This is a genomic window from Planococcus salinarum (assembly GCF_007004625.1).
GTDB lineage: Bacteria > Bacillota > Bacilli > Bacillales_A > Planococcaceae > Planococcus > Planococcus salinarum.
The window spans coordinates 40,017-97,687 of sequence record NZ_ML660049.1; the positions used below are offsets into that span (position 1 = coordinate 40,017).

Sequence of the window (57,671 nt, forward strand, 5' to 3'; positions counted from 1 at the left end):
GCTGAGGATGCTTGTCAGCCAAATCGAACTGAATGCTCCAAGGCTGAGGATGCTTGTCAGCCAAATCGAACTGAATGCTCCAAGGCTGAGGATGCTTGTCAGCCAAATCGAACTGAATGCTCCAAGGCTGAGGATGCTTGTCAGCCAAATCGAACTGAATGCTCCAAGGTTGAGGATGCTTGTCAGCCAAATCGAACTGAATGCTCCAAGGCTGGGGATGCTTGTCAGTAGTTTCAAGATATGGATTCAAACTTAAACTTAGTAATAATAAAGTAGCTAACACACCTGCAAAAGCAAATTTTTTCATGATTCTTCCCACTCCTCATTAATTGTCAGTAAGCTTTTAAAAGCTTCATTAGATTTTTTAAAAGCTATCGAAGCTTTATAGAAATCATTTTCCATAACGTAGGTATTTCCTAATAAACAAAAATAAAAACCTATTTCAAAATGTTTATTTTGAGATTTAAGTACAGGAATTAAACTTTCAATAAATTGTTTTTCAAAATCCTCGGTTCTATTTTCCATGAAGTAATACAGGCACATGAATTCACTATAAACTGCTTTAAAAGAATCATTAGATGGTGTAGATAAACTAAGGTTTTTTTCTTTAATCATGTTATAACCTTTATACAGTAATTGTTTTGCCTCAGACATATTGTTTAATTCAATGTAGCATTTTATCATGAGGCAGTACCCTAACAATATATCCGAAGTGTACTCATAAGGTTTAAATTGCAATGCGTTTTCAAGATGTTTTAACGCTAATTCAAATTCTTGGAATTGGAAAAAGAAATATCCATAATTATATTCAGTATCAAACTTTAATGGTTCATGATCTAATTTACTGCCAATAGTCAAAGCGTGCTTAAAATGTTCTTTTGCTTTCTTAAAGTTACCATTTCTCTTTTCATTAATGGCAATCGTAAGATGACACTCTACTATCCTCTTTGGTACGAATTCTTGTTGATAAATTTTTAAAGCCATTTCAGAATATTTTTTAGCCAAAGTAATATGCCAGCCTTGTGATGCAGCAAGGCCTATAGAATAGTATAGATCTCCTAATTCCGAAGTAGAAATTGTTGAGGGAGCAATCTTATCTGCGAGTAAATAGGTTTTTAACGATTGTTCGAAGTCTCTTAAAATATAATTGTAATTTCCATTATATTTATGAAACAAATAAAATTGTTCTTGATTCATAAACTCCTTATAACCTTCGATTTCTCTGATTTTATCTTCAGCACTATCCAAGTCTCCTGTAATTATGAAATAGCGGATTTGTTGAATGTTATATTCCAATTCCACATCTTCATTAGCATGTAATAGTGGGTGATTATATATATCAGCATACTGTTCCATAATTTTAGCTTTATTCTTAGGATGTAAAAGCGAGTTCTTAAAATTTTTGACCAATACATTACCTACCGGATTTTCTTTTGGTGCAAGAGGAATTTCTAATTTTTTACAAATTGCTTCCAACTCACTTAATGACGGCTCTTTGGTGTCACTTTCAATTTTTTTAAGTTCTCTAACTGAGAGAATATCGGCAGCTAAATCTTCTAAACTCATTCTTTTTTTCAATCGATTGTATTTAATCCGCATTCCTGTTTCCATTGATTCTCTCCTTTCCGTTTGCATGGGCATAACTTTAATCATCCATGTAGGAAAGTTACTTTCAAACTTCTCCGGAACTTTAGAAAAGTGCGAAGTAGTAAGATTGTTTAGTACGATAATTTCCGCCTCCACATCTTAAGTATACTTTAGTATATCTCTTTTTTTACCATCTTATCATCAATTTTCAAAATAAACTGCTTTTTTTATTATGCTTTACGGGAAATATAATAAAAAGGTAAAAAATACCTATTATAATTTAGTGTTCGGGTAAAGTTGGCCACAAATATTTATTCAGTATTTACACAAAAAGTTTAACGGTTCCAGGCTTAGGGGTAAAGTAGCGTAATGACAAATATCTTTTTTGGAGGTTCTTATTATGGAAAAAGAGAAAAATGTGTTAGCTGTGGTGTTTTCCGAGGAAGATCTGATGCACAAGATCGATGATCTGAAAAAACAGGGCTATAGTGAAAGTGACATACATCTTGTGGCGCAGGACAGTGATCGTCTGGATTCGATTGAAAACCGGACTGGAGCGGAAGGTGAAAAGGTTAATTCCTTTAAAGATAAATTCAAAGGCTTCATCAGCGGTGAAGGCAGTGTCCGGGAAGGGATTAAATCCCTCGGCTTGAACGAAGAGGAAACGGAGCGTTATACTGCGGATGTCGCTAAAGGCGGAATCCTGCTTTATACAGAAGAGGAGCGCGCCGGAATATTGGAAGCGTTAGAAGAAGGGGAATTGAATAATGCAGAAGGAACTGACCCCTCTGATGAAAAACGCCATCAATATATCAACTCCGTTGATAATAACTTTGATGAACAGGAAGACAGATTTGCCCATGGCGAATCTTTCCTCAACGATCCTACTTTGATTAAAGATGACAATCACTTTTCATTTACCACACAGGAGAAACCTGAAATCAAAAAGGCGAGAGGCGGTACAAGCGAAGCCGAAAAGCATACAAAGAGTGATAAAAAGTATAAATAAAAATCCCCCTTTCTTATAGAAGAAAGGGGTTTGTCATATCTTCTTAAATGCCGTTTCCGTATTTCGTTTTTCTGGATCAGAGTAGATGGCATTATAGATAGGTTTTATTTTTCAGATAGTTCGGGTAAACAAAAATAAGACGATTTTACAGGAGGCTGAAAAGATAATGGAACCGACAAACAGAGAATTTGAAATTGTATACAGCCAGGAAGAAATGGAACAACGGATAGAGCAACTGAAGATGCACGGTTACAGTGAAAGCGATATTCATGTACTGGCAAGGGACAAGGATGTTTTCAATTCCTATGAAAGCCGCTCGAATGTCGACAAGCAAGAGGCGGAATCATTTTCCACCAAATTCAAATCTTTCTTCAGTGGGGAAGATGCCGTCGATTCCAGGTTGAGAGACCTGGACCTCGATGAGCCAGCAGTGCAAAGATACAGTGAAGATATTAAAAAAGGCGCAATTCTGTTGTATACGGATGGCCAGTCATTCGGAAGGGAAAGAGACAATGCTGCTTCCTTCGGTGACGATACCAGAACCGTTGATATTGACGAAAGCAAACGGAATACCGCATTTACTCCATTCGGACGGGATATTGAGCGGGATGGACAAAAGTTCAATGATGAAAAAATCAGAGACCCGGATGTACGAGCTGATATTGACCGTGACAGAACAGAAACGGCAGAGCCGTCTTCTCGGCCGATTGCACGGGATTCAGAAAGAATCTATACCTCTGAAGTTCGTCGCGAAGATCAGCATGCCGATCCTGGCTATGGCAACAAGACCAGAGACTCTCGTCTTGAAGGCGATACCATTCATCCGACTACGGATCGTAAACACGAAGATGAAGCTTCATTGAAAGAAAAAAGCTTTGATCATGAACCACAACTGGAGACGGAAGCTCAGGAAGAAGACCTGAACCGGGAAGAAGGGATAAACCGGAGACAGGATGAACCTTCCCCTGGTGTGGATCCCAATCTGGGACCGGCTCCATTTGGCAGAGATTCGGAAGAAGAACATCTGATCAGAGGCAATGATGATCATCAGAACCGCGATAGAAACGGGAACGACGATCCGAAACATAAGCTTGACGGAAATGATGATGTGGATAACCGCCAGAATCCAAGAGATGCGAGACCATTCCACGAAGACGTCGAAAAGAAAACATCTACACCACCTACACCAAGACTATTTTAAGCAGCCGCGGTATGTGTCCTGCTGCTTACTTAGCAGGACACAAAAAGGGTTCCGCTCAAGTGAATGAGCGGAACCCTTTTTTTAAAAAATTCCAATTAAAATCCGGCCAAAACGGCCGGATGTAAATTATTTGTCCTTGTTCATCTTGTTCTTGAAATCACCGGCAGCATCCTGGAAGTCACCTTTTGTTTTATCCGTCTTACCTTCCCGCTGCTTTTGTTTATCATCAGTGGCATTGCCTACCTGATCTTTCAGTTCGCCTTTGCCTTTGCTGACTGCACCTTTTACTTTATCTGAAAATCCATCTTTGCTCATATCCTGTTCCTCCTTCTGTTCATTTATCTTTTGTATATCCGAATTTAGAGGAACTAAACGTGCAGAGGGCAGTACTGATATAAAAAAACCTTCAGTGAATCACTGAAAGTTTTTTGGTACAGGCTGATTTTGAATGGCTTCGAGAGTCTCTTCTGCCGCATTCTGAATGCTGGTGCAAAGATCTTCTTCTGCTAATCGTTTTAGGGTGTTGAGCGGTGTAAACGAATTCTTCGCCACACTTTCCCTGACTTCGGCATGTTGGTCCATGGATAGGTCGACAAGTAATCCTGCGCAAGTAATGGTTTTGGCCAATTCGGCTCGTTCTGTATGCTGCATTTTCAAAACAGCTGCTTCATCCCGATCAGACCAGTCCGTTAAACTTGTATAAAATTGCAGATTGCCATTCATGCTGTATTTGCACCCCTGTATTTTTAAAATATTCTAACTATATTTTATTATAACAGGTTCCAACAGAAATACTACTAAAATCAATTTGGGTGTGACGGCGAATTATGAAAATTTTACTGGTGCGGGTGACTTCGTTCTATGCCTGCATACCGCTGACAGTTTCGCTCAGCGGAGGTTTATATTGAAAACGAAGGAAAGGCAAAGATTCCCACGGCCGGATCCGGCGAAATTCACAGTGAGCAGCGTGGAAAATAAAACTAACGGCACGTATAATCCGGCTGGAAATCCGGTTACTATGGAAGAGCTTGTGAAAATTTCAGCTTTCCTAATATGAAGGCTGTTTGGGTTGACGTATCCAACAGCGGAATTAAAGCAGTTCAACTGCATTTTTCGATGCCAAAATTGAAGAATCCGAGGAAGGGTTTCTATTGGAAATAACTGCAAAACCTCGTTTACGGCCAGGCGGTTTTGAAGTCCGGTGAAACAGCAGGATCAATTCTTCAGTGAACATCCTTTTCCGAAAGCAGTGAAGTAAAAACAGGGATAAGGCAGTAAAAAGAAAGGAATAAGGAATGCGGGTGCTTTCAAAAAGCTGTCGTTAAAATGCGGAACTATTTTTGCCCGCTTACGTCTAAATGGAATAAGAAGGAAGATGTGCCACAGGTAAATTTGTGCTATAATAGCATTGGATTTCTATGTGTATACGAATTTTTGAGGAGGAAAGATATGTTATACCTCGTTTTGGTTTTGGCGTTTATTGCTTCAATTCTCCTGACGCCTCTGGTAAAGCGGCTGGCTTTCAGAGTTGGAGCAGTGGACCGGCCAAATTACAGGAAAGTCCACGCGCGAATTATGCCGCGGCTCGGTGGATTAGCCATATTTGGATCGTTTTTGATCGGCTACTTCATTTTAAAGCCGGTAGATCCGATTTCCAATGCAGTTGAACCTGCTTTCATACCGATTACAACAGCCATTATTATCGGTGCATTTATCATAATCATTACGGGTTTGTTCGATGATATGCTTGAAATCACAGCGAAAGCCAAAATGCTGGGGCAGTTATTGGCGGCTACCATTGTTGTAGTTGGCGGCGGACTCGAAATTTCATTCATCAACCTTCCCTTCGGGGGGGAAATCGATTTTGGTTATTTCAGTATCCCACTGACGATTATTTGGATTATCGGGATTACGAATGCCATTAACCTGATTGATGGACTGGATGGTTTAGCGGCGGGTGTTTCTTCCGTGGCTCTGATCACTCTCTCCATTATGGCCTTTATTATGGGCGATGTGTTTGTCATGTCGACAGCGGCTATCCTGGCAGCCAGTTCCATCGGGTTCCTCGTTTATAATTTCCATCCGGCGAAGATATTCATGGGGGATACCGGGGCGCTATTCCTTGGCTTTATGATTTCGGTACTGGCCCTGATGGGATTCAAGAACGTAACGATGGTGGCATTGATCATTCCGATTATCATGCTGGGAGTTCCGATTTCGGATACTTTCTTTGCGATTGTAAGGCGTGTACGTGAAAAGCAGCCGATTTCTGCTGCCGACAAATCGCATTTACACCATTGTCTGTTGAATATCGGATTTTCCCACAGGCAGACAGTTCTGATCATTTATGGCATTGCCGCATTGTTTGGACTGGCAGCATTGCTGTTCTCACAGGCAACTTTGTGGGGGGGGTTACTTCTTCTGGGAGTGATGCTTCTGGCCATCGAATTATTCGTGGAAGTTGTTGGACTGGCAGGGAAAAATTACCGTCCATTGATTAATCTGGTCAAAATGATCGGCAAGTAAAAAGACTGATTACAAATCATCAGATTTGTAACCAGTCTTTTTTATTCGTGAAAATAGTTGAAATAGAAGAAGGCAGGCCTGGGATGGCCTGCCTTCTCTTGCATTCATTCGTTATTATAGGCTGCATTGCCGAACTCGGATGCATCACTGTCAGAGAAAGAGGAAGTGTCGGGCTTCAGCCCTAAATGACTTTGCAGTATATCCTGGACTTCCATCAGGGACTCTTGCTCAAGTTGCCAGTAATAGATTCCTGTCGACATATCATCATAGCCATCAAGTGTGATGGTTTCAACATCCGGTTTGCCGTTTTTGGCGTATTCAAAAAACGACTGCATGTCCTTGAAAGTAAGGTTCGTTTTCATGTTGTCACCGACTGCATCGATGACATCGGCGTACTTGGTAAAAGAACCGGCAGATACAGCTTTGTCCATAATCGCCTGCAAAATCATCTGCTGCCTTTTTCCGCGTTCAATGTCATTATCGTAATGGCGTGTCCGGGCAAGGGCCAAAGCTTCACTGCCGTCAACTTTCTGGATGCCTTCGTCGAGGCTGATGGCACCTGCGTTATCGAACTCATCCTGCTCTTCCAAATCGTAAGGAACATCGACAGTAATGCCGTCAAGTGCATCAATTACATCTATGAACGCTTCAAAATCCATTCTGACGTAATAATCGACAGGAATCTCAAGCAGATTTTCGACAGATTCAATTGTCGAACTTGGTCCGTTATAAGCGTAGGCATGTGTGATTTTGTCTTCTTTTCCTGCATCCGGTATAAATGTGTAGGTGTCGCGCGGGATACTTACCAGCTTAACTGATTTGTCCTCATTGTTGAGGGTGGCGAGAACCAACGCATCCGATCGGATACTGCCGGAATTCTGATCGCGTTTGCTGCTGTCGTCGACTCCGATGAACAGAATCGAAATATCATCATGGAGCGGTTCCACTTTTTCATCGCGCAAATCGGACATTTCACGGTCGCCTGCAGTTTCAAAGGCATTGTTGGCGGCATTCTCAGCTTTTTTGACCAAGTAGATGCCATATGCGGAAATGCACAGCAACAACGATACTGCAAGAGTCAATGCAATTTTGATGGCGGTCCTTTTTTTGGATGATTTTGATTTGCGGTATTTTTTACGGTTCATGGTTATGGCTCCTCTGAGTGGGAATGGGCTAACCGAGTGTCGAATTCAGGTTTTTCCAATCGATTTCTTCTATATGAAAAGTGTAAGATTTTATAAAACACAAGATAGTATTGCAATCTACTTATTATACAGCGTTTTTAGGCTTGAGTAAATATTGGTGCTCAAGTAACGGGGAATTCCAGATATTCCTTTCCCGTGCAAATGGAGGAAGATTGGCCGTTTGTCAGATCTTTAATCCACGCTGTGAAACTTTCTTCTTCAGCAATCGGAACATGCACGTATAGATTGACCCCTTCGGCATAGTCAATGTCTTTCAATGGATAATCGGACTGGCGGACTTCGTTTTCCACTTTGCCGAGCCAGGTGTAATCGATTGAGATTTTCATCAGGGAATGCAGGCGCCTTTCGACGATGCCAGCAGCTGACAGTGCTTCCGATGCCGCTTTTCCGTATGCGCGGATCAGTCCGCCACTCCCTAATTTAACTCCTCCAAAATAGCGGGTTACAACAATCACGGTATCTTTTAAATGCTTCTTTTTCAAAACTTCCAGTATTGGAACGCCTGCAGTTCCGCCAGGTTCCCCATCATCGTTCGCTTTTTGGATGGAATCATGTTCTCCCAGCATATAGGCTGAGCAATTATGGTTTGCCGATCGATGCTGTTCTTTAATGGAATTGATGAAATTGAGCGCCTGCTGCTCCGATTCGGCTCTGGCGGCACAACCGATGAATCTTGATTTTTGTATAAGCAGTTCAGCACTGGCCGAACTGCCCGCAGTCATGTAAGATTCTCGCAATTTAAAACCCCCTGTTGTAAAATAGAATCAGATAATTTGTAATGTATATTTAATATTACCTTACTTATATAGTGATATACTTGTAAAAGCCTATACAGGCATAAAGAAGCAAGAATTGTCACATCAGCAAGGAGATTATCTAAGGCGGTTTTGAAATGTCCCAAAAAAAAGATGGAAAAGAATTGGATTCCATTTATGATGGATTGCTCTCCAAAATGGAGCAGTCCAAAAAAGATATTTTCATGATAAGCGAGCAAAGTCGCCGGGGTTATGAAGAGATGAAGGACGAACTTGAAGAAGTGCGGCTGAACATTTCTGCTGTCATAAAAACCGGTGATTTACTGGAAGAAAAAACGCGGGCCGCAAGAAGGCGCCTGGCAGAAGTTTCGGGTTCATTCAATTCCTACACGGAACAGGAGATTCGCCAATCTTACGAAAACGCCAATAATTTGCAGCTCCAATTGTCGGCCAACAGATCCGAAGAAAAGAAATATCGTCAAAAACGGGATCGGCTGCAACGGCGTCTGCAGGCTTTACTACAGACTATTGAACGGGCTGAGAGGCTTGTCAATCAATTGAATATCTCCATGAATTATCTCTCTTCCGATTTGGACGAGGTTGAAGATGCCATCAAAAAACCACAGCTAAATCACGATTATAGCCTGCGGATCATCGAAGCGCAAGAAGAAGAAAGAAAACGGCTGTCACGCGAAATCCATGATGGACCGGCGCAGATGATGGCGAATGTTCTGCTCAGGTCCGACCTGATCGAACGGACCTACCGTGAAAAAGGTCCTGAACCGGCGTTTCGGGAAATCTCTTCCCTTAAGGAAATGGTCCGCCACGCCTTGACGGAAGTCCGCCGGATCATTTATGACCTCCGGCCCATGGCTCTTGACGATTTGGGGTTGGTGCCTACTCTCAGGAAGTATCTTGAAACCATCGAGGGTTACAATCCTGGTGCCACTCTTGCTTTCGATTGCCACGGCACTGAAAGAAGATTGCCGTCAACTTTTGAAACGTCAATTTTCCGGCTGGTCCAGGAAGCGATTTCCAATGCGCTTCGGCACGGCAAAGCAACAGCCATAGAAGTGAATATGGAATGGCTGAAAGGACACGTGAACATTGCCGTCAGCGATAATGGCACCGGTTTTGATCAAAGCATTGTGAAAAACCAATCATTTGGATTGATCGGGATGAAAGAACGGATCGATTTGATCAATGGAGATTTCATCATAAATTCCAGTCTTGGGGAAGGAACAGTCCTGATGTTTCAAGTCCCCTATGAACTGGGTAAATAAGATACGGTATTTGAGGAGGACAACATAATGACGAAAATTATTATTGTAGACGATCACCAATTATTCCGTGAAGGAGTAAAAAGGATTCTTGACTTCGAAGACACTTTTGAAGTTGTTGCCGAGGGCGGCGACGGAACGGAAGTCATAAAGTTGTATGAAGAAAACAAACCCGATGTCATATTGATGGATATCAATATGCCCCAGAAAAACGGTGTGGAGGCGACGGGAGAGCTGATGGAGAAACATCCGGAAGCGAAAGTCATTATGCTGTCGATTCACGATGATGAATCCTACGTAACCCATGCATTGAAGACTGGTGCACTTGGTTATATGCTGAAAGAGATGGATGCTGAGGCAATTATTCAGGCCATCAAAGTTGTGGCCAAAGGCGGATCTTATCTTCATCCGAAAGTTACCCGCAATCTCGTGATGGAATTCCGCCGTCTGAGTGAACGTGAAAACAAAGGATCGTTTCATCAAACTGAAATCCGGCGTCCATATCACCTGCTTACGAAACGTGAGAGTGAAGTCCTGCAGTTATTGACGGACGGACAAAGCAACCGGGTTATTGGTGAAACTTTGTTCATCTCAGAAAAAACGGTGAAAAACCACGTGTCCAGCATTCTTCAAAAAATGCAGGTGAACGACCGTACACAAGCGGTCGTTACAGCGATTAAAAATGGCTGGGTGGAAGTACGATAATAAAATTTTCAGTGCGCTGGCTATTGCCATCGCACTTCTTTTATTTCACGCATAAAAAAACAATGGGCTGCAGAAGTAAAAAGGCGGCAGCACTTGATTTGCCAAGGATATTGACACAGTTTCTTCATTGAAATATAGAAGTTCCTGTGTCAAAATGAAGCGCAGGAGGAATGCCCGATGAAAAAAATGACACTGGCAGTGGGGTTGATGCTGCTTTTGACAGCATGTTCAGATGAGAATAATGAGGCTGAAAACACAAATTCGGTCGATGACAGCAATCTGGAAAATGAAAACAATACATTAGACCACGGCATGGAAGACAAATCCGCCGGCTTCACGATGACCGATGATGGGCAAGTGATCGAAGCGCAAACTCCGGAAGAAGAAAAAGCGGCGCTTCTGGAAGCATACGGTGAATACATCGCAGCGTTTAATGCTGAAGACATGGAACGTTATATGGCCATCATCGCTGAAGAGCCGGAAGGTTTTGATCGTGACGAAGACAGGCTTGCGCTTGAGGAGGCGTTTGCAGCGTATGACACAGAATACACCACTTCGAACGAGACAATTGTTAAGTTCACACCTGAACGAGCGGAAGTATTCGCTGAAATTTCAGTGAGTGTCTCAGAGGAGGAGTCAGGTGCTGAAACTCAGCAGACCGGCAGACAAGTGGTGATTTTCAAAAAGGAAACTGCCGGATGGAAAGTAAGCGGCCTTCACTTTATAGGCAACCAATAAGTGCCCTTCCCGTTTCCGGCGGGAAGTTGTTTTATGTGTAGTCATTTGTGCATTATTTGATAAAATAGAGAAGGAGGATGGTGTATGGTGAAAACAGCAGTAGTTACCGACAGCACGGCATATCTTGAAGCAGCTGTCCGTGAAAAGCACAATATACATATGATTCCGCTCCAGGTCACTTTCGGATCGGAGTCGTTCGAGGAAGAATGTGAATTGACGTTTCAGGAATTTTACGCCAAGTCCGAAACCCAATTGCCGAAAACCTCACAGCCTCCAATCGGTAAATTCATCGATTTATACGAGCAATTGGCAGAGCATTACGACGAAATTGTGTCCATTCATCTGTCCAGTGGCATCAGTGGAACGTTTTCCGGGTCAGTCCAGGCAGGGCAGATGGCTGAAAACGTGGAAGTCTTTACTTTTGACTCCGAGATATCGTGCGCGATGCAAGGGTTCTATGCGCTGGAAGCGGCAAAAATGGCGAAGCAGGGGGCAGGGGCCAGGGAAATCCTGAGCAGGCTCGATCAGATGAAACATTCGATGCGCGGCTATTTCATGGTCGAAGACCTGAAACACCTCCAGCGCGGAGGAAGGTTGTCGGGGGCCCAGGCAATGGTCGGCGGCATGCTGCAAATAAAGCCATTGCTGCATTTCCGCAATACGATGATTGTTCCTTTCGAAAAAGTGCGCACCCGCAAAAAGGCGTTGAACCGCATGGTGGCTTTGCTGGAGGAAGACGTTCGCTCGGGGGAGCCGATAAAAGCTTCCATCATCCATGCGAACCGCGATGAAGAAGCTGTCCAGTGGAAAAAAGAGCTGGAACTGCGGTTCACTTCAGTACAATTTGATATTTCTTATTTCGGACCGGTAATCGGTATCCATTTGGGAGAAGGCGCAATGGGCCTTGGCTGGGTGAAACAGTAACCTGCCGAGGCTTTTTTTACCCCTGAACCAGTCTGTGCAATACAATATTTTCTGGTATTGATTTTAATTTGCAAAGGAGTTGGAGCATGAAAGAACTGCAGGATTTTTTGCTTGGCAGAATCTGGCTGCGCGAATTTACGCCTTTTCCGAAAGAAATGATTGAGCAAGCGGTCAGGGAAGGATTCGTTGCCGTTCATAAAGGCATCACGGACGGATTGCAATGCGCCCGGTGCCTGGAAAATGGACCGGAAAAAATTGTGGCCTTCAGATGTGCAAGATGCGCTGGCCAATGCCATTACTGCCGCCACTGCATCCGGATGGGCAGAGTCAGTTCGTGCACTGATCTGATCAGCTGGAAAGAACCCCATGTTATTGCCCCTTATTCCCATTCATTCAAATGGAATGGCGAACTCACAAACCTCCAACAACAGGCTTCCGACGAACTTGGGGAAAGCCTGCGACAAAATAGGTCCCATCTGGTATACGCTGTCTGCGGTGCAGGAAAAACTGAATTATTGTTTCCACCGCTTCATCAGGCGCTCTCCCAGGGAAAACGCATTTGCATTGCGGCTCCCCGTACGGATGTGGTGCTGGAATTGTCGCCGCGGCTAAAAGCGGTTTTTCCGGACATTATCATCCATACGCTCTATGGCGGCTCAACTTTTGAAAAAGGTTTTGCTCAACTGGTCATGGCCACCACACATCAACTCTACCGGTTCCAAAAGGCTTTTGATCTGGTAATCGTCGACGAAGCGGATGCTTTTCCGTATTCCTATGATCCGGCACTGGAGCGCGCAGTTTCCAAATCGTTAAAACCGGGCGCCCCGGTTTTCTATGTTTCAGCAACGCCTTCCCAAAAATTATTGGAAAGCGTTCCGAATCAATCAAAAATATTTCGCCGTTTTCATGGTCATCCGCTGCCAGTTCCCATCTATCAACCGCTCTGGAATTACAAAAGAGCGTTCCGCTCCAATAGGATTCCGGCAAAACTGGTCGAATGGATCAAACAGAAATTGGAACAGCAGGAACCCTTCATGCTTTTTTTCCCGACAATCGAAATGATCCGTCAGGCTGAACCTTTATTCAAAGAGATGGACAGCCGTATTGAAGCGGTCCATTCCCAAGATGCCGACCGGAAAGAAAAAGTCATGAAACTGCGGCGAGGAGAAATTCCTGGCATCCTCACGTCAACAATACTGGAGAGGGGCGTCACCATCGATAATGTGCAGGTCGGCGTAGTCGGGGCGGATGAAGAAGTTTTTGGGGCATCAGCGCTGATTCAAATGGCGGGACGCGCCGGACGGTCAAGTATCTTTCCGGATGGACAAGTCATATTTTTTCATAATGGCGTATCCTGGCAGATGGACAATGCGCGCAAGCTTATAAAATCCTACAACAAGGCGGGGTGCAGGTGAATTGTTATTTATGCGGCAATAAAATGGCGTCAGATCCCTCCTGGAGAGATCTGTTCTTTTTGGATAAACCAGAAACCATCTGCAGACTCTGCAGGGATTCGTTCGAACAGGCCCCTGCCGGCTGTCGGATCTGTGGAGCTTCGGGCCTGGAGTTATGCGGCGAGTGCAGCCATTGGGAAACAACGGAATTCGCTGCAGTGCTCGACTCTGGAAAATGCCTGTATTCCTATAATCCGGCTATGAAAGAATTTTTCCATCAATACAAATTTCTGCAGGATGCGGTTTTGGCTGAGGTGTTTGCAGAAGAACTGGCGAAATCAATCAAGAAAACCAGAGCGGTTGCCGTGCCCATTCCAATGAACCACTTGAAGTTAAAGCGACGGACTTTTGCGCAGGTCGACAGGATGCTGGAATTTGGAGGGGTGGACTACCTGCATCTTCTTATTAAAAACGAAGAAATCCAGGGGGAGAAAACCAGGGAAGAGCGAAGGGAGACGCGCGGCTTATTTGCACTGAACGGCCATCCCTTGCCCAAGAAAATTGTACTGGTTGATGATATGTATACGACCGGAACGACGCTGCGGCTTGCCGCCAAACTGCTGAAGGATGCAGGAGCTGAGGAAATCACTTTTGTAGCGCTGATACGGGCTTAACAAAGAATACTTAGCATTAAAAAGACGGCCAAATGGATGCCCGTCTTTTTTAGTATGATGGTTTTTGGAAAGCGCTTTTCGATGTCCAGACTCCAGCGGGCCAGCTCTTCGGGTCATAAGCCAGCTCAGCTGCGCGGCGGATGCCGCTTCGCTGGTCTGTCTTATGCCTGTCAGAGCTTAACGGGCGCTGTCGCTTTTCGATGTCCAGACTCCAGCGGCCCAGCTCTTCGGGTCATAAGCCAGCCCAGTGTCTAGTCTCCAGTGCCTAGCTCTTCGGGATATAAGTCAAATCAGCTGCGTGGCAAAAAATGCCACTTCGCTGTTCTGTCTAACCCCTTATTGCTCCTGCATCGCTGCGCTGCTTCGTCGCAAGAGATAGGCCCAAACAAGTTTGGGCTATCTCTCGCTGTCGCTTTTCCTAATGCTCATAAATCATTTTTCTTGTCATGCCGCCGTCGATCGTCAGGCATTCCGCTGTAATAAAGGAATTCTGCGGATTGGATAAGAACAGGCATGCGCGGGCAATGTCGGAAGTATCACCGACCCGGCCGCTCCAATGCTGCTGATGGTCAATGTCCCGCAAGTCGGAGGCATCCCCCGTATGGATCCATCCTGGAGCGATGGAATTTACCCGGATGCCCCTTTCGCTCAGGGAAGCGGCAAGTGAATGGGTCAGGGCGTAAATCCCGCCTTTGGATGCCGAATATAATTCTGTATGCGGTTCCGACATAAAAGCACGGGTTGAAGCCATATTGACGATGGAACGGATATCTTCTGACATGAATCTGGCCGCTTCCCGGCTGCAGATAAAGACCGACTTCAGATTCGTATCCAAGACCCGGTTCCAGTCTTCTTCTGTCACTTCCCACAGCGACTGGAATTCCGATATTCCGGCATTATTGATCATCACATGGATAGCGCCGTAATCGGCATGGATTCCTTCCATGACTTCTTTGACCTGCTGAAAATCCCCAACATCGCACTGCCTGTATTCGACGCCTTCAATGGAAACCTGTTCAATATCGAGGCCGATCACTTTTGCTCCTTCTCCGGCAAAATGGCGGGCAATGCTGTTGCCGATCCCCTGCGCCGCACCTGTAACGATGACAAGCTTATTCGTAAACATCGGCTTCACCTCCTTATCGTATAGTTTACCTGGAATTTATCTTGATGAAACTATTTGGGTTTTAAGAAGGAATCCAAAGGGAACATGTAGAAATGTAAGAGTGTAAGAGATTAAGAAGGAGGAGTTAATTATGCTGCAATTTAATATTAAAGGTGACAACATCGAAGTAACTCCAGCAATTCGAGAACACATTGAAAAAAAAGTCGAAAAAATTGAGCGTTACTTCCCTGAAGGGACCAACGCCAACGCAATGGTCAACCTGAAGGCCATCAATAACAGCCAATCCAAAGTTGAAATTACCATACCGATGAAGAATTTGACATTGCGTGCCGAAGAACGGCATGAAGAATTATATGCAGCAGTGGATTTGATCGTAGGAAAACTTGAACGACAAATTCGTAAATATAAAACGAAAGTAAACCGTAAATTCCGTGATCGTGAACCGACGGGCAAAGCTTTTGTTATGTTCGACAACAGCTTGAAAAATGAAGAAGAAGAGACAGAGGAAGATTTCACAATTGTGCGCACGAAGCAATTCGACCTTAAACCGATGGACGAAGAAGAAGCGGTGCTGCAGATGAACATGCTGGGACATAATTTCTTTGTCTTTACAGATGCAGAAACAAATGACACCAACATCGTTTACAAACGCAAAGACGGCACCTATGGTTTGATTGAAACAAGCTCTTCCTGATCCGGAAAACAAAAAATAGATGTAACCTGAAAAGCTGTGCGGAATCTTCATTCTGCACAGCTTTTTCTGCGTCTGCAAAACATTCGGGCAAGGGAGCAGCCGGTGCCTGAAATCTCGGCCATCGGATGCCCGGCAGGTCGGGAAGCTGCTGTTTCGCCTGCTCTTCTTTGTTTGCACGCTCCTCTTTGCAGTGTTAAAATGAGGAATGAGATTTTTCGGAAATCAATGGATGTTCCGGACAATTACTGGGTTTTACAGCTTATAGACATATGACACATAAATAACAGCAATAGTGATCCGGTGGCTTAGCAGAACCGGACTCTGTGCAAGGAGCGGTATAAATGTTAGGAGTATTGAACAAAGTATTCGACCCAAACAAAAGGGATTTAAAAAGACTTGAAAAAATTGCTGATACAGTGGAAGTTCTTGCGTCCGATTATGCAGCACTTTCCGACGACGCATTAAAAGCGAGAACGGAAGAGTTCACCAACCGCCATGCCAAAGGTGAGACGCTTGATGAGTTATTGCCGGAAGCTTTTGCAACTGTGAGAGAAGCTTCAAAACGAGTGCTCGGACTGTATCCGTTCCGGGTTCAGCTCATGGGGGCCGCGGCTTTGCATGAAGGTAATATCGCCGAGATGAAAACAGGTGAAGGTAAAACCCTGACTTCGACAATGGCTATTTATCTGAATGCCATCAGCAAAAAAGGCGCACACGTTGTCACAGTCAATGAATATTTGGCAAGCCGCGATGCGGAAGAAATGGGCAAGCTCTATACGTGGCTTGGCATGACCGTCGGTTTGAACACAAACAACATGACGAAGGAAGAAAAGCACCAGGCTTATATGGCTGATATCACGTACAGCACGAACAATGAATTGGGCTTCGATTATCTGCGCGATAATATGGTGCTGTATAAGGAAGATATGGTACAGCGCCCACTGAATTTCGCGGTTATCGATGAAGTCGACTCCATTTTGATCGATGAAGCGAGAACGCCGTTGATCATTTCCGGCCAGGCCGCCAAATCGGCTCAGCTTTATATGCAGGCAAATGCGTTTACTCGCATGCTGGGCAAGGATACTGATTACACATACGATGAAACGACAAAAGGCGTCGTATTGACAGAAGAAGGCATCGAAAAAGTTGAAAAGGCGTTCAACATCGAAAATTTATTCGATATCAATCATGTGCGCCTGAACCATGCCGTCAACCAATCATTGAAAGCGCATATTACGATGCACAATGACGTCGATTATGTGGTCCAGGACGGCGAAGTGGTCATTGTCGACCAGTTTACCGGCCGTTTGATGAAAGGACGCCGTTATTCTGACGGACTGCACCAGGCGATTGAAGCGAAAGAAGGCCTGGAAGTTCAAAATGAATCAATGACGATGGCCACGATCACCTTCCAGAACTTCTTTCGTATGTATGATAAATTATCAGGCATGACCGGTACAGCCAAAACCGAGGAAGAAGAATTCCGCAATATTTACAATATGAACGTCATTGCAATTCCAACGAATAAACCAATCGTCCGCGATGACCGGGTCGACCTGATTTACGCAACCACTGCCGGGAAGTATCAGGCGGTTGGCGAAGATATCGCAGAACGCCATAAAAACGGCCAGCCGGTGCTGGTGGGAACTGTGGCAATCGAAACCTCAGAAATCATTTCCAGTTACTTGACGAAAAAAGGCATTCGGCACTCGGTATTGAACGCAAAAAATCATGCACATGAAGCGGAAATCATTCTGAACGCCGGCCAGAAAGGCGCAGTTACAATTGCGACGAACATGGCCGGACGCGGTACGGATATCAAACTCGGTGAAGGCGTCGTGGATGCCGGCGGACTTGCTGTACTCGGTACCGAACGCCATGAATCACGCCGCATCGATAATCAGCTCCGTGGCCGTTCAGGCCGTCAGGGAGATCCGGGTGTCACACAGTTCTACCTGTCTCTGGAAGATGATTTAATGCGCCGTTTCGGTTCTGATGCAATGCGCAATATGATGGGCAAACTGGGCATGGACGATTCTCAGCCCTTACAGTCCCGTATGGTGACCCGTTCTGTCGAATCTGCGCAAAAACGTGTGGAGGGCAATAACTTCGATGCACGGAAACGTTTGCTTCAATATGATGATGTCCTTCGCCAACAGCGCGAAATCATCTACAAAGAGCGTATGGAAGTTCTTGAAACTGAGAATATGCGCGGATTGGTTGAAAATATGATTGACAGCGCAGTTAACCGCATGGTTTATTCACATACAACCGATGAAAAGCCGGAAAACTGGCATTTGAAATCATTGGCTGATGTGCTTTCAGCCAATCTCTTGCCTGAAGATGCAGTGACTGAAGCGGATCTGCAGAATAAAACGCAGGAAGAAATAATCGATTTCATCAGAGCGGAAGTCGTGAAGCGCTATGATGAGAAAGAAGTTGAAATGACACCGGATCGCATGCGCGAATTCGAAAAAGTCGTTCTGCTTCGTTCGATTGATACCAAGTGGATCGATCACATCGATGCAATGGATCAGCTGCGCCAGGGTATCCATTTACGTGCCTATGGCCAGAACGATCCATTGCGCGAATACCAGCACGAAGGATTTGCGATGTTTGAAGCAATGGTCGAAGCCATTGAAGACGATGTTTCGAAATATGCAATGAAAGCGGAAATCCGCAATAACCTGCAGCGCGAGGAAGTTGCCAAAGGCCAGGCCGTAAACCCTAAAGAAGGCGGCGAAACGGTTAAGAAGAAAAAAGAGCCGGTCCGCAACGATTCCACTATCGGACGGAATGATCCATGTCCATGCGGCAGTGGAAAAAAATTCAAGAATTGCCACGGTGCAACTGCATAAGAAGCACCCAAATGCCGAAGAGCTTTCAGCTCTTCGGTGTTATTTTGAGGAGGAAACATTAATGATGGAATTAGCAGATATTCGAAACGAGCTCGACAAATCTTCCGCAAAGCTTGCGGACTTCAGGGGGTCTCTTTGACTTAGAAAACAAAGAGGCCAGGATCCAGGAATTGGATGAAATGATGATCGATCCTGATTTCTGGAACAACCAGGAAGAAGCGCAGGAAGTAATTTCAGAATTGAATATCCTGAAAGAAGTTGTCAATACGTATCACGGTTTCGTGGACTCCCAGGAAAATATGGAAATGACACTTGAACTGTTGCGCGAAGAATCGGATGAAGAATTGCATGAAGATCTGAGCGAGGAACTCAAGGAGTATAAAGCGAAACTAGCCGATTACGAGCTTCAGATGCTGTTGAGCGAACCATATGATAAAAACAACGCCATCCTTGAACTGCATCCTGGAGCCGGTGGTACAGAATCTCAGGACTGGTGTCAAATGCTTCTGCGGATGTATACACGTTGGGCTGAGAAGCGCGGATTTAAAGTGGAGACACTCGATTACCTTGCGGGTGAAGAGGCTGGCGTTAAATCAGTCACACTCGGCATTAAAGGCCATAATGCATATGGTTATCTGAAAGCGGAAAAAGGGGTTCACCGCCTTGTCCGTATTTCACCATTCGATTCTTCAGGAAGGCGCCATACTTCGTTTGTTTCCTGCGAAGTCATGCCGGAATTCACTGGAGAGATTGAAATTGATATCCGGACTGAAGATTTGAAGGTCGATACGTACCGGGCAAGCGGCGCCGGCGGCCAGCATATCAATACGACCGATTCAGCTGTCCGGATTACCCACCTTCCGACTGGTTCGGTCGTAACATGCCAGCAGGAACGTTCCCAGATCAAAAACCGCGAAAAAGCGATGCAAATGCTGAAAGCGAAACTTTACGCATTGAAAATCGAGGAGCAGCAAGCGCAGCTTCTTGAAATTCGTGGAGAACAAAAAGAAATCGGCTGGGGAAGCCAGATCCGCTCTTACGTATTCCACCCATATTCAATGGTAAAAGATCACCGCACGAATTATGAAACCGGTAATCTCCAGGCCGTCATGGATGGTGACATCGATGGCTTCATCAATTCCCTGTTGCGTTCGAAAATGCAATAGAGAAAAGCGACGGCACCCGCTTAGCTCTGAAAGGGAAGAGATGGACCAAATGGAATTTGGGACATCTCTTTGCGACGCAGCTGATTTGACTTATATCCCGAAGAGCTAGGCACTGGAGACTAGACACTGAGTTGGCTTATGACCCGAAGAGCTGGGCCGTTGGAGTCTGGACAATAAGTAAGAAATCCCGCAGACCAAGTGTCTGCGGGATTTTCAGGCTGTCGAGAAACTGTCAACTTTTCCAATCATTACGCTTTAGACGGAAGCTTTCCGCGGGGAGCGGCCTGAGCCTCCTCGTCCGCTTCGCTACCTGCGGGGTCTCAGGACTCGCTCTAGTTCCCGCAGGAGTCACCGTCTGACGCTTCATTCTAGTTATATTTAGAATCGGGTTGTCTCCTTTTTAAATAAACTTATAAGGATAATCCTCATATAGAAGGCATTCTGAGATATGGAGCAAAACAGCGAAGACGCCCAGGGGAGCAGGCGGATGCCGACGAAGTGCTGAGATCCACTCGGACGAAGTGCAACGAGTCCGAGTTAGCTCAGCTCGAGCCAAGAGTTGGCCGTAGCCTGCAAGGCCGGCTCTTGGCGACGAAGCTAGCGCAGCGATGCAGGAGCACGGGTTTTGGCAAGCGAAGCTGTTTTGCGCAATATCGATTTTTACATTTCTTTCTCAACAAGCTGGAAATCCCGCAGACCAAGTGTCTGCGGGATTTTTTTGCTTCATCATGATGAAGTTCACAAGACACGGCTGTTTTGGTATACTCTGACAGGGCTTATACATATGATACAAAAAAAGAATCCAGTACAGGAAAGAGGAAATGCACTTTTATGGGTAAGAAAAATCAGCGCAATCGAAAAGAAGCGCATCCGTTTTTAACAGAATTCATGGATTACATATACGTCATCATCGGTTCAATACTGGTGGCAATTTCTTTTAACGTGTTCCTCTTGCCGAATGCAGTGGCGTCGGGCGGTGTCAGCGGAATCAGTACTATCCTGTTCGGGCTTTTCGAATGGAAGCCGGCATTTGTGCAATGGGCGTTTAATATTCCATTGTTCATCGCAGGAGTAATTCTTCTCGGCAAGAACTTTGGTTTGAAATCTGCTGTTGGAACCATTTTCCTTCCTTTGGTAGTTTATCTGACGGAAGATTGGGAAGCGTGGACAATGAATCCGCTGCTGGGCTCATTATTCGGCGGCATTTTGGTCGGCCTTGGTTTGGGAATCGTGTTCCGGGGCAGAGCCTCTACGGGAGGTACGGATCTGGCCGCTCAGATCATTACGAAGTTTACCGGGCTGACTCTTGGGACAAGCATTGCACTGATCGATGGAATGATTGTCATCGCTGCGGCAGTTGTCTTTGATATCGAAAGAGGGCTTTATGCGTTAATCGGTCTCTATGTCACATCGAAAACGATCGATTTGGTCCAGGTCGGTTTCGGAAGGTCGAAACTTCTCTACATTATTACAACGAAACAAATGGAAATTCGCGATGCCATTTACGAGGAAGTCGACCGCGGTGTCACAAAACTGACAGCTACGGGAGGATACACTGACTCAGAGCGGCCGCTTCTTATGGTAGTTGTCCATCAGACCGAGTTCACCAAATTGAAGCAGGTGGTCAAAAATATTGATCCTGCGGCCTTTATCATTGTTTCTGATGCGTCAGAAGTTTTGGGTGAAGGTTTCAAAAGGGCGTAGCTCAGGTATACTCCTAGTAATGGATTAACTAAAGGAGGAAACATTATGAAAAAGAGCTTGATGGCCTTATTGTTCGGTACCACCCTGATTCTTGGAGCGTGCGGAGGCGACGACACCACCACCGAACCCTTAGAAGAAATGCCCGAAGAGACACCGGAAGAAACGTCGGTTGACGCAGAACAGGTTGTGAATCAAAACTGCATTTCCTGCCACGGTGAAAACCTGGAAGGGCAAGGGAACTTTCCTGCTCTGAACGATGTGGGATCACGGTTATCGGAAGAGGAAATTCTGACTGTCATTCAGGAAGGGCAAGGTACTATGCCTGCCGGAATCATTGAAGGTGAAGAAGCGGAAGCAGTTGCCGCCTGGTTATCAGAGCAGCAATAACAACGAGGAAAACCGGCTGAAAAGCCGGTTTTTTTATATGTGAAAATTATATTAAAATATAGCGTTTTATTAAAAATGAATCTATATTACATAGGTAAAAAGAAGTTTAATATTTACAAATGTATATCTAATTACTTACGGAATGTTGCAAAACCGGACTTCAATTGATACAGAAATGTAATATAAAATGGGTTTTAAAAGTGCTACAATGGGTTTGCTGGATTTTTAAGACCCTTAATGTTTTTGTGAAATACAATTTATATAGGTGGTTATTAAATGATACAAATGAAGAATGTCTATAAAAAATATCCAAACGGCATCGTTGCTCTCAATGGCATGAATGTCGAGATAAAACAAGGCGAGTTTGTCTATATCGTTGGGCCTAGTGGAGCCGGTAAATCGACTTTCATCAAAATGATGTATCGGGAAGAAAATCCGACTTCCGGCCAAATGCTTGTCAACGGAATGGATCTTGCAAAGATCAAAAGAAAGAACGTCCCATTGCTTCGCCGCCAAATCGGCGTGGTGTTCCAGGATTTCAAGTTGCTGCCGAGATTGAATGTCTATGAGAATGTGGCATTTGCTCTGGAAGTAATAGAGGAAAAACCGGAAGCAATCCGCAAACGGGTACTTGAGGTACTTGATCTGGTGGGATTGAAACACAAAGCGCGGATGTTCCCGAGAGAACTATCCGGTGGAGAACAGCAGCGGATTTCAGTTGCCCGTTCAATCGTCAACACACCGAAAGTGGTGATTGCAGATGAGCCGACCGGTAATCTGGACCCGGAAACTTCATGGGATATCATGAACCTTTTCGAACGTATCAACGCAAGCGGAACAACAATTCTGATGGCAACCCATAACCGGGAAATCGTTAATACGATGAGACATCGTGTCATCGCAATAGAAGGCGGACTCATTGCCCGTGACGAAGTTGGAGGTGACTACGGATATGAAGGCTAGAACTTTAGCACGCCATTTCCGTGAAAGCCTTAAAAGTCTTGGACGAAACGGCTGGATGACATTTGCCTCTGTCAGTGCGGTCACTGTAACTTTGCTCCTGGTGGGAGTATTCGTACTGATCATGATGAACTTGAACAAAGTCGCAGAAGACCTGGAAAATGACGTCGAAATTAAATCTTTCGTATCATTGGAAGCGGATGAAGCCACCGTAACCCAAATGGAAACTGCCATTAAGGGCATGACCGGTGTCGAATCGGTCGTTTATTCGACAAAAGAAGCCGAATTACAGGATTTGGTATTAGACTTCGGGGATGAGTTCAGTTTGTTTGAGCAAAGCAATCCATTATTGGATGTTTTCTATGTAAAAGCGACTGAGCCGCAGCAAACAGAAAATGTTGCCAAAGAAATTTCCCAGCTCGAAGGCATTGAAGAAGTGAAATACGGTGAAGGCAAAATCGAGAAGCTGTTCACATTCCTGAACACGGGCCGCAATGTAGGCCTCGTTTTAATCCTTGCCCTACTGTTTACCGCAATGTTCCTGATTTCAAACACGATCCGCATCACAATTGTTGCGAGACGCCATGAAATCGAAATCATGAAACTGGTTGGAGCGACAAACTGGTTCGTCCGAATTCCGTTCATCCTTGAGGGAATGTGGCTTGGTTTACTTGGTTCAATCATTCCAATTGGCCTAGTGGTCGCGCTTTACTACAACATCACCGAATTTGCAGAGCCGAAACTGAGCGGTGAAATGATCCAGCTGCTGGACTTTGCACCATTCATCTACCAGGTAAGCGCGTTGATCCTCCTGATGGGTGTCTTCATCGGCGTATGGGGAAGCTTCATGTCAATCCGAAAATTCCTGCGTGTTTGATAGTAAAATCTACACAAAAATAAAAATTACAAAAAAGTCGTAGAGAGATAAAAGACAGATAGATAGAGAACGTAAAGCCGAAAGGGGAAAACGAACTTGAACTCGAAGTCGAAATGGATGTTGTCTGTTGTTTCACTAATATTGGCTTTAACGATGGTCATGCCATCGGTAAGCGCAAATAGTTTGAGCGACCTGAAAAAGGAACAGCAGGAAGCTGAAAGAAAAAAGAGCGAATTGAATTCGAATATTAATGAAAAAGCGAATGAAATCAGCAAAAATCAATCTACACTAGAAAAGATTGTAGCAAAAATCAATGAGCTGGAAGATAAAATCACTGAAACACAGGATCAGATGAATGTGGTGCAGGGTGAAATTGACCAAACCAAAACAGAAATCGACGAATTGAAAGCTTCAATCGAAGACCTTGAGATTAAAATCGCTGAACGCGAAGAATTGCTTAAGGAACGTGCACGTGCAATCCAGCTGAGCGGCGGTTCTGTCGATTACATTGACGTGCTGCTCGGTGCCAACAGCTTTGTTGATTTCATCGACCGTTTTTCAGCGGTAAATATGCTGATTGAAGCTGATCGTGATATCATGCGCGAACAGGCAGAAGACAAAAAACTTCTTGCCGAGAAAAAAGCCGAAATTGAAGACAAATTGGCTGCGCAGGAAAAACGCCAGGCAGAATTGGAAAGTCTGAAAGCTTCATTAGATGGACAGAAAAAAGAGCAGGCAGGTTTGAAAGCGGATCTGGATGCAGAACAAAAACGTCTTGCTGAAGAAAAATCAGCATTGGAAGAAGAACATGCCGAGGCAATCGGCCTCAGCAACTCTCTTGCCAAGAAAATTGCAAACGAGCAGGCACGTTTAGCAGAACTCGCTAAGAAAGCCGAGGAAGAACGCAAACGGAAAGAAGCGGCTGAAAGAGCTGCAGCCCAAAAAGCGGCTGCAAGCAAAAAATCGGCAAGCTCTTCCGTTACGGCATACAGTGCACCTGTAGTAATGAACAGTTCAGGTTTCATCCGTCCGGCAGCCGGCCGTTTGTCGTCAAACTATGGTGGACGTGATATCGGCGCGGGCTATGAAGTTCATTCCGGAATCGATATCGCAAACAGTGTCGGAACAGCAATCAACGCTTCCGCTTCAGGCTACGTTTCTTATGCAGGAGTTATGGGCTCTTACGGCAATGTAATCATGATTACCCATTCGATCAACGGCCAGGCATACACAACGGTATATGCTCACCTTAGTTCGATCGGTGTTTCAACAGGACAGGCCGTATCACAAGGCCAACGTATCGGTGGAATGGGCAGCACGGGCCGTTCAACCGGTTCGCATCTCCATTTCGAAATCCATATCGGAGCCTGGAATGGCTCACGTTCAAATGCGGTTAACCCAATCAATTACATCGGCGGATAAAATTATGGACCGGCATCGACACAGATGCCGGTTTTTTTTGCGGAATTTTTTATTTTTACGGTTGGAACAGTAGCATATAGAGTGCTATTTGTCGTATGATGAAATCCGAATGGAGTGAAAATCTTTATGAAAAAAATGGCGGGTTTATTGCTGGTGGGTGTATTGATAATCCTGCTGGCAGTAGGAATCGTTCAGAGAAACGTTGAAGAGAAACAGTCAACTGACCGTTTGAATGAAGGCAGTGATGTCGAATTCCTGCCGACAGATGAAGGGCTGGCCAAAGGGGAAAAAGCACCCGACTTCGATTTGACCACACTCGACGGGGAAGCGGTGAAGTTGTCGGATTATAAAGGAAAAAAAGTCATTTTAAACTTTTGGGCAACATGGTGCCCGCCTTGCCGTGCCGAAATGCCGGACATGCAAAAATATTACGAAGAACAGGCTGCGGGGAGCAATGTTGAAATTTTGGCAGTCAATCTGACAACAGCTGATAAGGGAATGGATGAAATCAATGCTTTTGTAGATGAATTCAGCCTGACTTTCCCGATCCCGATGGACACTGAAGGAAAAGTTGGTGAACTTTATCAGGCAGCATCGATTCCGACTTCCTATATGATTGATACAGAAGGCCGCGTACAGAATAAGATTGTCGGCCCCATGAACGAACAAATGATGGAAGACTTTATTGCAAATATGGAATAGGAGGTTTGGGGTATGGAAACTATTGAAACGAAATCAGTTCACACAGCTCAGATGGAGGAGCGGACAATACAGCCGAAGGTGATGCCGATTTATCAGACATCGGCTTTTGCCTTTTCTTCATTGGAGGAATTGGAAGGCTATTATGAGGGCAACGGTACATATCTCTATTCACGCACTGCGAATCCGAACACCGATGCTTTGGGCCGGACGGTTGCAGAGCTGGAAGGGGCACCACAGGGAGTTTCCGCATCATCCGGGACTTCGGCAATCCTGGCGGGCATCCTGTCGGTTGTAAAAAGCGGAGACCATATCCTGGCCGCCGAAGATGTTTATGGAGGCACCTTCCTTCTATTGAAACAAGAACTTTTGCTGATGGGCATACAGGTCCACTTTGTGGATTTCTCTGACATCAGTGCCATTGAACAGATTCTAATCGATTATCCGGAAGTGCAGCTTCTGTTCAGTGAATCGATAACCAATCCTTTCCTGCGGGAGGAAGACGTCGAAACCCTCAGCCAACTGAAAAAGCATTACGGAGTCAAAGTCATGATCGACAATACGTTTGCAACGCCGTATACGACGAAACCATTTGAACATGGCGCAGATCTCGTTGCCCACAGTGCAACGAAATATCTTGGCGGACACAGTGATGTGACAGCCGGGGTATTGGTGGGCGATGCAAATCTGGTTGCGTTGGCTGAAAAGCGCATTGTCAATATGGGCTTGAATCTCAGCCCCTTTGAAGCATGGCTGACGATCCGCGGAATAAAAACTTTGGCTCTTCGCATGAAGGCCCAAACGGAAAACGCGCAGGCGATTGCTGATTTTTTGCGACCAAAAACCAAAGTTTGGCATCCCGGTAAAGGTGCGATTGTCAGCTTCGAAGTGCCTGAGAGCATTGAAGTATCGGCATTTTTCTCGTCATTGGGCTGGATAAAAATAGTGCCGACGCTTGCTGGAGTCGAAACGACTGTATCGTATCCATATGGAACTTCCCATCGCGCATTGTCCGAGGAGGAAAAAGAAAAGATTGGCGTGACGCGGCGCATTGTCCGTCTATCCGCCGGCATAGAAGGCACCCAGGATATTCTGGACCAGCTTGCCGCCGCCTTTAAATAACGGCCGGTTTTAAAACAAATGGCTCCCTGCATAGTCTGGCTCAAAAAGAAGTACAGTATGCAGGGGTTTTTTGGTACAATGGAAGATAACGTCAATAGCCGGTGAATGGATGGTGAACAAGAATGGTCATGGAAGCTTTACTGGACATAGGTAGATTTTTTATCAATCCACTTTTATACATAGCGTTGCTTGCAGCAATTATACTTGGTTATTTCAGGGTCAAAAAGGAAAGAAAGCAATTTCGCACACGAATTGTCTGGGGCGGCCGGGAATTCGGCGATTTACTGAAAGATGGAATTCTGTATGCATTGCTCTATTCCGTTCTGTTTTCCGCACTCGGTTTGGCGGTTCCATTGGAATGGCTTGTCGCATTAACCTTAGTCAGCACAATTGTATTGCTGTCGGGCGTCTACCAATTGGCTTCGTTCATCTATCTGACTGCGGCCGCCGCCTTTTTGGGCTGGCTGCTCAATTATTATGGCTGGACGATCCCATTCGGCATATTCGACTACTCCGGTTATCCGATTGCCTGGAATTGGCTGTTGCCTGTCGCATTGATTGCCGGGGCAATGGTGTTTCTGGAAGGTCAATTGATCAGCCGCCACGGTGCAGAAGCCTCATCGCCGAGAACACAAAAAACTTCCCGCGGAGGGACGGCAATTTTCTATCGAGCGAAACGCTTGTGGCTGATTCCGTTGCTGTTGGTGGTGCCCGGTGATTTACTGGACAGCTATCTGCCCTATTGGCCCCAGTTTCCAATCGGCGACAGCAGGTTTTCATTTATGCTGTTCCCCGCAGTAATCGGTTTTCAGAGCCGTGCAAGAAAAACCTTGCCGCTCCACTTGTATCCCTGGCTCGGCAAAAAGGTATGGATGCTTGGAATTGCCGTCATCATTCTGGCTCTGTTCTCTTACGTATGGGAACCGATGGCATTGGCCGCCCTGCTGGCCGGTGTAATTGGCAGAGCATCAATTGCCATTGTGACTTCAATCCAGGAAAACAAAGGCAACCATGCAGTGGCTCCTCAAACAACCGGTGTAATGATCGTCGATGTCCTTGCGAACTCACCTGCTCATAAAATGGGCTTATTGCGCGGCGAAGTCATCCGCAAAGTAAACGGTCTGACTGTTACGAATGAGGCTGAACTTTATGAAGCAATCCAAGTGAACGCCGCTCATTGCCGACTTGAAGTAATTGATCACAACAAGGAAATGCGCCTCAGACAGCATGTGATTTTCAGACATGATCATTACCGGCTGGGCCTCATCGTTGTCTGATGGAAATGCCATCCTGGAATTTATTCGAAAGATTGAACCGGAGGAGATGATTCCATGGAATCGATGATTACGAAATTTTTCCTATCGTTGCTGGTTCCGGGCCTTCTCGTTATCCTGTTTACCAGAGTGACGTTTAATCATATTGTCGCTCTTATTCTAACCGTCGCGCTTATAGCGGCGGCTGTTTATGCGGGCTACACGAACACCTGGTTTTTATATATCATCAATGCCGCGTCGCTGACTGCGGGTTTCTGGTACGCAACCAATATGTACAAACGCAGCAAAAAAGCCGACATTCATGAAGATGAATGACGGCTTTTATTTATTTACATGAACAGACTGTAAACAGCTAATACTGTAATGGAACCAAGGACGACAACCATGACGTTGGCTCCCGTAAGAGCGATGCCGAAAGCGGCCGCTGCACCGATGACGCCGAACCAGATATTTTCCTGGATGAAAAAAATCGCCGGGAAAATCAAAGCGCCAAGAACTGCAAAGGGAATATTGCGCAAGATATTTTGAATGGAAGGCGGAAGTTCCCTGCCTTCAAGAAAAGTCAGCGGAATGGCGCGCGGTATGTACGTGACGATTGCCATACCGAGAATCGTCCACCAGATCCAGGAACCCATCAGGAGCGTCCCCCTTTCGAAGAAATCAGTTCAATGATGACAGCGGATGCCAGGGTGGAAACCAAAATCGCCCATCCTGTTGACAGCAACTCAGTGAAAAAGAAGAATGAATTTAATACTGCTGCGATTGCCGCCAAACTCAGAACTTTTCGATTGCCGCGCATGGATGGGACAAGAAGGCCGACGAACATGGCATATAGCGCAATCGACATGGCGGCTTGCAGAAACGCAGGGAGGTTGGCCCCGATCAGGTGCCCAAGCGCTGTGAAAACGACCCAGCTGCCATAGGAAATCATGATGACACCGGCTGCAAAAGAGGTGCGTACATTGTCTTCCTTCTGAATGGCCAGGACAGAAAAGGATTCATCGGTGATGCCGAACGCGTACAGTGCCTTTTTCCAGCGCGCATCCGGCTGCATCTTTTCATTCAGCGAAGCCGTCATAAGGAAATGGCGGATGTTGACGATGAAAGTGTTTAAAATGATCACTGCGGGAGCGACTCCGGCTGTAATCAGAGACAGCGATATGTATTGGGCTGCACCGGCAAAGACGAAAATGCTCATGGCGGTGGCTTCCAAGAGCGACAGTCCGGTCGTCTTGGCCAACAGCCCGAATGTCAGAGCAACTGGGAAGTACCCAATGGCAATACTGACTCCGGCTTTCAGCCCGGCAGAAAATCCGCGTTGCGCCATCTTTTTCTCTCCTTATGTAAAAAGTAATTCTCTTTTCCAAAAACGGGTAAAGAGTGTAAAGTAGTTATAATAGCATATCACATAAATAATCCGATTATATATAAGTTTAACTAAAGAGTTATACTTTATAGATCGCTTCGGCGCTTCGCCCAGTCCGGAGGCGCGCCGGCGCTGAGAGAAATCTCTAGAGATATGGAGCAAAACAGCGAAGACTCCCAGGGGACCGAGCGAAGTGCTGAAATCCACTCGGGCGATGAGCCCGAGTTAGTTCAGCACGAGCCCCCAGGAAAGCGGAGCTGTTTTGCGGAATGTCGCCTACTATAGTTTATTAGTTCAACTTATATGAATCCATTAATGAAAAATCTTTGAGCAGAAGGAATGAGTTTATGGTGGATTTCTTTTCAATGGAGAATATCACGGCAATTTATGAATCGTATCGATCCATCGGGCCTTTTATTGGCTTCCTGCTTCCTTTTATAGAAGCGTTTCTTCCCTTTCTGCCGCTTTTTGTCTTTGTGTTTGCCAATGCGGGGGCATACGGACTGCTTTTCGGCTTTCTATTGTCATGGGGGGGGACAGTCGCCGGATCGTATGTAGTATTTCTGGTTATCCGCAAATACGGCCGTGCAAAATTTTTGAATTTCATGACCAAGCATCATAAAGTCGAGAAATTAATCCATTGGGTGGAGAGAAATGGTTTCGGTCCGTTGTTTTTGCTGCTCTGCTTTCCCTTTACCCCTTCAGCTCTGGTGAACCTGGTTGCAGGGCTTTCCAATATCGGCAAACGTTATTATCTGTGGACATTGATTGCAGGCAAAGCGGTGATGGTTTTTACAATTACATATGTTGGTTATGATTTCCGCGCATTGATCACTAATCCTGTACGGACGGTTATCGTGGTATGTATCATCGTCCTTCTTTATATAGTAGGAAAAATTATTGAAAAACGAATGAACAAGAAAGTGGAAGAAGATTTCCGCAGAGCCGCTGCCGAGCGGCGCTCTGACAATGAATAAAAAGGGCGGAAACTGGTTGAATCTTTTTGGTTGATGTAAAATAAGAACAAACGTTCTTTACGGAAGGGTGTTCACATGTCATTAAGAATTGTTTACGGACGCGCCGGCTCTGGAAAAACCCGATATATACTGGATGAAATCGTTGAGACTTTGCAAGGGCAGGCAGATGGAGATCCTATATTTTTTATTGTTCCCGACCAAATGTCTTTTTCAACGGAATATCGGCTGTCTTCAGCTGATGGCATGAAAGGGATGATCCGTGCTCAGGCAGTCACTTTTAAACGGCTGGCCTGGCGGGTTTTGCAGGAAGCGGGCGGGATCAGCCGCAAGGAAGTGGACAGTTTCGGCTACCGTATGCTGATCCGGAGCCTGCTGGAAGAACATAAGGAAGATTTTCAGTTGTTTCGCCGGGCTGCCGGGAAACGAGGGTTCACAGATCAGATTGAACAACTGATCAAAGAGTTTTCCCGCTATTGTGTGGACTGCGGGGAACTGGGCGGAATCCGATCATCACTGGCTGAAGCGGGTGCGCCGCGTACCTTGCTGGATAAAGCTGCTGATCTGGAATTGATTCTCGCGGAAATTGAAAGTCGGCTGGGGACGGTGTTTGTCGATTCGGAAGGACATCTGGCTTTATTGTCGGAGAAAATCCGCTTTTCCGAGCAGGTCAAGACTTCCGATATTTATATCGATGGCTTTGTGACATTTACGGCACGGGAGTACGAAATCATATTTGAGTTGATGCGGCACGCAAAATCCGTAACCATTGCTCTGCCGATGGACGGTGCGGCAAATGCCAACGACGAACAGGCGCTGTTTTTCCAATCCGCCAATACGGCCCGCCGTCTCGTGGACCAGGCGAAAAAAGAGGGGCTGCAAGTGGAGAATGCGGTGCATATGCCTTTGCCTCAAAGGTTTACAAACCCCGAACTCGAACATATCGAGCAACACTTTGATGATTATCCAGTGCAGAAAATGGAGTCGAACGGGAATGTGAAACTGGTGGAAGCCGCGAATCGCAGAGCGGAAGTGCATGCCGTGGCCCGTTCTATCCGGGAACAGGTAAAAAACGGCCTGCGCTATAAAGAGATTGCCATTCTCTACCGGCAGCCTGAAGTCTATGATGAATTGATCAATACAATTTTCCCTCAATATGAGCTGCCTTATTTTATCAGCGAAAAGAAATCGATGCTCCATCATCCGCTGATTGAATTCTGCAGGTCTGTTCTGGAAGCGGTTGGATCGAATTATTCTTACGAACCGGTTTTCCGCGCGATCAAAACCGATTTATTTTTCCCGCAGGGCAGTGTTGGGAAATGGCGCGAGCGCAGCGACGTTCTGGAGAATTTCGTCATCGCGAACGGTATTTACGGGGAACGCTGGTTTGATGAAAAACGCTGGTTCTATAAAAAATACCGGGGCCTTGAATTCCATACCGGCATCCAGACAGATGAAGAGAAAGCAACGCAAATGGAACTTCATGCAGTGCGGGATTTGGTGCGCGAACCACTTTCGGTGTTGAAGGAAAAGCTTGAAAACTGCTCGACAGGAAGGGAAGTCGCCGAAATCCTGTTCCTGTTCGTTGAAGAAATGGGCGTGTATGATAAAATCCTCGACTTGAAAGAGCGGGAAGAAGCAGAGCACAGGCTGCTTGCTGCAGCGGAACACGAACAGGCATGGAAGCAATGGATCGGCGTGCTGGATCAATTTGTGCTGATGTTCGGTGACAAGGAGCTTGACCTGGCTGCTGCAGTCAAAATTCTTGATGAAGGATTTGAAACGCTGGAGTTCTCACGAATTCCCCCGTCACTCGATGAAATCACGGTTTCGACGATCGATTTGGCAAGATTGATGGACATTAAATCCGTTTTCGTGATCGGAACAAATGACGGTGTGCTGCCGAAGAGAATCGAACAGGAAGGCTTGTTGACCGACACGGACCGGGAATGGTTCGCAAAAATCGGGTTCGAACTTGCCCCGAGCACGAAGACGCGGCTGATGGACGAAACCTTTATGGCCTATCGTGCCTTTACAGCGGCGTCGGACTATTTGACGGTGTCGTATCCGATTGCCGATGAAGAAGGGAAAGCATTATTGCCGTCGATGTATATCCAGAAATTCATCGATATGCTCGGTACAGAGCTGACACCGGCAGTGGTGGATCCCGAAGAGCTCAAACATCCCGATCATTTAAGTTATATCTCGCATCCCCGGGCAGCGCTGGCTTATCTGTCTTCCCAGATCCGCAGCGGCTCGCTGACGCCTGAATGGCAGGCAGTCCTCGCCTACTACCAGGATGATCCGTTATGGTCTTCGGTGGTGGAAAGAATTCTGGAACCGGCGAAGCCGAACATTGCCGATTCCCTTCGCGAAGAAATTGCTGAACCTTTATACGGTTCACCCATTTCATCAAGCGTCTCGAGGGTTGAAACATTCTATGGATGTCCATATGCCCATTTTGCCGCCTATGGCCTCCGGCTTGAAGAGCGGAGCCAATACAAATTGGCGCCGCCTGCAATGGGAGATCTTTTCCACGCCGCCATCAAGTGGATTTCGGATGAAGTCAACAGGCTGGACGTTTCCTGGTCTTCATTGACGGATAAAGAATGCCGTGAACTGGCAAAGCAGGCGATGGAGCAATTGTCTCCTTATTTCGTCAACCATATTCTGATCAGTTCGCATCGTTACCGTTATATACAGCATAAGCTGGAAGCAATCATCAGACAGACAGCCTTTATGCTCAGCAAACATGCAAAATACACCGGGTTTTCTCCGGTTGCCCTTGAAGTGGGTTTCGGCACGAAAGAAACGATTCCGCCGCTGGATATTCCGTTGAACAGAGGCCGCAGGATGAATATACGCGGCCGGATTGACCGCATTGATGCCACGGATATCAATGGCAAGCCCTATATCCGGGTGGTGGATTATAAATCATCCAAACAGGGACTGGATCTCGGAGAAGTCTACCACGGCATCGCCCTGCAGACTTTCACTTACCTCGATGTTGCGCTGACCCATTCAGAACGATGGCTGGGGGAACCGGCGGAGCCGGCCGGTGTGCTTTATTTCCACATGCACAATCCGATGCTGAAATCGACCAAGCTGATGACCGCGGAAGAAGTGGAAGAGGAAATGGCCCGTTCGTTCAAGATGAATGGGCTGGTCGTGGAAGATGAGGAAGTCATCCAGGCGATGGACAATAATATTGATGGCTTTTCGAACATCATCCCGGTACGCATGAATAAAAACGGCAGTATTTCTAAATCCCAATCACGAACCGTAAGCAAAGATGATATGAACATCATCCGGCGCTTTGTGCGGAATAAGCATCAGGATGCGGGAAATGGCATTTTGGATGGCGTCACTTCCATCACTCCTTATAAAGTGAAAGAGGATACGCCTTGCCAATTCTGTTCCTACCGATCGGTATGCCAGTTCGATCCGTCAGATCCGGAACAGACTTACCGCAAATTGCCGTCATTGACATCAGATAAAGCTGTTGAACTGATTCGAAAGGAGACTGGCGACCATGATCCCGATAAAACCGAATAACGTTACCTGGACCGATGAACAGTGGCTGGCGATATGGGCAAAAGGACAGGATATGCTGGTCTCGGCGGCAGCCGGTTCCGGCAAGACGGCTGTCCTGGTAAACCGCATGATTGAAAAGGTGCTCGATGAAAAGGATCCCGTTTCGGTTGATGAGCTGCTGGTTGTGACTTTCACCAATGCTTCCGCTGCCGAAATGCGTCACCGTATGGCAAAAGCGTTGGAAAAGGCGGTAGCCCTAAATCCGGAATCAAAACATTTGAGGCAGCAATTGCGGCTGATCAACAAAGCCCAGATTTCCACATTGCATTCATTCTGCCTGTCCGTAGTGAAACAATACGCTTACCTAATTGAAATCGATCCGGGCTTCCGGATTGCCGGCGAGACCGAAGCGGCGCTGCTCCGGGACGATGTGCTCGAAGCCGTGCTGGAAACCGCCTATGAAGGAGAACATGCCGAGGCGGTCTATCGCCTCGCCGACAGCTTTACTTCTGACCGCAGCGATCAGGCGATGGAGGTGCTGGTCAGCAAATTATACGATTATTCGCGTGTCCACCCGAATCCGGAGCACTGGTTGCAGCAAGTTCCTTCCCTTTATAATGTACCTGCGGAAATGACGATCGATGATTTGCCATTTATCGGCGATTTAAAAATGACAATCCGCCATGCCTTTGAAGAAGCGGTGCAGCTGACGCTGGACGGTAGAGACATTGCCCAGCAGCCGGACGGACCGGCAATTTTGGACGATACTTTCCAAATGGACGCGGAGTTGATCCAGTCGGCGATAGCCGCACTTGACCATTCGTGGAACAGTGCTTATGAATTGCTGCAGAAATTCTTCTGGCCAAAAGCCGGAAGCGTCAAGAAAGACTCGTGCGATCCGGTTTTGGCAGATGAAGCGAAAGCATTGCGCAATGAAACCAAAAAGATCGTCAACGGCATCACGGAATCCTATTTCACACGCAAACCGTCCAGATTATTGGATGAAATGCGAGAAATGGCGCCATTGATGGAGACGTTGGTCGAGTTGACCAATCGTTTTGCCGGGCAGTACAAGGCGCTGAAAGTGGACAAGGCCCTCGTGGACTTTTCGGATCTGGAACATTACGCGCTGGAAATCCTGAGCGAAGACGGGGAGCCCTCGGCCATCGCGCATGAATACCGCAGCCGCTTCAAAGAAATTCTGGTGGATGAATACCAGGATACGAACATGCTGCAGGAAACGATTTTGAGCCTCGTCAAGTCAGGCGGGGAAACCGACGGCAATCTGTTCATGGTGGGAGATGTAAAACAATCCATCTATCGGTTCCGGCTGGCGGAGCCGATGCTGTTTCTGGGGAAATATGGCCGATTTACAAAACAGGCGGAAGGCACGGGCATGAGCATAGACCTGAACGCCAATTTCAGAAGCCGCAAGGAAATTCTGGATGGAACAAATTACATATTTTCTCAGGTAATGGGTTCCCGGGTCGGCGAAATCGACTACGATGAAGCCGCAGCTCTGAAACACAAAGCCCCGTATCCGGACAAGGAGACACCCATCGAACTTGTGCTGATCCATGAGCCGGAAACGGAAGAAGAACAACAGGTGGAGCAGGAGGATCTGGCGAAATCCCAATGGGAAGCCAGGTTTATTGCACAGAAAATCCATGAATTGATGGAACAGGACACCTATGTGCACGATCCATGGACCAGCGAAAAGCGGCCGCTTGAATACAGGGATATTGTTGTGCTGATGCGCTCGATGACCTGGTCGGGGGATTTCGATGATGAATTTAAAATGGCCGGCATCCCGCTGTATACGGAACTTGCGGGCGGCTATTTCGATGCGCTGGAAGTGATGATCATGATGAACACGCTGCGCGTCATCGACAATCCATATCAGGATGTGCCGCTTGTTTCCGTGTTGCGTGCACCCTTCATCGGCTTACGGGAAAATGAACTGGCAGAAATCCGACTGGCAGCTCCGCAATCGACTTTCTATGATGCAGTGAAAACATTTATCCGGGGCGGCACGGGAATCGATCCGAATGCTGCGGAAAAACTGCAGCGTTTTATGCTGCAGCTGGAAGATTGGCGCAACCTTGCCCGACGCGGCTCTCTGGCAGAATTGATCTGGCAGGTTTATCTCGATACGAATTATTATGAAATGGTCGGTTCGATGTCGAACGGCAAGCAACGGCAGGCCAATCTGCGCGCGCTGCATGACAGGGCGTTGGAATACGAGAAGACGTCGTTTCGCGGCTTGTTCCGGTTTCTGCGGTTCATCGACCGTATGCGGGAACGGGGGGACGACCTGGGCACGGCGAGATCGCTCAGTGAAAAAGAAAACGTCGTCCGTCTGATGACAGTCCATAAATCGAAGGGTCTCGAATTTCCGGTCGTCTTTTTCGCTGGGACAGGGCGCTCTTTCAATGAAATGGATTTTCGCAAATCCTATATGTTCGACCAGGACTTCGGGCTGGCCGTTAAAGCGGTCAATCCGGATTCGCGGGTCGAATACACTTCACTGCCGTTTCTGGCAGTAAAAGAACGAAAGCAACTGCAAATGAAAGCGGAAGAGATGCGGGTCCTTTACGTGGCAATGACCCGTGCCAAGGAGCGGCTGTACCTTACGGCTTCTGTCAAAGACCCGGAAGCGCTGTTTGAACGATGGAAGACGGCGGCACCAGACGTCCGTCTGCCGGATTTTGTCCGCTCCCGCGCCAAAGGCTATTTGGACTGGATAGGGCCTGCGATTGCACGGCACCCGGATGCGGAAGAGTTGATGAACCGGTCCGGAATGCTGCTGCCTCATCGTTCACGATTCCATGTTGAATTGATCGAGAGCCAGTCGCTCCTGCCGACGCCGCTCGTACTTGAGGAGTTGGCAGCAGGACAGGGGAATATTGAAGAAATTGAACAAGAAGTAAAAAACAGATTCGATTTTCAGTACCCGCATCAGCAATCCGTTGAAAAACGGTCGAAACAATCGGTTTCGGAGATGAAACGCCTGCAGATGCTGCAGCGGCTGGATGAACCGGAATCGTTTATCCAAAGCGTCGCTCCTTCGAAAAGGACGCTGCACGACCGACCGGATTTCATGCAGGAGAAACGGCTGGCTGCTTCCGATATCGGGACCGCCGTGCACTCGCTTATGCAGCATATTCCGCTGGACAGGAAATTGACAGCGGCAGATATCGAAGAACAGATTGAAACGCTGATCGGAATGGAAATTTTATCTTCAGAAGAAGGACACGCTATAAACGTTCTTGAAATAGCAGCATTCTATTCGAGTGATCTATTCAGCCGGCTTATGAATGCAAAGCAGATTAAAAGGGAAGTCCCTTTCACATACGCCAAAGAAGATGCGGATGGGGATCACCAAATCATCCAGGGAATCGTCGATTGCCTGTTCGAAGAAGCTGACGGATGGGTACTTTTGGATTACAAAACAGACAGTCTTTACGGAATCAGCAACATTCAGTCAGAAATGGCATCCCGCTACGAAGTTCAATTGGCTGTCTATACAGAGGCAGTGGAAGCCATTATGCGGGTGCCGATCAAAGAAAAACTGCTGTATCTGTTTGCGGCAGAAAAAGAGATCAGACTTTAGGGGGAATTGGAGTGAGATTAGAACCGGTGTCATTGGATGAACGGGTGGAATCGATCGATATTATGAGGGGCTTTGCATTACTCGGCATCCTTCTCATTAATATGCTGGCCTTCCATTCCCCGTTTTCCTATATAGATCCGTATACATGGTTTGATGGACCGGGAGATCAGGCGACATTCGCGTTTCTTGATATTTTCATTCAGGCAAGCTTTTATCCTTTATTCGCCATGCTGTTTGGTTATGGTTTGGGCATCCAATTTCTAAGAGCGGAGGCACGCAACAAATCTTTTGCCCCAATGGCTGTAAAAAGGCTGGCAGTGCTGCTCGTGTTTGGTATCCTTCACGCGTTTCTTATCTGGTTCGGGGACATCCTGATCACTTATGCGATTATGGGTTTTTTGCTGATCGGCATGATGCGCCTTGAGTCCAAATGGCTGCTGCGTCTGGGATTGCTTATTTATGCAATTCCGCAAGCGTTATTGCTGATGATCCTGTTCGCAGCAGTGGCAGCGGATTCAAGCTTCTATACAGGAATCCAGGAAGTCCAGGACTCCATTGCTGCATACGGAGGCGGCACATTTGCTGAAATTTTCCGGCAGCGTTTTGATGACTGGATGTATGGCAATAATGCGCTTAATTACATTGTGCTTACCGTTACCATTCTACCCTTCACCATGATCGGTGCAGCAGCTGCCAAATGGCGGCTGATAGAACGTGCCGATGAATTGAAGAAGTTGTGGATCGGGCTGGCGGTGGGCGGATTTGCACTGGGCCTGCTGCTGAAACTTATGCCATATATTATCGAACCCAATATCGCCATAACCTTTCTGCAGGACATTTTCGGAGGACCTCTGCTGGCAGTCGCTTATGCTGCGATTATTGCTTTAATCACCCGGCACGGTTCTGTGCCCCTGCTTCTGCGTCCGCTGGTTAAAGCCGGAAGAATGTCCTTGACTATCTATATCACCCAATCCCTGATAGCGACAACGATATTTTATTCGTATGGCTTAGGGCTTTACGGGCAGGTCAACCTTTTGACGGGCACCCTGCTTGGACTTGGCATTTTTGCTGTCCAATTGATTTTTGCCGAAATCTGGCTGTCGAAATTCAGCCAGGGTCCACTGGAAATGATTTGGAGAAAGCTTACTTATGGATTAAATTTCAAAAAAACAAACAAATCGAATTATTAATGTGTATAATTAATGGAACCAAAGAAAAGGAGTGTTTAATAAAATGAAGCTGTTATCATTTCGTTATGAAGGAAAAGAAGCATTCGGACCGAAAGTGAAAAAAGAAGAAGCCGTTTGGGATGTTTTGAAGATCCAACGTGAATTAGAAGTTCTTCCGTCTTTTCCGGCACAGCTGATTGAAGGAATATCGCAGGGCGTCGAATTCGTGGAGCAAATCCGCAAACTGGCGGATGCAGCAACAAATTCGGATAATCCAGCTGATTTCAAGCATTCTTTTTCAGATATCGAGTGGCTTGCACCAGTTCCAAGAACACCGAAAAATATTTTAGGCGTCGGCAGGAACTATTCTGAGCATGCCAAAGAAATGGGCGGAGACGGCGCCGGCGAACTCGTTGTATTTACAAAATCCCCGGCAACAATTGCGGCTGACCATGAAACAGTTCCCGTACACAGCAATTTGACGGAGGCCTATGATTACGAAGGGGAGCTTGCTATTGTCATCGGTAAAGGCGGCAGTTCAATTCCGAAGCAGATGGCTTATGACCACGTTTTTGGTTATACAATCGCCAATGACCTGACCGCACGGGACCTGCAATCCAAGCATCAGCAATATTTCCTTGGCAAAAGTCTGGTGAAATCCTGTCCGATGGGCCCTTATATCGTAACGAAAGATGAAATTCCACAATCGCAAAATCTGTCGATTGTTACAAAAGTGAATGAAGAAATCCGCCAAAACGGCAATACAAAAGATATGATCCGCCGAGTGGATGACATTATTTCGGAAATATCGAAATATACGCCGCTTGAACCGGGTGATGTCATTTTAACGGGGACACCTGCAGGCGTCGGAAAAGGATTTACTCCACCGAAATTCCTGAAAGCGGGCGACACGGTCAAAATTTCAATCGAATCCATCGGAACCCTCGTCACACATTTGTCATAGACCATGACTGCTGACACAGCATTAAGTTATGGTAGACTATAGGAGAACTATATTAAATGAGGTGACGATTTGGATTTTTTAACTGACACTACGCATTTGCACATCACGACCTGGGTCATTGCCCTTGTGCTGTTTTTGGCAGCGGCATTCATGGACCCGGCAAGCAAGGGACGCAAGATTGTACACATGACCCTGCGGTTGTTCTACATCCTGGTCATCATTACCGGCTTGACATTATTCATCGCTCATTCTTCTTTCGATGCAATGGAATACGGACTGAAGTTCCTGTTCGGCCTGTTGACCATTGGAATGATGGAAATGATATTGGTACGGGGCAAGAAGCAGAAGTCAGTCACTTTGTTCTGGATTCTGTTTGCAGTATTCCTGGTGGCGACAATGTTCTACGGCTTTAAATTGCCGATCGGTTTCAACTTCTTGGCTTAATACCAGAAAAACGGGTGTCCATTGGGCACTCGTCTTTTTTATTGTTCTTTTCCTTGTCCAGACTCCAGCGGCCCAGCTCTACGGGTCATAAGCCGGCTCAGCTGCGTGGCAAAAACCGCCACTTCGCTGCTCCGTCTAACCCCTTATTGCTCCTGCATCGCTGCGCTAGCTTCGTCGCAAAGAGATGGACCAAATTCCATTTGGTCCATCTCTTCGCTGCCGCTTTTCTATTGCATTCACAGTTTAGACGAAACTCGCAGCCCGCATCGCAAATTTCCTTCATTTTAAATAGCAGGCGGGTCGGGAGTTTGTTAAAATAGACCGAGTGGAAAGCAATAAACCTCATTGAAGGAGGGCATAGGATTGAAAGTTAAATGGATTTCCGGCATCTTGAGCGGCATGCTGCTGCTGAGTCTGAGCGCTCCAGCATCAGCCGAAGAAGCGAAAGAGTTGAAAGATGAAAGCATATACGATGTACTGGTTGACCGGTACTTCAATAAGCAGATCGAAAATGATTATGAAGTAACTGCAACAGATCCGGCAGAGTTTAACGGCGGGGATTTTGCTGGATTGGCCGATCAGATCATGCACATTAAGGATATGGGCTTTACGGTGCTGTCGATAGGACCGGTATTCGCAAGTGCTACATATGACGGCAGGGAAGTAATGGATTACAGCCAATTGGAGAGGCATTACGGGACACAAGAGGATTTCAATAATCTATTGGATACAGTTCACGACAACGATATGAAACTGATGATCGATATTCCAACACAATCCTTAAGCAGCCAGCATTTCTGGGTAAATGACCATCCAGACTGGTTTACTGAAAATGCTGACGGTACATTCGCATTGGATACTTCAAACCCTGACGCACAGTCAGCGTTGATCGAATTTGCCAGCGGTTTTGTCCAGCAATATGAAGTCGATGGGTTGAGGCTCCAGGAAACAGAGAAGCTGGATCCGGGCTTCATCACTGACTTTTCAGACGCCATCAAAGAAATAAGAGATATTTACCTCATCAGTGATGCGGAAATGGAGCCGGTTGATGGACTCGACGCGGTTGTGCTTCCGGGTGTCGAAGAAACTTTGCGGAACAGCTATAAAAATTTCGACCAGGATACATCGGGCCTGCCCGAGTTGATGGAAAATGCAGAAGGAAAGCTGATACAGGCAGATTCTCTGCGCGGGTCCCGGGTGACTTCCGATATAGTTGAAGTGAATGGTTTTCCCCCGACACGCATGCGTCTATTGTTCACCCAACTATTGACAATGCCTGGAATTCCAGTCGTTCAATATGGTTCGGAAATCGCCATGAATGGAGAACAGCTGCCCGAATCTCATCAATTATTGAATATGGCAGTGGAGCAGGAATTGATTGATCACATCAAGAATTTGAATACCTTGCGCAACTCCTCAGCGGCATTGCGTACGGGCGATCTGGAAGTGATTCATGAAGAAGATGGCTGGCTGATCTACAAGCGGTCAAATGACGAAGAGACCTGGATCATTGCCATCAATAATTCGTCCAGAACCAGAAATTACACTTTGCCTGCCGAAGTGGTGGGCAGTGATAAACAGCTTCAAGGCCTGTTCGAAAGTGATGTAGTGCGCCAGGAAACGGATGGCGGTTATAAAATCACATTGGACCGTGAAATTGGCGAGACCTTTCATGTGATTGATGAGCGCGGGTTCAATAAAGCATATATAGCCGCTTTGATCGTTCTGTATGTTGTCTTTATGCTTTTCCTCTGGATAGTTTGGAGAAAAGGGCGTCAGCGGAAAGCGGATGAAGCAGCCAAATCTACAAATGAAACTGAAGACTTAAAATAACTTTCAGGACAATATGCAACAAAACAAAAAGAACCGCCGGAGAAAAATCTCCGGCGGTTCTTTACTTTCTATTTATCCGCTTTATAACCAGCCATATTCACCGGGTCTTTCGGTGAAGAGTACGGGGGCGCATAGCAAAGTTCAAGCGCTTGCAGATCATCGATAGTCAGGCCTGCATAGATTGCAGTTGCAATTACATCAATGCGTTTATCAACGCCCTTTGTGCCCAGGCACTGGGCGCCGAAAATTTTTCTGCTGTCAGGATCGTAATGGATTTTCAGCTTCAGCTTTCCATGATCCGGGTAATAGCCGGCATTTGAATTGCCGTTATGCACGACAGATACCGATGAAATTTGAAGTGCACGTAGTGTATTTTCGTTCAAACCGGTCATGGCAACCGTCAAACTGAATATTTTTAATATGGAGGTGCCGAGCAGCCCTTTTTTTGGAATGGCTTCTCCATTGATATGCTTAGCGGCAATATATGCCTGGCGATGTGCCGGCCAGGCAAGGGGAACACGTTTCGGTTCACCGGTGACAAGGTCGAAGTTTTCGGATGCATCCCCGATTGCATAGATTGAGGGATCGACGGTCTGCATAAAATCATTTGTCACGATTCCGCCGGTTTTGCCGATTTCCAGCCCGGCATCTTTCGCCAGTCCGACATTCGGTGAAAGTCCAATGCTCATGATGATGAAATCGGTCTCCAGCACTTCGCCGGTGGAGAGGGTTTGGAACTGGTTGTCGATTTTGGTGATATAAGCTTTTGTCCGCAGGTGCACCTCGTTCAGCAACAATTCTTTTTCTATTTCCCGGGAAATATCTTCGTCCAGGATGGACATGATATAGTCGGATTTATGGACGAGGTGAACATCGATGCCCAGCTCTTTCAAGTTCTCGGCCATTTCGAGTCCGATGAAGCCGCCGCCGGAAATCGTGCAGCTTTGCGGCTTGTGCGATTGAATGTAGTCTTTTATGGCCAGCATGTCGTTATAGCTGCGGAGGGTGAAAATATCTGCAGTATCGCTGTCTTTGATTTCAGGAACGATGGCAGTGCCTCCGGGTGCCAGAATCAGCTTGTCGTAGCTTTCGAAAAACCGTTCGCCGGTATCGAGATTTTGGACCTGTATGCTTTTCATTTCGCGGTCAATGCCCATCACTTCATGCTTCAGATGGACTTCGATATTGCGTTTTTCTTTGAATTTTTCAGGGGTTGCCGCCAACAGGGATTCTTCATCCTCAATGACTTCGCCAATTGCATAAGGCGTACCGCATGCAGCATAGGACATGACAGAATCACGGTCAAATATTTTTATCACGGCATCTTTATTGTAGAAACGCAACTGGCCGGCTGCAGTGGCACCGCCGCCAACCGCTCCAACGATAATTATTTTTTCCATAAACTGAGCACCGCCTTAAGAGTTCAATTTGTTCGTAAAGAATACCGCAAGTGTGCCGGGACCTGTATGAGCAGCAATGACCGAACCGATCATATAAATTTCCACACTTTTCGGATGAAATTGTTCTTCGATGGCGTCTTTCATCCCTTTCGCAAACTCTTCATCATCACCGTGGCTGATGGCAATGATTTGTTTTTCGAGTTGTTCGCCCCGTTCTTCCATCAGCTCCACGATGCGCTTGATGACTTTTTTTCGGCCGCGCAATTTTTCAATCGGCACCAATTTCCCATTTTCCACGTGAAGCAAGGGCTTGATGTTCAATAGACCACCGACAAAAGCGCTGCCTTTTGAAATACGGCCGCCTTTCGCCATATAATCCAGATCTTCAACAGTGAAGAGGGATTCGGTATGTTCAGCCATAAAACGGACCCGCTCAATGATTTCTTTCAGAGGATGTCCCTGTGAACGGAGTTTAACCGCTTCTTTAACCAGCATTCCGTAGCCGAGAGAAGCGAGCTTAGAATCGAGCACAGTCAGCTTCAAATCCGGGTATTCTTCGCGGATTTGTTCAAAAGCCATCATGGCTGTACCATAAGTGCCTGATAGCTCAGATGAAAATGCGATATAAAAACCTTCTTCGCCGTCTTTTGCCAATTTTTCAAAAGCATTGAGCATTTCATCCGGCGACACCTGGGAAGTTTTTGGTCGGATATCGTTGCGGATCGCATCATAGACTTTTGATGAATGGATTGTCCGGATATCCTCGAATTCCTCGTTTTCGATATGGACCCGTAATGGGAACAGAACCACATTTTCTTTCTCAAAAAACTCTTTCGGTAAATCGGATGCACTGTCTGCGAATATTCTCATTTCAATCCTCCTGTTCTTATTTTAAATTTAAGCGGTCAATCAATAATTCTGCTATTCCATCTTCATTATTGCTCAAAGTGATTTCATTGGCTATGTTTTTCAACGGTGATATGGCATTTCCCATGGCAACACCGACACCGGCAAACTCGATCATCTCCAAATCATTGTCTTCATCTCCGAATGCAATGATGTTTTCTTTCCCGATGCCGAGTGATTTCGAGACCTGGTCCAGACCGACCGCTTTGCTGAGCCCGCTTTTGACAATCTCGATGACATGCCACGGCGCTCCCCATCTTCTATGGTCGATGACTTCGGCGTGCACCTGGTTTAAATGGTCGTGGATTTCCTCGACTTTTTCGAAGGGAGCATGGATGAGCATCGATGTAGGATCGACTTTCAAGTAATTGCGCAAATCCCCCGTGGTGATAAAGGGATTGCCGAATTTGAAGATATCCATCAATTTTTCATCGTGATGGTGGACATAGACGTCGTCCAGCACTTCAGCGACAATATTATGGAAATTAAAATCATGCATTGACTCCACAACTTCATGGACGGTTTCCAGTCCGATCGGTGTATGGAATCTTCCCCAGCCATTATCGATTGGGTGGTGGACAAATGCCCCGTTGAAATTGACGATCGGGGTATTCAAGCCCAGTTCTTTATAATAAGGTTCACTGGAACGGTAAGGGCGGCCGGTCGCAATCATGACATGATGGCCGTCTGCCATAGCTTTTGCCAGGGTCTTTTTCGTTTTATCAGAAATTATCTTCTGATCTGTCAATAAAGTTCCGTCCAAGTCGAGTACGATCAAATGCTGTTTCATTTAAAACGGCTCCTTTCTATCTATCTACAGTTTAGCGATAATATGAAGGGTTAGTCAAAAAATCTTGAGCCTGGGCATACGGGGAAAGATGGATTGGTGAAAGCTTTTTCTTTGAATTCCTGATTGCCGGCATCTTATTGGAAGTGCAGACGTCTTATTGTTGCTGAATCCATATTATATGAAAAAGAGGAAAAATATTGATAAGATTAATAAAAAGGGGGTAAGCAATACGTGAGAATTCAAAAGGAAGTATGGCATGATATCCCGTTGCTTCATGTATTTCCCGAGGGCGCAGCAGACAAAAAGCTTCCGGCCGTCATTTTTCTGCATGGGCATATGAGTGCTAAGGAACATAACCTGCATTATGCCTATCAGCTTGCCGATAAAGGACTCCGGGTTTTCCTGCCTGATGCGCATCTTCATGGCGAAAGAGAAGAAGGGCAGGATGCAATCCAGCTGAGTCTGCGGTTCTGGGAAATCGTCTTGACTTCGATTGAAGAAATCGGGATTATACATAAAATTGCGCAAAGCAAACAATTGGTTGACGGGGAACCGGCGGTGGCGGGAACTTCGATGGGGGGCATCACCACTCTTGGAGCATTGACCGTCTATCCCTGGATCCCCTCTGCCGCAGTGATGATGGGGGCGGCAAATTATGTTGAGCTGGCGACCGCACAGATGACCCAGTTCGAATCCCGTGGATTCACGCTGCCGATTACGGACGAGGAGCGCACCAATATGCTGGGAACGCTTGCACAATTTGACGGGACAAAAAAATTGGAGCGTTTCAATAAACGGCCCATACTTTTCTGGCACGGGGAACAGGATATCATTGTGCCTTTCGGGCCGACTTATAATTTTTACAAACAACTGAAAGCCGCTTACGGCGATGCAGAGGAAAAGCTGAAGTTTATCCGGGAACAGGAAACCGGACACGCTGTCAGCCGTCCGGGAATGCTTGCTGCAACGGAATGGCTGACGGTGAATTTACGGAAATAAGCTTGTCAATTTCATTTCATCACAAATTTTGTTAAGATGGCATTAATAGAAAAAAGGAGGAATCGTCATGGATCAGGAAATGAAAGACAGCATGATGGGCGCGCTTGAAACAGTAATCGACCCGGAACTGGGTGTTGATATCGTAAATTTGGGCCTTGTATATGATGTTGAGGTATCAGAAGACGGATTTGCAGTGGTAACAATGACTTTGACTTCGATGGGTTGTCCAATGGGCCCCCAAATCGTGCAAATGGTCAAAACTGCACTTTACGAATTGCCGGAAGTGGAAGAAGTCGATGTAAAAATCGTCTGGCAGCCGGTTTGGGGCAAAGAGCACATGTCAAGATACGCAAAAATGGCGCTTGGCGTCAGATAAACAAAAAACCCCTTTTTGGAAGAAAACTTCCAAAAAGGGGTTTTTTTATGGAGCCGGGAAGTTGCATCCAGCTGGAATGTTTTCTATAATGTAATTAGTCAAAGAAGGTCAAATAAAATCAGGAGGGATTACTGTGATGCAATTCACTGCCAATAATGAAGAACAGAAAACGCCGTTGGAACAGTACGGCCGCAATATGGTTGAACAGGCGCAATCCGGTAAAGCCGATCCGGTCATCGGACGTGATGAGGAGATCCGGAATGTAATCCGGATCCTGTCACGGAAAACGAAAAACAATCCGGTTCTCATCGGGGAACCGGGGGTCGGGAAAACTGCGATTGTGGAAGGCCTGGCACAGCGAATTGTCCGGAATGATGTCCCGGAAGGCTTGAAGGACAGGGTCATCTACGAACTTGATATGAGCGCGCTGATTGCAGGAGCAAAATACCGCGGAGAATTTGAAGAGCGTCTGAAAGCAGTCCTGAAGCAAGTAAAAGACAGCGAAGGGCAAATCATTCTTTTCATTGATGAAATCCATACGATAGTCGGTGCCGGCAAAACGGAAGGTGCGATGGATGCAGGCAATATGCTGAAGCCGATGCTGGCACGCGGGGAATTGTATTGCATCGGGGCCACCACCCTGGATGAGTACCGGATGCATATCGAAAAGGATGCCGCCCTCGAGAGACGGTTCCAGCAGGTGATGGTCCGAGAGCCTTCTGTAGAAGATACAGTGTCCATATTGCGTGGCCTGAAAGAGCGCTTTGAGCTTCACCACGCTGTGCGGATCCATGACCGCGCGATTGTTGCAGCCGCCGCGATGTCAGACCGGTACATCACGGAACGCTTCCTGCCGGACAAGGCGATCGACCTGATCGACGAAGCCTGTGCGATGATCCGGACGGAAATCGATTCGATGCCGCAGGAGCTTGACCAGGTGACGCGCCGCCTTATGCAGTTGGAAATTGAAGAGCAGGCGCTGATGAAAGAAAAAGACGCCGCCAGCAAATCACGTCTTGAAACATTGCGAACAGAAATCAAGGAATTGAAGGATTCTTCTTCCGGGATGAAAAATCAGTGGACAGAAGAAAAAGAATCGTTAAAAGGAATACAGGAAAAGCGTGAGCAGCTGGACCAATTGCGCCGGAAGCTCGATGAAGCCGAGAACAATTATGATTTGAACGCCGCAGCCGTTCTTCGCCACGGACAAATTCCGGAGCTGGAAAAACAACTGGCGGTTCTTGAAGAGGAACTGGCAGCGGGCGGAGCTGAAAGGCTGCTCCGGGAAGAAGTCACGGAAGAGGAAATTGCAGGCATCGTCGCCCGGTGGACCGGCATACCGGTGAAAAAACTCGTAGAAGGCGAACGCGAAAAACTTCTGCGGCTTGATGAAACCCTTAAAGAACGGGTTATCGGGCAGGACAAAGCGGTTGCACTGGTGACAGAAGCGGTTTGGCGTGCGCGTGCGGGCATAAAAGATGAAAGAAAACCGATCGGTTCTTTCATCTTCCTTGGACCGACCGGCGTCGGAAAAACGGAGCTCGCCAAATCCCTGGCTGCAAATCTGTTTGATTCGGAAGATCATTTTATCCGGATCGACATGTCGGAATACATGGAAAAACACAGTGTCTCTCGTTTAGTCGGAGCTCCTCCGGGTTATATCGGCTATGAAGAAGGCGGCCAATTGACAGAAGCAGTCAGAAGAAATCCATATTCCGTAGTGCTGCTTGACGAAATCGAAAAAGCGCATCCGGATGTAGCGAATATCCTGCTGCAGATTCTTGATGACGGACGGATTACCGACAGCCAGGGACGCCTTGTCAATTTCGCGAATACGGTGGTCATTATGACTTCCAATATCGGTTCTGCCCATATAACGGAAAAAAATACAGAACATGATATCGAAGACATTGTGATGGCGGAATTGCGGAAGCATTTCAAGCCCGAACTGTTGAACCGCATCGACGACATCGTCATTTTCCATTCGTTGGACAACAGCCATTTCTACCGGATTACGAAGAAAATGATCAATGAGCTTGCAGAACGTCTGCGCCAGCAGGAGATTATATTGGAGGCCGATGATTCGGTCATCAATTGGGTTCTCGAGGCCGGAACCGATGCGCTGTTCGGGGCCAGACCCCTCAAGCGTTTTATCCAGCGCGAAATTGAAACGAAAATTGCCCGCGAATTGATCAAGGGTGATATACTGCCGAATACGACCATTCTCCTTGAGATGGATGCTGACAACCAATTGAACATCACAAAAAAAGAAGCGTAGGCCATGGTGGCCTGCGCTTCTTTTTTTGTCCAGACTCCAGTGGCCTGGCTCTTCGGGTCATAAGTCAACCCAGTTGCGTGACAAAGAACGTCGCTTCACTGGTTTACCTTATGCCTTTCAGAGCTTAACAGGCACTGTCGCTTTTCGTTATTAATGCTTTTCTGGAGCCGGGGATTCCGGAATGATTGAAGAAATGATGAAGACCAGAATGGCGACAACCACTGAGATGTATACTCCCAGCATAAAATTAAAATCTACGTTCTGTACAGCACTGACGACGTAATTCAATAACGAAATCAATAGGAATGACCAGAAAAAAGTTCCGATAAATTGCATCTGTTTTCACCTCTGCATAATAATGTCTAGTCTAATAATAGCATAGCTTCATGTCTGCAGAAAGAAAGTTTCATCATTCTTGAATATTTTTGTCGGAAATATGTCGACAACTTGAAAATCCATGAACAATGACGTATTATTAACACCAGGTACTAAACATCCAAAGCAAGCTGAAATGAGGGAAGTTCAATGAATGCTGGCATACTCGGAATAGGCAGATGCCTACCGGAAAAAATCATGACGAATTTTGAACTGGAGCAACGGCTGGATACTTCTGACGAATGGATCCGCACGATGACTGGTATAGAAGAACGACGTATAGCGGAAAACGATCAAGATACATCGCACATGGCACGCGAAGCTGCACAGAAGGCGATTGAAGACGCGGGCATCGACCCTGCCGAAATCGGATTGATCCTTGTTGCAACGGTGACGGGCGATCAGCCGTTTCCTTCGATGTCCACCGTCATACAGCAGGAAATCGGGGCTGTCAATGCAGCTGCGATGGATATATCTGCAGCGTGCGCGGGCTTTATGTATGGCGTCGTAACAGCAAAACAATTTATCGATTCAGATGTTTATAAATATGTGTTGGTTGTCGGAGTGGAAAAACTCTCGAAAATCACTGACTGGGAAGACCGCAACACCGCTGTTCTTTTCGGCGATGGTGCAGGCGCGGCAGTGCTCGGTAAAGTTTCCGAAGGACGGGGCATCCTGTCGTTTGAACTTGGTGCAGACGGAAGCGGCGGCAAGCATTTGTATCAGGATGATTATTTGCGAATGAACGGGCGCGAAGTTTTTAAATTTGCAGTCCGCCAAATGGGCGAGTCCGCCGTCAACGTAATCGAAAAGGCCGGCCTGAATAAGGAAGACGTTGACTTTTTAATTCCGCACCAGGCCAATATCCGGATCATGGAAGCATCCAGGCAGCGGCTTGAGCTTCCGGTCGAAAAAATGTCGAAAACCATCCATAAATACGGCAACACATCAGCTGCTTCCATTCCGATTTCACTCGTCGAAGACGTGGAAGAAGGCAGAATCAAAGACGATGATTTACTCGTCATGGTTGGATTCGGCGGAGGCTTGACGTGGGGTGCCATTGCAATGCGATGGGGCAAATAATCAGGAATGCGAAAGGACAGATTATAATGACGAATCGTCGTGTAGTAATTACAGGAATTGGAGCGGTCACACCGCTTGGAAACAATATAGAAAGCACTTGGGAAGCTGTGAAAGAAGGCAAGTCAGGTGTGGGCCCGCTCACGCGCTTGAATCCGGATGATTATCCGGCAAAGATTGCTGCCGAAGTAAAAGATTTCTCCATAGAAGATTATATCGAAAAGAAAGAAGCCAGAAAAATGGACCGCTTTACGCATTATGCGCTGGCAGCGTCCATCATGGCGATGAAAGACTCCGGGCTTGAACTGGATGAAAAGACCGCTTTGCGCACCGGTGTCTGGATCGGTTCCGGCATAGGCGGCATGGAAACGATTGAAAATCAGATGAATGTGTTGAATACACGTGGCGTTCGACGTATCAGCCCGTTTTTAATCCCGATGATCATTCCGGATATGGCTTCCGGCCAGGTTTCGATATATTTTGGTGCCAAAGGCATTAATTCCTGTTCAGTAACTGCCTGTGCTTCCGGAACAAACTCGATCGGCGATGCATTCCGTGTCATTCAGCGAGGGGATGCTGATGCAATGATATCCGGTGGAGCAGAAGCACCGATTACGCAATTGGCTGTGGCAGGATTTACGGCGAATACGGCATTGACGACAAACGAAGATGCCAATACCGCTTCCAAACCTTTTGATAAAAATCGCGACGGTTTTGTTATCGGCGAAGGCGCGGGCATCGTTATTCTTGAAGAATACGAGCACGCCAAATCGCGCGGGGCTAAAATTTACGCGGAAATCGTGGGCTACGGTTCAACCGGGGATGCCCATCACATAACGGCTCCTGCCCCAGGTGGAGAGGGCGCAGCGCGGGCCATGGATCAGGCGTTGGAAGATGGCGGCGTCGAAAAGGCTTCTGTCGGCTACATCAACGCACACGGCACAAGCACCCCCTACAACGACTTATTTGAAACGATGGCGGTGAAAACCGTATTTGGCGACCATGCCTATAATCTGGGCATGAGCTCGACAAAATCCATGACCGGCCACCTTCTGGGGGCGGCAGGCGGCATCGAAGCGATTTTTACAGCGCTTGCTTTGAAAGAAGGCATCATGCCACCGACCATAAACTATGAAACGGCTGATGAGGAATGCGATCTGGATTATGTGCCGAACAAAGCCAGAAAAGCGGACTTTACCTATGCCATGAGCAACTCATTAGGCTTTGGCGGTCATAACGCGTCACTTGTCTTTAAAAAATACGAATAAATATTGCATCCTGCATTTTTTGCAGGATGTTTTTTTTTTTGACCACAATATCGTGTTTTTTTATAAAAACTTTTTTTATTTTTCAGACAAGAAAATGCAGTAATAACAAGGAAAATTCCCCTTATATGATCATGAATTGACAATATATTTTTAAAATTACAAAAAAGATATTGATTATGTAATGTTTTTGTAATAAACTTTAAAAAACTTGAATTAACAGAAAAAAAAGAATTTTGAGGTGTTACCATGACAGCCAAAAATGCATTACATACACAAACACCGCTTTTACAGGTTGAAAATCTTCAAACAGGTTTTAAAATCGACGGTGACTTCTTTAATGCAGTGGAAGGCGTCTCGTTTGAAGTCAAGCGCAAGCAAATTGTCGGAGTTGTAGGGGAATCGGGTTGCGGTAAGAGCGTCATGTCGCTGTCGATCATGCAATTGCTGCCGACTGGCATCGGAAAAATTCGCGGAGGCGAAGTGAAATTCGAAGGGGAGAACATTTCCAGCTTATCGGATAAAAAGATGAACAGCATCCGCGGGAAAGACATTTCGATGATTTTCCAGGAACCGATGACTTCTTTGAATCCTGTATTTACCATCGGGTACCAAATCGAAGAAGTTATTCTGAACCACGAGAAAATTTCGAAAAAGCAGGCACGCCTCCGTTCTGTTGCGTTGTTGAAAAGTGTGGGAATTCCCCGCGCCGATAAAATTGTGGAAGAATATCCGCATCAATTATCAGGCGGTATGCGCCAGCGGGTGATGATTGCGATGGCAATCGCCTGCCAGCCGAAACTGCTGATTGCGGATGAGCCGACAACGGCATTGGACGTTACGGTTCAGGCGCAGATTCTGGATTTGCTGAAGGGCATCCAGGAAGCCAACGATATGGCGATTATTTTGATCACCCATGATTTGGGTGTCGTTGCTGAAATTTGTGACGAAGTGCTGGTGATGTATGCCGGCAAGATAGTGGAAAAATCAAATGTTGATGAACTGTTCAATAATCCGAAGCATCCATACACCGATTTGCTGATGAAAGCCATTCCGAAAATGGATGAAGATGTTGAAGTGTTGGCTACCATCGAAGGATTGGTGCCTTCGGTCATGAATATGCCGGAAGTGGGCTGCCGCTTCGCCAACCGCTGTCCTGCAGCCATGCCGGAATGCCTGACTGTGACCCCGAAGCTCGGTAAAGTCGCCATGAATCACGAAGCTGCTTGTCTACTCTACGATGAGAGCTGGCCGGCGGATGTAAAACCTCAAAGAGAAGGAGCGTCCATGGCATGACAACAAGAGATTTTATGCAGGATCGAATTGACAGCCTCGAGAACCGGGATGTGCTTCTCGAAGTTCAGAATCTTAAAACATATTATCCGGTTACCGGCGGTTTTTTCAAACGGACTGTCGGTCATGTAAAAGCGGTAGATGATGTTTCGTTCACCATCCGTAAAGGCGAGACACTTGGTCTTGTTGGTGAATCGGGCTGCGGCAAGTCGACAACCGGTAGAACCATTCTCAGGTTGCTGAAGCCGACAGACGGCCAAATTCTTTTTGAAGGAAAAGAAATTACGAAAGTTTCAGGGGCCAAACTTCAAAAGGCCCGCCGTGATTTCCAGATGGTTTTCCAGGATCCTTACGCCAGCCTCAATCCGATGCAGATGGTCGGCGATATTATCGCTGAACCGATTCTGAATTATGAGAAGCGCAACAGGAAAGAGCTGGAGCAGGAAATAAAATCTTTACTGACCAGGGTTGGACTGCCGGAAGCGGCATATTATAAATACGCTCACGAATTTTCGGGCGGCCAGCGTCAACGCATCGGAATTGCCCGGGCACTAGCGTTGAATCCAAAATTGATTGTGGCAGATGAGCCGGTTTCGGCGCTTGATGTGTCTGTTCAGTCGCAAGTACTCAATCTGCTGAAGGAATTGCAGATTGAATTCGATCTTACTTACTTGTTTATTGCGCATGATCTCAGCGTAGTAAAACATATGAGTGATCGGATAGGAGTAATGTATTTGGGCAGTCTCGTTGAGGTTGCTTCAAATAGAGATTTGTACAAGGAGCCGCTCCACCCTTATACACAAGCCCTGATTTCTGCGATTCCAGAACCGAATACCGCGATCAAGAAAAAACGGATTGTGCTTGAAGGAGATGTGCCGAGTCCACAAAATCCGCCAACCGGCTGCCCGTTCCATACGCGCTGCCCGATGGCAATGGAAGTCTGTTCGAAAGAAAAGCCTCCATTGAAAGAAGTGCGTCCCGGCCATCACGTTGCCTGCGTCTTGTATTGATCAAAAAAAATTTTATAGGGGGAACATCATGAAAAAGAACAAATCATTATTTTGGCTGTTCGCACTGATTCTTGTCTTATCTGCATTTCTTGCAGCATGCGGTGGAGATGACAGCAGCACAGCCACAGAAGATCCAAAGGAAAAAGAAACAGAAGCCGATACAGAAGATGCAACAGAAGGCGAGCCTCAAACAGGCGGAACTTTGGTTTACGGCATCGATGCTCCACCTGAAGGATTATTCTCATCTGCCTTCTACGGCATTGCCACTGATGCTGAAGTAATCGATCTTTTTGATGAGCCATTAATTAATTACAACGAAAACCTGGAACCTGTTCCAAACGTTGCTTCGTGGGAAACTGAAGACAATAAAGCCTTCACTTTTACATTTGAAGAAGGCGTTAAATGGCATAACGGCGAAGAACTTACAGTCAACGACTGGGTGTTCGCTTTAGAAACAATTGCTGACCCGGACTATGATGGTCCCCGTTACACGAATGTTCAAACAATCGAAGGCGCTGAAGCGTTCCGCGCTGGAGAAGCGGATTCCATTTCCGGAATCGAAGTTGTAAGCGACTACGAAATCAAAATCACTTTTGACGAAGCTCGTGTAAACAACTTGACGAACCTGTGGGCATATCCTCTTCCGGAATCAGTTCTGGGCGATGTGCCAGTTGCTGAAATGGCTTCTTCTGAATGGGTCATCACAACTCCTATCGGTATCGGGCCTTTCAAAGTTGATAAAATCGTCCAAGGTGAATCTGTTGAATTAACTAAATTCGACGAGTACTGGAACGGCGATGTGAATCTGGACAAAATCGTATTGCGTGTTATCGACAACTCTTCTGTAGTCGGCGCTTTGCAAAACGGCGATGTTGACATGATCTCTCTTCAACCGGTTTCAGGACCGGAAGTTGAGCCTTTGGAAAATGTTGAAGTAATCACTTATCCTGGCCTTTCTTACTATTATGTAGGAATCAAGCTTGGTAAATTCGATAACGAATCACAAACAATTGTTGAAGAAAATCCTAAATACCAGGACAAACAGCTTCGCCAGGCGATGATGTACGCTCTTAACCGCCAGGAATGGGTTGATGCATTCTTCTTCGGTTACGCAAATGTTGTAAATGCTCCGGTACCAAGTTCCCACTGGAATGCAGCTGACAACAGCGAATTGAACACATACGAATACGATCCAGAAAAAGCAAAAACTTTACTTGATGAAGCAGGATATGTAGATCAGAATGATGATGGTTTCCGTGAAGATCCAAACGGTGACGAATTCGTCGTGAAATTCTCACACTACGCAACCGGCAACCCGACTTTCGAGTCACGCGCGCAAGCGATCACTCAATACTGGGAAGCAGTTGGCATCAAATCAGAATTGGAAATGGTAGAAGTTAACCTTTATTACGAAATGGTTGAAAAAGATGATCCATCAATCGAAACATTCTTTGGCGGATGGGGAACTGGAGCAGATCCGGATCCTTCAGGCCTATGGAAAGCCGATCAGCTTTGGAACTACCCGCGTTACAATAACCCTGAAGCAGACCAATTGCTTGATGACGCTCTGGACATCGAAATCGTTGGAACTGACCAGGCTAAACGTGCTGAATTGTATGTTGAATGGCAAAAAATTGTAAACGAAGATGTTCCTATGCTTTACATTGCTGAACTGGAAGAGATTGTTGCTTTGAACAACCGTGTAGGCGGAGTTGAATATGACGTATCCGGTCAGAACAGCCCGGCAGAATGGTTTGTAACTGAATAAGACTGGTAAAACCTTCAACGATGGGCTATTGCAGCCCATCGTTGAAAAATTATATAGGGCTCTTATGCACGGTAAGGGACGTTTGGCACAAATAATTCTTACCGTGCCGAAGAGTGCAGCAGAGAACTTTACAGACAAGGAGAGTATAAATGCTTAAATATACTATTAGAAGATTGCTCGGAATGATACCTATGCTCATCCTGATTTCGATCGTCGTGTTTTCGCTGGCTAAGCTTATGCCCGGCGATTCATTGAGCGGTGAGATTGATCCGAATAACACCGACCCGCAATACATTGCTGAAATGCGTGAAAAGTTGGGATACAATGAACCGCTGCCAGTACAATATTTCAATTGGATAACCGGGTTCGTACAAGGGGATTTCGGAAAGTCGACGAAATACAAACGACCGGCTTTCGATGTGATTATGGAAAAAGTTCCCAATACGCTTTTTTTGGGCGTCATGTCGCTGATCATAACCTATATCCTGGCATTCATGATGGGCATGTATTCCGGCCGAAAACCTTATACTCTTGGAGATAACGCCATTGCCGGCATCAATTACATAATGCTTGCCATACCATCATTTGTTGCTGCCGTATTTGCCATATACTTTTTTGCTTTCAATCTCAATTGGTTCCCATTTGGTGGATCGGTGGATATTTTAGTTGAAACCGGTTCTGCAGAATATTACCTCAGCCGGCTGCATCACGTGCTGCTTCCGGCACTTGTCCTGGGAGCTATGAGTACAGCTTCATACACCCAATTCCTGCGGAACGATATCATAGAAAACTCACGTAAGGACTTTGTGCGTACGGCAAGAGCCAAAGGGACTCCCATGAAAAAAATATATAATATCCACATTTTACGAAACTCGATCATTCCATTGGTGACTTTCCTTGGATTCGATTTTGCCGCATTGATCGGTGGAGCCATTATCACAGAAACGATCTTTACATACCCGGGCATCGGAATGCTGTTCCTGGATTCTGTTACGACCCGTGACTATCCGACGCTGATGGCTTTGACGATGTTATTGTCGTTCCTGACATTGGCAGGTAATTTAATCGCAGACTTACTGTACGGAGTCGTGGATCCACGAATCCGTCTGGAATAGGGAGGAAGCAGAATTGGCATCATCTAATACGTTAACCCAGCAACAGAAGCCGGAACGCAGTTTGTCACCATGGCAGATTGCGCGTAAAAAATTCCTTCATAATAAATTGGCAATGATCAGTACAGTTTTTATATTCATCGTAACAGCGTTATCTTTCGCAGCACCATTTCTCGCGCCTTTTTTATCACCGATCCCGGATGTATCCCGGGTAAATATCGGCTCCATGAACATCCCCCCAAATGGGGAACATATTCTTGGAACCGATAAAAGTGGGCGCGATGTATTAACCCGTCTGTTCTACGGCGGGCGAATCTCATTGCTTGTCGGATTCAGTGCAACTTTGATGGTCATCACTCTCGGTACCCTGGTAGGATCAATTGCAGGATTCTTCGGTGGACTTGTAGACAATATCCTGATGCGGTTTACAGATTTTGTCCTCAACTTTCCTTTTCTTGTTTTTGTAATCGTGTTGAATACAATTCTGCGTGACACGATTGACGGGGTTTCAGTACTGATTCTTGTAATTGGCGTTCTGAGCTGGGGCGGAGTTGCACGACTCGTGCGAAGCAAAGTGCTGGCTGAAAAAGAGAACGAATATGTTCTTGCCGCCTTATCAATCGGTTGCTCACCTTTTAAAGTTATTCGCAAGCATCTGCTTCCGAACGTCATGTCGACTATCATCGTTCAGGCAACATTGATCTTTGCCAGTATGATTGTGGTGGAATCCGCGCTCAGCTATTTGGGCTTTGGAGTTCCCCAGTCGGTACCAAGCTGGGGGAATATGCTGTCTTCGGCCAATGAACCGGATGTGCTGCAGGGCAAACCATGGATA

At 46.3% G+C, this 57,671-nt stretch carries 51 protein-coding genes (1 of these 51 only partly in view); 38 read left to right on the plus strand and 13 right to left on the minus strand.

Translation table 11 applies throughout. From position 1 onward, the window contains the following. Both DIJ65_RS16370 and DIJ65_RS00210 read right to left on the minus strand, forming a co-directional pair. A partial coding sequence (locus DIJ65_RS16370; RefSeq protein ID WP_221930598.1) for a hypothetical protein occupies window positions 1-307 on the minus strand: 307 nt, incomplete at its 3' end. Beyond that, a complete protein-coding gene (locus DIJ65_RS00210; RefSeq protein WP_117299807.1) occupies window positions 304-1,611 on the minus strand; it encodes a helix-turn-helix domain-containing protein in 1,308 nt (435 codons plus the stop codon). The genes DIJ65_RS16370 and DIJ65_RS00210, both read right to left, overlap by 4 nt. A gap of 376 nt (window positions 1,612-1,987) precedes the next feature. On the opposite strand from DIJ65_RS00210, the gene DIJ65_RS00215 reads away from it, so the two are divergent. Together DIJ65_RS00215 and DIJ65_RS00220 are read left to right on the plus strand one after the other, a co-directional pair. Beyond that, the gene (locus DIJ65_RS00215) at window positions 1,988-2,596 is read left to right on the plus strand and encodes a YflT domain-containing protein (protein WP_117299805.1); all 609 of its coding nucleotides are present in this window, start codon (window positions 1,988-1,990) and stop codon (window positions 2,594-2,596) included. Window positions 2,597-2,762: 166 nt separating this feature from the next. Continuing rightward, complete coding sequence (locus tag DIJ65_RS00220; protein WP_117299804.1) at window positions 2,763-3,797, plus strand: YflT domain-containing protein; 1,035 nt, start codon at window positions 2,763-2,765, stop codon at window positions 3,795-3,797. 126 nt (window positions 3,798-3,923) lie between these two features. On the opposite strand, the gene DIJ65_RS00225 is transcribed toward DIJ65_RS00220, so the two are convergent. Both DIJ65_RS00225 and DIJ65_RS00230 read right to left on the minus strand, forming a co-directional pair. Then, on the minus strand, window positions 3,924-4,112 hold the full coding sequence (locus DIJ65_RS00225; RefSeq protein ID WP_117299802.1) for a CsbD family protein: 189 nt from the start codon (window positions 4,110-4,112) through the stop codon (window positions 3,924-3,926). A gap of 99 nt (window positions 4,113-4,211) precedes the next feature. Beyond that, complete coding sequence (locus DIJ65_RS00230) at window positions 4,212-4,520, minus strand: hypothetical protein (protein ID WP_117299801.1); 309 nt, start codon at window positions 4,518-4,520, stop codon at window positions 4,212-4,214. Window positions 4,521-5,246: 726 nt separating this feature from the next. On the opposite strand from DIJ65_RS00230, the gene DIJ65_RS00235 reads away from it, so the two are divergent. Next, window positions 5,247-6,323: a glycosyltransferase family 4 protein gene (locus tag DIJ65_RS00235; RefSeq protein WP_117299799.1), complete on the plus strand. Its 1,077-nt coding sequence runs from the start codon at window positions 5,247-5,249 to the stop codon at window positions 6,321-6,323. A 104-nt stretch (window positions 6,324-6,427) separates the two neighbouring features. Here the strand turns inward: DIJ65_RS00235 and DIJ65_RS00240 are convergent, their stop codons facing one another. Beyond that, entirely contained in the window at window positions 6,428-7,468 is a 1,041-nt protein-coding gene (locus DIJ65_RS00240) for an LCP family protein (protein WP_117299797.1), read from the minus strand. A gap of 161 nt (window positions 7,469-7,629) precedes the next feature. After that, a complete protein-coding gene (locus DIJ65_RS00245; protein ID WP_117299795.1) occupies window positions 7,630-8,265 on the minus strand; it encodes a YigZ family protein in 636 nt (211 codons plus the stop codon). Between the two features lie 155 nt (window positions 8,266-8,420). Between DIJ65_RS00245 and DIJ65_RS00250 the strand changes: the two genes are divergently transcribed. The 6 genes from DIJ65_RS00250 to DIJ65_RS16445 all read left to right on the plus strand — a co-directional run bounded on the left by DIJ65_RS00250 (window position 8,421) and on the right by DIJ65_RS16445 (window position 13,998). After that, entirely contained in the window at window positions 8,421-9,566 is a 1,146-nt protein-coding gene (locus DIJ65_RS00250) for a sensor histidine kinase (protein WP_071152009.1), read from the plus strand. 27 nt (window positions 9,567-9,593) lie between these two features. After that, window positions 9,594-10,268, plus strand: coding sequence for a response regulator (locus DIJ65_RS16745; RefSeq protein WP_071152008.1), 675 nt, complete (start codon window positions 9,594-9,596; stop codon window positions 10,266-10,268). 177 nt (window positions 10,269-10,445) lie between these two features. Further along, window positions 10,446-11,006: a DUF4440 domain-containing protein gene (locus DIJ65_RS00260; protein WP_071152007.1), complete on the plus strand. Its 561-nt coding sequence runs from the start codon at window positions 10,446-10,448 to the stop codon at window positions 11,004-11,006. An 87-nt stretch (window positions 11,007-11,093) separates the two neighbouring features. Further along, window positions 11,094-11,930: a DegV family protein gene (locus tag DIJ65_RS00265; protein WP_071152012.1), complete on the plus strand. Its 837-nt coding sequence runs from the start codon at window positions 11,094-11,096 to the stop codon at window positions 11,928-11,930. Between the two features lie 86 nt (window positions 11,931-12,016). Next, window positions 12,017-13,345: an ATP-dependent helicase ComFA gene (locus DIJ65_RS00270; protein ID WP_117299793.1), complete on the plus strand. Its 1,329-nt coding sequence runs from the start codon at window positions 12,017-12,019 to the stop codon at window positions 13,343-13,345. After that, window positions 13,342-13,998, plus strand: a complete 657-nt coding sequence (locus DIJ65_RS16445; protein WP_230321280.1) for a ComF family protein — start codon at window positions 13,342-13,344, stop codon at window positions 13,996-13,998. Before DIJ65_RS00270 ends, DIJ65_RS16445 begins: the two co-directional genes overlap by 4 nt. Window positions 13,999-14,416: 418 nt before the next feature. Here the strand turns inward: DIJ65_RS16445 and DIJ65_RS00280 are convergent, their stop codons facing one another. Continuing rightward, entirely contained in the window at window positions 14,417-15,124 is a 708-nt protein-coding gene (locus DIJ65_RS00280; protein ID WP_071152006.1) for an SDR family NAD(P)-dependent oxidoreductase, read from the minus strand. Between the two features lie 130 nt (window positions 15,125-15,254). On the opposite strand from DIJ65_RS00280, the gene hpf reads away from it, so the two are divergent. From hpf to DIJ65_RS00340, 12 genes are all read left to right on the plus strand, one after another. Further along, window positions 15,255-15,818 (plus strand): ribosome hibernation-promoting factor, HPF/YfiA family, encoded by a 564-nt coding sequence (hpf, locus tag DIJ65_RS00285; RefSeq protein ID WP_071152005.1) that lies wholly within the window; start codon window positions 15,255-15,257, stop codon window positions 15,816-15,818. Window positions 15,819-16,159: 341 nt separating this feature from the next. After that, window positions 16,160-18,676, plus strand: a complete 2,517-nt coding sequence (gene secA / locus DIJ65_RS00290; RefSeq protein WP_117299791.1) for a preprotein translocase subunit SecA — start codon at window positions 16,160-16,162, stop codon at window positions 18,674-18,676. 64 nt (window positions 18,677-18,740) lie between these two features. Beyond that, window positions 18,741-19,842, plus strand: a protein-coding gene (prfB, locus tag DIJ65_RS00295) for a peptide chain release factor 2 (protein ID WP_117299875.1) whose coding sequence is annotated in 2 segments (ribosomal slippage) — window positions 18,741-18,812 and window positions 18,814-19,842 — 1,101 coding nt in all. Because the reading frame shifts where the segments join, the coding sequence is not laid out codon by codon here. An 831-nt stretch (window positions 19,843-20,673) separates the two neighbouring features. Next, a complete protein-coding gene (locus DIJ65_RS00300) occupies window positions 20,674-21,546 on the plus strand; it encodes a YitT family protein (protein ID WP_117299788.1) in 873 nt (290 codons plus the stop codon). Between the two features lie 45 nt (window positions 21,547-21,591). After that, on the plus strand, window positions 21,592-21,933 hold the full coding sequence (gene cccB, locus DIJ65_RS00305) for a cytochrome c551 (RefSeq protein ID WP_117299786.1): 342 nt from the start codon (window positions 21,592-21,594) through the stop codon (window positions 21,931-21,933). 276 nt (window positions 21,934-22,209) lie between these two features. Further along, window positions 22,210-22,896, plus strand: coding sequence for a cell division ATP-binding protein FtsE (gene ftsE / locus DIJ65_RS00310; RefSeq protein ID WP_117299784.1), 687 nt, complete (start codon window positions 22,210-22,212; stop codon window positions 22,894-22,896). Next, window positions 22,886-23,770: a permease-like cell division protein FtsX gene (ftsX, locus tag DIJ65_RS00315; protein WP_117299783.1), complete on the plus strand. Its 885-nt coding sequence runs from the start codon at window positions 22,886-22,888 to the stop codon at window positions 23,768-23,770. The genes ftsE and ftsX overlap by 11 nt, the downstream gene beginning before the upstream one ends. Before the next feature lie 96 nt (window positions 23,771-23,866). Then, a complete protein-coding gene (locus DIJ65_RS00320) occupies window positions 23,867-25,192 on the plus strand; it encodes a murein hydrolase activator EnvC family protein (RefSeq protein ID WP_117299781.1) in 1,326 nt (441 codons plus the stop codon). 126 nt (window positions 25,193-25,318) lie between these two features. Then, complete coding sequence (locus DIJ65_RS00325; RefSeq protein ID WP_117299779.1) at window positions 25,319-25,894, plus strand: peroxiredoxin family protein; 576 nt, start codon at window positions 25,319-25,321, stop codon at window positions 25,892-25,894. A 12-nt stretch (window positions 25,895-25,906) separates the two neighbouring features. Beyond that, window positions 25,907-27,013: a trans-sulfuration enzyme family protein gene (locus DIJ65_RS00330; RefSeq protein WP_117299777.1), complete on the plus strand. Its 1,107-nt coding sequence runs from the start codon at window positions 25,907-25,909 to the stop codon at window positions 27,011-27,013. A gap of 122 nt (window positions 27,014-27,135) precedes the next feature. Beyond that, the gene (locus DIJ65_RS00335; RefSeq protein WP_230321279.1) at window positions 27,136-28,290 is read left to right on the plus strand and encodes a PDZ domain-containing protein; all 1,155 of its coding nucleotides are present in this window, start codon (window positions 27,136-27,138) and stop codon (window positions 28,288-28,290) included. Window positions 28,291-28,344: 54 nt separating this feature from the next. Next, window positions 28,345-28,602: a CsbA family protein gene (locus DIJ65_RS00340; RefSeq protein ID WP_117299775.1), complete on the plus strand. Its 258-nt coding sequence runs from the start codon at window positions 28,345-28,347 to the stop codon at window positions 28,600-28,602. A 14-nt stretch (window positions 28,603-28,616) separates the two neighbouring features. On the opposite strand, the gene DIJ65_RS00345 is transcribed toward DIJ65_RS00340, so the two are convergent. Both DIJ65_RS00345 and DIJ65_RS00350 read right to left on the minus strand, forming a co-directional pair. Then, window positions 28,617-28,922, minus strand: coding sequence for an AzlD domain-containing protein (locus tag DIJ65_RS00345; RefSeq protein ID WP_117299773.1), 306 nt, complete (start codon window positions 28,920-28,922; stop codon window positions 28,617-28,619). Further along, the gene (locus DIJ65_RS00350) at window positions 28,922-29,614 is read right to left on the minus strand and encodes an AzlC family ABC transporter permease (RefSeq protein ID WP_117299772.1); all 693 of its coding nucleotides are present in this window, start codon (window positions 29,612-29,614) and stop codon (window positions 28,922-28,924) included. Before DIJ65_RS00350 ends, DIJ65_RS00345 begins: the two co-directional genes overlap by 1 nt. Before the next feature lie 386 nt (window positions 29,615-30,000). On the opposite strand from DIJ65_RS00350, the gene DIJ65_RS00355 reads away from it, so the two are divergent. From DIJ65_RS00355 to DIJ65_RS00385, 7 genes are all read left to right on the plus strand, one after another. Beyond that, a complete protein-coding gene (locus DIJ65_RS00355; RefSeq protein ID WP_185959455.1) occupies window positions 30,001-30,630 on the plus strand; it encodes a TVP38/TMEM64 family protein in 630 nt (209 codons plus the stop codon). A gap of 75 nt (window positions 30,631-30,705) precedes the next feature. Next, the gene (addB, locus tag DIJ65_RS00360; RefSeq protein WP_117299770.1) at window positions 30,706-34,182 is read left to right on the plus strand and encodes a helicase-exonuclease AddAB subunit AddB; all 3,477 of its coding nucleotides are present in this window, start codon (window positions 30,706-30,708) and stop codon (window positions 34,180-34,182) included. Further along, window positions 34,160-37,774: a helicase-exonuclease AddAB subunit AddA gene (gene addA / locus DIJ65_RS00365; RefSeq protein ID WP_117299768.1), complete on the plus strand. Its 3,615-nt coding sequence runs from the start codon at window positions 34,160-34,162 to the stop codon at window positions 37,772-37,774. Before addB ends, addA begins: the two co-directional genes overlap by 23 nt. An 11-nt stretch (window positions 37,775-37,785) precedes the next feature. Further along, window positions 37,786-38,964, plus strand: coding sequence for a DUF418 domain-containing protein (locus DIJ65_RS00370; RefSeq protein WP_117299767.1), 1,179 nt, complete (start codon window positions 37,786-37,788; stop codon window positions 38,962-38,964). Between the two features lie 43 nt (window positions 38,965-39,007). Then, window positions 39,008-39,907: a fumarylacetoacetate hydrolase family protein gene (locus DIJ65_RS00375; RefSeq protein ID WP_117299765.1), complete on the plus strand. Its 900-nt coding sequence runs from the start codon at window positions 39,008-39,010 to the stop codon at window positions 39,905-39,907. A gap of 69 nt (window positions 39,908-39,976) precedes the next feature. Beyond that, on the plus strand, window positions 39,977-40,351 hold the full coding sequence (locus tag DIJ65_RS00380) for a YisL family protein (protein ID WP_117299763.1): 375 nt from the start codon (window positions 39,977-39,979) through the stop codon (window positions 40,349-40,351). 363 nt (window positions 40,352-40,714) lie between these two features. Beyond that, entirely contained in the window at window positions 40,715-42,184 is a 1,470-nt protein-coding gene (locus tag DIJ65_RS00385; protein WP_117299761.1) for an alpha-amylase family glycosyl hydrolase, read from the plus strand. Between the two features lie 68 nt (window positions 42,185-42,252). Here the strand turns inward: DIJ65_RS00385 and DIJ65_RS00390 are convergent, their stop codons facing one another. The 3 genes from DIJ65_RS00390 to DIJ65_RS00400 are packed head-to-tail and all read right to left on the minus strand — an operon-like array spanning window position 42,253 to window position 45,280. Beyond that, window positions 42,253-43,584 carry a CoA-disulfide reductase gene (locus tag DIJ65_RS00390; RefSeq protein WP_117299759.1) on the minus strand — a complete coding sequence of 444 codons (1,332 nt, stop codon included), beginning with the start codon at window positions 43,582-43,584 and terminating at the stop codon, window positions 42,253-42,255. A 15-nt stretch (window positions 43,585-43,599) separates the two neighbouring features. After that, window positions 43,600-44,454 (minus strand): DegV family protein, encoded by an 855-nt coding sequence (locus DIJ65_RS00395; RefSeq protein ID WP_117299758.1) that lies wholly within the window; start codon window positions 44,452-44,454, stop codon window positions 43,600-43,602. Between the two features lie 16 nt (window positions 44,455-44,470). Further along, complete coding sequence (locus DIJ65_RS00400; RefSeq protein ID WP_117299756.1) at window positions 44,471-45,280, minus strand: Cof-type HAD-IIB family hydrolase; 810 nt, start codon at window positions 45,278-45,280, stop codon at window positions 44,471-44,473. Between the two features lie 231 nt (window positions 45,281-45,511). Between DIJ65_RS00400 and DIJ65_RS00405 the strand changes: the two genes are divergently transcribed. The 3 genes from DIJ65_RS00405 (at window position 45,512) to DIJ65_RS00415 (ending at window position 48,933) form a co-directional block, all read left to right on the plus strand. Then, window positions 45,512-46,279, plus strand: a complete 768-nt coding sequence (locus tag DIJ65_RS00405; protein WP_117299754.1) for a prolyl oligopeptidase family serine peptidase — start codon at window positions 45,512-45,514, stop codon at window positions 46,277-46,279. A gap of 67 nt (window positions 46,280-46,346) precedes the next feature. After that, window positions 46,347-46,655, plus strand: coding sequence for a metal-sulfur cluster assembly factor (locus DIJ65_RS00410; RefSeq protein WP_117299752.1), 309 nt, complete (start codon window positions 46,347-46,349; stop codon window positions 46,653-46,655). Window positions 46,656-46,791: 136 nt separating this feature from the next. Further along, entirely contained in the window at window positions 46,792-48,933 is a 2,142-nt protein-coding gene (locus DIJ65_RS00415) for an ATP-dependent Clp protease ATP-binding subunit (RefSeq protein WP_117299751.1), read from the plus strand. Window positions 48,934-49,083: 150 nt separating this feature from the next. Here DIJ65_RS00415 and DIJ65_RS00420 read toward each other — a convergent pair whose 3' ends face one another. Then, entirely contained in the window at window positions 49,084-49,269 is a 186-nt protein-coding gene (locus tag DIJ65_RS00420; RefSeq protein ID WP_117299749.1) for a YjzD family protein, read from the minus strand. A gap of 189 nt (window positions 49,270-49,458) precedes the next feature. Between DIJ65_RS00420 and DIJ65_RS00425 the strand changes: the two genes are divergently transcribed. The 7 genes from DIJ65_RS00425 to opp4C all read left to right on the plus strand — a co-directional run. Beyond that, window positions 49,459-50,391 (plus strand): beta-ketoacyl-ACP synthase III, encoded by a 933-nt coding sequence (locus tag DIJ65_RS00425; protein WP_117299747.1) that lies wholly within the window; start codon window positions 49,459-49,461, stop codon window positions 50,389-50,391. A gap of 26 nt (window positions 50,392-50,417) precedes the next feature. Continuing rightward, a complete protein-coding gene (gene fabF / locus DIJ65_RS00430; RefSeq protein ID WP_117299869.1) occupies window positions 50,418-51,656 on the plus strand; it encodes a beta-ketoacyl-ACP synthase II in 1,239 nt (412 codons plus the stop codon). Between the two features lie 246 nt (window positions 51,657-51,902). Then, complete coding sequence (locus DIJ65_RS00435; protein ID WP_117299746.1) at window positions 51,903-52,949, plus strand: ABC transporter ATP-binding protein; 1,047 nt, start codon at window positions 51,903-51,905, stop codon at window positions 52,947-52,949. Further along, on the plus strand, window positions 52,946-53,956 hold the full coding sequence (locus tag DIJ65_RS00440; protein WP_117299744.1) for an ABC transporter ATP-binding protein: 1,011 nt from the start codon (window positions 52,946-52,948) through the stop codon (window positions 53,954-53,956). The genes DIJ65_RS00435 and DIJ65_RS00440 overlap by 4 nt, the downstream gene beginning before the upstream one ends. 28 nt (window positions 53,957-53,984) lie before the next feature. Beyond that, window positions 53,985-55,724, plus strand: coding sequence for an oligopeptide ABC transporter substrate-binding protein (gene opp4A / locus DIJ65_RS00445; RefSeq protein WP_117299743.1), 1,740 nt, complete (start codon window positions 53,985-53,987; stop codon window positions 55,722-55,724). 149 nt (window positions 55,725-55,873) lie between these two features. Beyond that, window positions 55,874-56,839 (plus strand): oligopeptide ABC transporter permease, encoded by a 966-nt coding sequence (gene opp4B / locus DIJ65_RS00450; RefSeq protein WP_117299741.1) that lies wholly within the window; start codon window positions 55,874-55,876, stop codon window positions 56,837-56,839. 13 nt (window positions 56,840-56,852) lie between these two features. Then, window positions 56,853-57,671, plus strand: the 5' portion of a protein-coding gene (opp4C, locus tag DIJ65_RS00455) for an oligopeptide ABC transporter permease (RefSeq protein ID WP_230321278.1). It continues 99 nt past the right edge of the window; 819 of the gene's 918 nt are visible here — the first part of the coding sequence; the start codon lies at window positions 56,853-56,855; its stop codon lies beyond the right edge, outside the window.

Excerpts from the sequence above, each read along its gene's own strand:
- DIJ65_RS00210 (WP_117299807.1), bottom strand. The coding sequence starts at position 1,611 with ATGGAAACAGGAATGCGGATTAAATACAATCGATTGAAAAAAAGAATG.
- DIJ65_RS00215 (WP_117299805.1), top strand. The coding sequence starts at position 1,988 with ATGGAAAAAGAGAAAAATGTGTTAGCTGTGGTGTTTTCCGAGGAAGAT.
- DIJ65_RS00220 (WP_117299804.1), top strand. The coding sequence starts at position 2,763 with ATGGAACCGACAAACAGAGAATTTGAAATTGTATACAGCCAGGAAGAA.
- DIJ65_RS00225 (WP_117299802.1), bottom strand. The coding sequence starts at position 4,112 with ATGAGCAAAGATGGATTTTCAGATAAAGTAAAAGGTGCAGTCAGCAAA.
- DIJ65_RS00230 (WP_117299801.1), bottom strand. The coding sequence starts at position 4,520 with ATGAATGGCAATCTGCAATTTTATACAAGTTTAACGGACTGGTCTGAT.
- DIJ65_RS00235 (WP_117299799.1), top strand. The coding sequence starts at position 5,247 with ATGTTATACCTCGTTTTGGTTTTGGCGTTTATTGCTTCAATTCTCCTG.
- DIJ65_RS00240 (WP_117299797.1), bottom strand. The coding sequence starts at position 7,468 with ATGAACCGTAAAAAATACCGCAAATCAAAATCATCCAAAAAAAGGACC.
- DIJ65_RS00250 (WP_071152009.1), top strand. The coding sequence starts at position 8,421 with ATGTCCCAAAAAAAAGATGGAAAAGAATTGGATTCCATTTATGATGGA.
- DIJ65_RS16745 (WP_071152008.1), top strand. The coding sequence starts at position 9,594 with ATGACGAAAATTATTATTGTAGACGATCACCAATTATTCCGTGAAGGA.
- DIJ65_RS00260 (WP_071152007.1), top strand. The coding sequence starts at position 10,446 with ATGAAAAAAATGACACTGGCAGTGGGGTTGATGCTGCTTTTGACAGCA.
- DIJ65_RS00270 (WP_117299793.1), top strand. The coding sequence starts at position 12,017 with ATGAAAGAACTGCAGGATTTTTTGCTTGGCAGAATCTGGCTGCGCGAA.
- DIJ65_RS00280 (WP_071152006.1), bottom strand. The coding sequence starts at position 15,124 with ATGTTTACGAATAAGCTTGTCATCGTTACAGGTGCGGCGCAGGGGATC.
- hpf (WP_071152005.1), top strand. The coding sequence starts at position 15,255 with ATGCTGCAATTTAATATTAAAGGTGACAACATCGAAGTAACTCCAGCA.
- secA (WP_117299791.1), top strand. The coding sequence starts at position 16,160 with ATGTTAGGAGTATTGAACAAAGTATTCGACCCAAACAAAAGGGATTTA.
- DIJ65_RS00300 (WP_117299788.1), top strand. The coding sequence starts at position 20,674 with ATGGGTAAGAAAAATCAGCGCAATCGAAAAGAAGCGCATCCGTTTTTA.
- cccB (WP_117299786.1), top strand. The coding sequence starts at position 21,592 with ATGAAAAAGAGCTTGATGGCCTTATTGTTCGGTACCACCCTGATTCTT.
- ftsE (WP_117299784.1), top strand. The coding sequence starts at position 22,210 with ATGATACAAATGAAGAATGTCTATAAAAAATATCCAAACGGCATCGTT.
- ftsX (WP_117299783.1), top strand. The coding sequence starts at position 22,886 with ATGAAGGCTAGAACTTTAGCACGCCATTTCCGTGAAAGCCTTAAAAGT.
- DIJ65_RS00325 (WP_117299779.1), top strand. The coding sequence starts at position 25,319 with ATGAAAAAAATGGCGGGTTTATTGCTGGTGGGTGTATTGATAATCCTG.
- DIJ65_RS00330 (WP_117299777.1), top strand. The coding sequence starts at position 25,907 with ATGGAAACTATTGAAACGAAATCAGTTCACACAGCTCAGATGGAGGAG.
- DIJ65_RS00335 (WP_230321279.1), top strand. The coding sequence starts at position 27,136 with ATGGTCATGGAAGCTTTACTGGACATAGGTAGATTTTTTATCAATCCA.
- DIJ65_RS00340 (WP_117299775.1), top strand. The coding sequence starts at position 28,345 with ATGGAATCGATGATTACGAAATTTTTCCTATCGTTGCTGGTTCCGGGC.
- DIJ65_RS00345 (WP_117299773.1), bottom strand. The coding sequence starts at position 28,922 with ATGGGTTCCTGGATCTGGTGGACGATTCTCGGTATGGCAATCGTCACG.
- DIJ65_RS00350 (WP_117299772.1), bottom strand. The coding sequence starts at position 29,614 with ATGGCGCAACGCGGATTTTCTGCCGGGCTGAAAGCCGGAGTCAGTATT.
- DIJ65_RS00355 (WP_185959455.1), top strand. The coding sequence starts at position 30,001 with ATGGTGGATTTCTTTTCAATGGAGAATATCACGGCAATTTATGAATCG.
- addB (WP_117299770.1), top strand. The coding sequence starts at position 30,706 with ATGTCATTAAGAATTGTTTACGGACGCGCCGGCTCTGGAAAAACCCGA.
- addA (WP_117299768.1), top strand. The coding sequence starts at position 34,160 with ATGATCCCGATAAAACCGAATAACGTTACCTGGACCGATGAACAGTGG.
- DIJ65_RS00375 (WP_117299765.1), top strand. The coding sequence starts at position 39,008 with ATGAAGCTGTTATCATTTCGTTATGAAGGAAAAGAAGCATTCGGACCG.
- DIJ65_RS00390 (WP_117299759.1), bottom strand. The coding sequence starts at position 43,584 with ATGGAAAAAATAATTATCGTTGGAGCGGTTGGCGGCGGTGCCACTGCA.
- DIJ65_RS00395 (WP_117299758.1), bottom strand. The coding sequence starts at position 44,454 with ATGAGAATATTCGCAGACAGTGCATCCGATTTACCGAAAGAGTTTTTT.
- DIJ65_RS00400 (WP_117299756.1), bottom strand. The coding sequence starts at position 45,280 with ATGAAACAGCATTTGATCGTACTCGACTTGGACGGAACTTTATTGACA.
- DIJ65_RS00410 (WP_117299752.1), top strand. The coding sequence starts at position 46,347 with ATGGATCAGGAAATGAAAGACAGCATGATGGGCGCGCTTGAAACAGTA.
- DIJ65_RS00415 (WP_117299751.1), top strand. The coding sequence starts at position 46,792 with ATGCAATTCACTGCCAATAATGAAGAACAGAAAACGCCGTTGGAACAG.
- DIJ65_RS00420 (WP_117299749.1), bottom strand. The coding sequence starts at position 49,269 with ATGCAATTTATCGGAACTTTTTTCTGGTCATTCCTATTGATTTCGTTA.
- DIJ65_RS00425 (WP_117299747.1), top strand. The coding sequence starts at position 49,459 with ATGAATGCTGGCATACTCGGAATAGGCAGATGCCTACCGGAAAAAATC.
- fabF (WP_117299869.1), top strand. The coding sequence starts at position 50,418 with ATGACGAATCGTCGTGTAGTAATTACAGGAATTGGAGCGGTCACACCG.
- DIJ65_RS00435 (WP_117299746.1), top strand. The coding sequence starts at position 51,903 with ATGACAGCCAAAAATGCATTACATACACAAACACCGCTTTTACAGGTT.
- DIJ65_RS00440 (WP_117299744.1), top strand. The coding sequence starts at position 52,946 with ATGACAACAAGAGATTTTATGCAGGATCGAATTGACAGCCTCGAGAAC.
- opp4A (WP_117299743.1), top strand. The coding sequence starts at position 53,985 with ATGAAAAAGAACAAATCATTATTTTGGCTGTTCGCACTGATTCTTGTC.
- opp4B (WP_117299741.1), top strand. The coding sequence starts at position 55,874 with ATGCTTAAATATACTATTAGAAGATTGCTCGGAATGATACCTATGCTC.